This is a genomic window from Bacillus sp. 01N42_2 (assembly GCF_056399565.1).
The window spans coordinates 115,344-161,645 of sequence record NZ_JBFTRO010000009.1 but is presented as its reverse complement, the minus strand read 5'-3'; the positions used below and the strand labels follow the sequence as shown (position 1 = coordinate 161,645).

Below are 46,302 nucleotides of genomic sequence, written 5' to 3'. Positions count from 1 at the left end.
CTGTTGCTCCAGTTGCCCCGGTTGATCCTGTTGCTCCGGTTGGACCTGTTTCTCCAGTTGGTCCCGTTTCTCCAGTTGGTCCCGTTTCTCCAGTTGGTCCCGTTTCTCCAGTTGGTCCCGTTTCTCCAGTTGGTCCCGTTTCTCCAGTTACTCCTGTTGCTCCTGTTGGACCAGTTACTCCTGTTGCTCCGGTTGCTCCTGTTGCTCCGGTTGCTCCTGTTGGACCAGTTACTCCTGTTGCTCCGGTTGCTCCGGTTGCTCCTGTTGGACCAGTTACTCCCGTTGCTCCTGTTGGACCAGTTACTCCGGTTGGGCCTGTTGACCCGGTTGGACCCGTTGGGCCAGTTTCTCCTGTCACTCCGGTTGAACCAGTTTCTCCAGTTGAGCCGGTTACTCCTGTTGCTCCTGTTGGACCAGTTACTCCGGTTGCTCCGGTTGATCCCGTTTCTCCTGTCGCTCCGGTTACACCAGTTACTCCTGTTGATCCTGTTGCTCCGGTTGGACCTGTTTCTCCAGTTGGTCCCGTTTCTCCAGTTGGTCCCGTTTCTCCTGTTTCTCCAGTTGGACCAGTTACTCCGGTTGCTCCGGTTGCTCCTGTTGGACCAGTTACTCCGGTTGCTCCGGTTGATCCTGTTGGACCAGTTACTCCTGTTGTTCCGGTTGGACCGGTTGGACCCGTTGGGCCAGTTTCTCCAGTCACTCCGGTTGAGCCAGTTTCTCCAGTTGCCCCGGTTGCTCCGGTTACTCCTGTTGGTCCCGTTTCTCCAGTCGCTCCGGTTACTCCTGTTACTCCTGTTGGTCCCGTTTCTCCAGTCGCTCCGGTTACACCAGTTACTCCTGTTGATCCCGTTTCTCCTGTCGCTCCGGTTACACCCGTTGGGCCAGTTTCTCCTGTTGGGCCGGTTACTCCGGTCGCCCCGGTTGATCCTGTTGGACCAGTTACTCCGGTTGCTCCGGTTGATCCCGTTTCTCCTGTCGCTCCGGTTACACCAGTTACTCCTGTTGATCCTGTTACTCCAGTTGAGCCGGTTACGCCAGTTGCTCCGGTCGCTCCTGTTGCCCCGGTTGAGCCTGTTGCTCCTGTTACTCCAGTTGCCCCGGTTGGACCTGTTTCTCCAGTTGGTCCCGTTTCTCCAGTTACTCCTGTTGCTCCAGTTGGACCAGTTACTCCGGTTGCTCCGGTTACGCCCGTTGGGCCGGCTTCTCCAGTCACTCCGGTTGAGCCTGTTGCTCCAGTTGAGCCGGTTACGCCAGTTGCCCCGGTTGCTCCGGTCGCTCCTGTTGCCCCGGTTGCCCCGGTTGCTCCGGTCGCTCCGGTCGCTCCTGTTGCCCCGGTTGAGCCGGTTGCTCCGGTGGCTCCCGTTGGGCCAGTTTCTCCTGTCACTCCGGTTGAACCAGTTTCTCCAGTTGAGCCGGTTGCTCCGGTTACTCCTGTTGCTCCTGTTGGACCAGTTACTCCTGTTGCTCCGGTTGGGCCAGTTTCTCCTGTCACTCCGGTTGAGCCTGTTGCTCCGGTGGCTCCTGTTGCTCCTGTTGCTCCCGTTGGGCCAGTTTCTCCTGTCACTCCGGTTGAGCCTGTTGCTCCGGTGGCTCCTGTTGCTCCGGTTGCTCCTGTTGCTCCTGTTGCCCCGGTTGAGCCGGTTGCTCCGGTGGCTCCCGTTGGGCCAGTTTCTCCTGTCACTCCGGTTGAACCAGTTTCTCCAGTTGAGCCGGTTACTCCGGTCGCCCCGGTTGATCCTGTTGGGCCGGTTACTCCGGTCGCCCCGGTTGATCCTGTTGCTCCTGTTGGACCAGTTACTCCTGTTGCTCCGGTTGCACCCGTTGGGCCGGTTGCTCCGGTTACTCCTGTCACTCCGGTTGAACCAGTTTCTCCAGTTGAGCCGGTTGCTCCAGTCACTCCGGTTGAGCCTGTTGCTCCAGTTGAGCCTGTTGAGCCTGTTGCTCCTGTTGCCCCGGTTGAGCCGGTTGCTCCTGTTGCTCCGGTTGCCCCGGTTACTCCTGTTGCTCCCGTTTCTCCAGTCACTCCGGTTGAGCCTGTTGCTCCTGTTACTCCTGTTGCTCCAGTTACACCTGTTACTCCGGTTGAGCCTGTTTCTCCTGTTACCCCAGTGGCTCCGGTTACTCCTGTCGCGCCCGTTACTCCGGTTGAGCCGGTTGCTCCTGTTGGGCCTGTTGACCCGGTTGGACCCGTTGGGCCAGTTTCTCCTGTCACTCCGGTTGAACCAGTTTCTCCAGTTGAGCCGGTTACACCAGTTACTCCTGTTGATCCTGTTGGACCAGTTACTCCCGTTGCTCCTGTTGGACCAGTTACTCCTGTTGCTCCTGTTGGACCAGTTACTCCTGTTGGTCCCGTTTCTCCAGTTACTCCTGTTGCTCCTGTTGGACCAGTTACTCCTGTTGCTCCGGTTACGCCCGTTGGGCCGGCTTCTCCAGTCACTCCGGTTGAGCCGGTTGCTCCTGTTGCTCCGGTTACACCAGTTACTCCTGTTGCTCCTGTTGGTCCCGTTTCACCAGTTACTCCTGTTGCTCCTGTTGGTCCCGTTTCTCCAGTTGGTCCCGTTTCTCCAGTTGGTCCCGTTTCTCCAGTTACTCCTGTTACACCAGTTACTCCTGTTGATCCGGTTGGACCGGTTTCTCCAGTTGGTCCCGTTTCTCCAGTTACTCCTGTTACTCCAGTTGAGCCTGTTGGACCAGTTGAGCCTGTTGCCCCGGTTACTCCTGTTGAGCCTGTTGCCCCGGTTGATCCTGTTGCTCCGGTTGCTCCTGTTGGTCCCGTTTCTCCTGTCGCTCCGGTTGGACCGGTTTCTCCAGTTACTCCGGTCGCTCCTGTTGATCCGGTTACGCCAGTTGCTCCAGTTGGACCCGTTTCACCAGTTACTCCTGTTGCTCCTGTTGCTCCTGTTGGACCTGTTGCTCCTGTTGGACCTGTTGACCCGGTTACTCCTGTTACTCCAGTTACTCCTGTTGGGCCGATTACTCCGGTTGCTCCTGTTGCCCCGGTTGATCCGGTTACACCTGTTGCTCCTGTTGGTCCCGTTTCTCCTGTCGCTCCTGTTACTCCGGTCGCTCCGGTTGCTCCAGTTGGACCCGTTTCACCAGTTACTCCTGTTACTCCGGTTGGACCAGTTACTCCTGTTGATCCGGTTGGACCCGTTGGGCCAGTTTCTCCAGTCACTCCGGTTGAACCAGTTTCTCCGGTTGCTCCGGTTGGGCCTGTTGCCCCGGTTGGACCCGTTGGGCCGGTTTCTCCAGTTGCTCCGGTTGGGCCTGTTGCCCCGGTTGGACCCGTTGGGCCGGTTTCTCCAGTCGCTCCGGTTACACCAGTTACTCCTGTTGCTCCGGTTGCACCAGTTACTCCTGTTGGACCAGTTACTCCTGTTGATCCTGTTGGACCAGTTTCTCCAGTTACACCAGTTGCTCCGGTTGAGCCCGTTACTCCTGTTGCTCCGGTTGCACCCGTTGGGCCAGTTTCTCCAGTTACACCAGTTGCTCCGGTTGAGCCCGTTACTCCTGTTGCTCCGGTTGGTCCCGTTTCTCCAGTTGAGCCGGTTGATCCTGTTGCCCCGGTTGGACCCGTTGGGCCGGTTTCTCCAGTCGCTCCGGTTACACCAGTTGCTCCGGTTGAGCCCGTTACTCCAGTCACTCCAGTTGAGCCAGTTTCTCCTGTTGGGCCGTTTTCTCCAGTTACTCCTGTTGCTCCAGTTGCCCCGGTTGCCCCGGTTGAGCCAGTCGATCCGGTTGGGCCCGTTACACCCGTTGGGCCAGTCACCCCGGTTGCTCCTGTTACTCCGGTTGCTCCGGTTGCTCCGGTTGCTCCCGTTACTCCGGTTGGACCGGTTTCTCCAGTTGGTCCCGTTACACCAGTTACTCCTGTTGATCCTGTTACTCCAGTTGAGCCGGTTGGGCCCGTTTCTCCAGTCGCTCCGGTTGATCCGGTTGCACCCGTTGGACCTGTTGACCCTGTTGTTCCTGTTACTCCAGTTGGACCGGTTGACCCTGTGATCCCAGTCGCTCCGGTTGCTCCTCTTGCACCCGTTGGACCTGTTGCTCCTGTTGCTCCTGTTATACCAGTTGGACCGGTTGACCCTGTGATTCCAGTCGATCCGGTTGCTCCTCTTGCACCCGTTGGACCTGTTGCTCCTGTTGATCCTGTTATACCAGTTGGACCGGTTGACCCTGTGATCCCAGTCGATCCGGTTGCTCCTCTTGCACCCGTTGGACCTGTTGCTCCTGTTGCTCCTGTTATACCAGTTGGACCGGTTGACCCTGTGATTCCAGTCGCTCCGGTTGAGCCGGTTGCACCCGTTGGACCTGTTGACCCTGTTGTTCCTGTTACTCCAGTTGGACCGGTTGACCCTGTGATCCCAGTCGATCCGGTTGCTCCTCTTGCACCCGTTGGACCTGTTGCTCCTGTTGCTCCTGTTATACCAGTTGGACCGGTTGACCCTGTGATCCCAGTCGCTCCGGTTGAGCCGGTTGCACCCGTTGGACCTGTTGATCCTGTTGCTCCTGTTATACCAGTTGGACCGGTTGACCCTGTGATCCCAGTCGCTCCGGTTGAGCCGGTTGCACCCGTTGGACCTGTTGATCCTATTGATCCGGTTACCCCTGTTGCTCCTGTAGGGCCTGTAACGCCAGGGTCACCCCCGGTTTGCGCCAATGAAACATCGTCTATTAAAACCGTGCCGGAAGAAACTTTACTTAATACAATGACAGCAGAGGCCGCGCCAGAAGGCACAGTACTTGTTTTATAGATTTCAGACCATGTATGAAAGAGTACGTTCGGCAAATTTCCGGGTGTGATATTTTCTTGAACGGAACTGATTTGTTCACCTGCTGCGCTGACATATATGATCTGGAGGGTTACCTGGGGACTTGGCTCATTTCCGAGCGTTGCCAGTGATACGAATAGAGTCAGTGACTGAGCTGAAATGGGGATGATTTGACTGAGGTAAGCATATGGCTGAGTTCCAATAAATTGTGCAGAATATCTCCCTGAATGTGCAAACAAACTGTTAATCTGGGTATTTGCCGAACTCCAACCCTCTAATGTGCCGGTTTCAAAGCTCCCATTTATAATCGGATTATTCATTCAAGCTTTTTCCCTCTCCTTCCTGTTGCGGATAACCTTACATTTTAAGACAGCATATTAATACGGGCTGTCTTTTGACAACCTAAATAAAAAAGGTGATTTCTATTCATCACCTTAGTCCGATCCTTGAATGGGGAATCCCGTTGCAATGAGGGAACGGTTTGCCGCTGTGACTTGCGTGACATGATTCGAAGACAGTACAGATAAAAAGAGCTGATACGCAGCTGTTTCTCCCGCTGTCATTTCCTCGATGTACGTAAAAGGAATCCCCAAGATTTGCCCGCCTGAAGAAAAGAGGTTCAGCTCTTGTCTTAGTGTTTGAATAGATACCCCATTTCTTTGGAGATCGACAGCTAAGTCTAATGAAAAATTAGAAGCGAGCAGATCTAATTCCACATTTACTTGTATGACGGCATCCGTTTTTACCAATTGATCTGTCGGCGCATCTACCACCGTGCTTAATACATTTATCGGTGTTCCTTCTAACGGAATCGTCATTTGTTCTGTTGTATTTTGAAAAGCTACAGCCGGAACCGCACCGGGCGGACCCTCAGGCCCCGGGGGACCAGGCGGACCGGGCGGACCTGCTTCCCCTTGCGGACCGCGGGAGCCGGCGGGGCCTCTTTTGCCTTCGGGACCCCGCATCTGGGGCACGCACAGGGCAGATCGATTTTCATCTAAAGACGGAAACTGTTTTTCCGTCACTATTTCCGTTTTTTCATGATCGTATAGTAATTGTTCATACCAGCGTTTCATATGTCTGCTCATATATTTGTAAGGTTTCTGTTTCAATATCATGTATTGATTACGGCCGCTGCTCATATTATCACCCCGGCTATATTGTATTCACGCTGAAGCCATCATGTGCAGGGCCTTCCCGCCTCTTATCAAAACAAAAAAAAGGCAGACCTGAGTCTGCCTTTTTTCTTCTACCATAAACCCAATACTTTCCACCATAATCCGCCGATCACAAGCCATGTCACAATATGGACGATTGACAGGATAAAGCCGATGGACCACCATTTGCTTTGCGAAATATAGCCCGCTCCGAAAAAGACCGGAGCCGCTCCTGAGCCGTAATGCGTCGTCGAACCGAAAAGGTTGCTGAAAAACGCCAGGCTGAGCGCCGCCAATAGCGGCGGAGCGCCTGCCGCCACAATGACGGCGAGAAATGCCGCATACATGGCGCTGATATGCGCGGTTGCGCTCGCAAAGAAGTAATGGGTGTAATAATACACAACGATCAGAATCATAAATGCCACAATCCATGAAAAACCGGAAACAGAGGATTTCATCATATTACTGAACCAAGACACCATGCCGAGTTCATTCAGGAAATTCGCCAGCATCACAAGCGCCGCGAACCAAGTCAGTGTATCCCACGCACCTTGTTCCTTTTTGATGTCCTCCCATGTTAATACCTGTGACAAAAGCAAAACGGATAATCCGATCAGGGCCGTCGTCGTTGCGTCGATATTTAAGCTTCCTCCGAAAATCCACAGCGCAAGCACCAATAAAAAGACGATGACCATGGAGAGCTCGGATTTTTTAAACGGACCCATTTCTTTCAATTTTTCCGTTGCAATTTTAGCCGCATCCGGTGTTTCTTTAATTTCCGGCGGATACAGCTTATAAATAACGAGCGGTGTAATGATTAAGCTCGCCAATCCCGGGACAATGGCCGCGATTGCCCAGCTTGTCCATGTGATGTCCACCCCTGCGACATCGTGGGCCAGCTTGGCGATCAGCGGGTTCGCCGCCATTGCCGTCAAAAACATCGCAGACGTAATCAAGTTTCCTTGGAAACCGGTCTTTAATAAGAAAGCGCCGATTTTCCGCTCTGTTCCGTCTGCCGGCGTTGATCCGAAAGTTTCGGATAATGATCTGATAATAGGAAAAATAATGCCGCCCGCCCGTGCCGTGTTACTCGGAATGGCAGGTGATAAAATTAAATCACTGAAAAGCAGTGAATAAGAAAGGCCGAGTGTTTTCTTCCCGAACCGTTGTACGAATACGTAAGAAATCCTTGCGCCGAGCCCGGTTTTGATAAATCCCCGGGAAATAAAAAAGGCGATGACAATCAGCCAGATTGTCTTGTTTCCAAATCCGCTTAACGTATTTTCAATAGAAAGCGTTCCCGTTAACGCGGTGACTGCCAATGCAAAAATTGCAATTGCGCCCATTGGCAAGGGCTTGGAGATAAAGCCGATAATTGTTGCGACAAAAATAGCGAACAAATGCCATGCTTTAGGTTCAAGTCCGGACGGCGCGGGAATAAACCAAATGATTAATCCCACAGCAACAGTAATAAGCAAAGGAATGATTTTTACCGCCTGCTGTTTTTTTGCGTCTTTTTCTGAAGCCATTACAGGTCTCCTCCTATTTTGTTGTCTTCCATCCCCCATCCCATTTTACTACTTAACTAAGTTAATAAACGTTTTTGTTAATTAAAAAACACAAAGGAAAATATTCCTTTGTGTTTCTTATTTTAACGTACCCGAACCGGCTTTAGATATAACATCCGGTTTTACATTTGCGGATGAGCCGATAGAGCCGTGCAATGCCGGTGTCCAGCCGACAGACTGACTTAATCCGTTGGCGGCTGACGCGTTAATGGCAGCGCCGTTTAAAAGAGTGCCCTCTTCATGAAGCGCTTTTCCGCCGCTGAAGACGCTGATGACCTTATCGGCAGCCAGGCCCGGCACCTCAAAAACATTATTCTGCGCATATATTTTTGACGCATGTCCTGCGCCCCATGCATAACTGAACGGGTACGCGGCGCTTTTCGAGCCTGCGTAAAAATTATTATAAATATGAACCTGCCCGTACCGGACCCGCGGGGCGCGCTGGACGATGTTCTGGTAATAGTTATGGTGAAGGGTCACCTTCAGTTTTCCTTCATCCGACGTCTTGCTGTCGCTGTTTCCGATGACGGAGCCTTTATCATGGTCATGATATTTATTATAAGATAATGTAATATAATTCGCCCCGTTGGCTATATCCGTCTGGCCGTCATGGTGCTGATATTTTCTCCCGTAATAGTAGGGAAAACCGCTGTCGGGATTCGATCCGTCATTAAAGGTGCAATGGTCGATCCAGATGTGCGTCGCGCCGTTAATGGTAATATTGTCATATTCCGAGTTCCAGTTGCCGCTGCTGCCGTCAGTCGGGTCCCATTGCGGAAAATAGTCGTAAGCGTCTTGAAATTCGATGTTGCGGATGATGACGTTGTCGACGCCGTTCTTCATATTAAAATTTCCGCCTGTCACTTTGGCGTTTGAGCCTGACCCGATGATCGTCGTATTTGAAGGGATATCAATCACGACCCGCGCCTTCTGGTTTTTTTGGGATCTCTGTCTGGCGTCTTCCTGGGTGCCTGACGGTGCTTTTTTCCCCCATTTATCCGGGTCGTACGCCTTCAAATAGGCGTTGAGATCATACGCCGGATCTTTATAGTCATAAAAGCCGAGCGTTTTATTGCGGTCGTCGGTATTCAAATTGATTGTGCCTTGTATGTAAATAATCTTCGGCGTGCCGTTGGCGCTTCCCCCTAATGCAGAAACGAGCTGCTGTCTGTTTGATACGGTGTATACATTCGATGAAGAGGCTTTCGCGCCGCCGGTTGTCCCGCCGGAAGCGGCTCCCCAGCCGTCATTTGCTCCTAACGTCTGCCGGCCAAGGTCAGCGGCATGGACACCCGCAGGAATCATCCATAAACAAACCGCCAGCATCAGTAACATTTTTTTCATAAATGGTGCTCCTCCTGATTTTATATTCCAATTTATTACAAAAGAATTGTATCAAATCAATTAAGAAACAGCACCGAAAATGTACTGATTGTGTCTTTCGGTTTTATTGCGGAATCCGCAAAAAAATCCCAAGGGACCGAAAGCCCTTGGGACCTGATCGGCTTACGTCCATGATTTTACTTTTTCGTTATCCGTGACAAACAGAAGAACTTTTCCTTCATCTAAGCGCTTTTCAAATTGTGATGCTTCCTCTTCTGAAAAGCCGATTTCGTGAATTTTGTTGCGGAGCTCGTCGCCCTTTTTATTAAACATATTGCCGACCGCGTGTTTAATGCCCGTTTCTTTTGCTCCGATGGTATTGACATCCGTATTGTCGGCCAGTCGTTCCGTTCTGTCGTCATCATGAGAAAGCACGTATACATCTTCTTTTGCGACACCCATTTGCTGAAGCTCTTTTACGTCCTGCATCAGTTTTTGATCGTTTGTATACTCTCTTACTACCGGTTTCATTGATAAGTCCTCCCTTTTGTTTTTGTATATTGTGTGTTTACCCGCTTCACCAAGTGCCAAACAAAAGAAAGAGCGTTCAGTGAAAAATCGGGCAGATTGTCGGTGGATATTTTCTTCCGGGACATGTTACAGTAGGAGAAGCTACTTTTATCAGAAAAATAAAAATTTTCAAGAGCCGATCAAGCAGGGAGGTGGTTCCTATTCATTATTTTTCACCGGAACAGCGATTTAACGCTTGGGTTGTCAGTGATTTAGTGAAACAGGTATTCCGCCGGCATACCCGCTGCCCGGATGGAATAAAAGAGCTTACGGCCTTTGCTGAAGATACCTTTCATATTAATATCGATTACGTTTTCTCTATTATTATCAATATCGGTGATATCGAATCCGTTCTGCCGAAAGAAATTGAGAATACGCTGGGTACTTATCTGACCGCGCTTCAGCCCGTCATTACCCCCGACATGCTTCATTCTTCTAAAACAAATGCCTATGAATATTTGGAACATGAGAAAAACACTGAGATGTTCCGGTTGTTCTATTAAAAGAAGGGCCCGGGCCCTTCTTTTTTTGTTGCCGACGGACGGTTTGATTTTGTATTCGGGAAATGGTTCGTGTTACATTTGGAACAAACACTCATGTTGAAGGAGGATGCATCATGCCGAAAAATCAGCAGCAGATTCAATTAGCGAGACGCCCTAAAGGCGTTCCCGTCCATGACGATTTCCGCTTTGAAACGATTGCCGTTCCCGAGCCGCAAGACGGTGAAGTGCTTGTAAAAACGAGTTATGTGTCCGTTGATCCGTACATGCGCGGACGAATGCAGGATACAAAATCATATGTCGAGCCGTTCGCTTTAGATGAAGCCATAACAGGCGGAGTGATTGCCGAGGTTCTCACAGACGGCAATAAGCTGAAAAAAGGCGATATTGTGATCGGGAATCTCGCATGGCAGGAATACTCAGCAGTGAATGAGTCCGCCCTCCGCAAACTGGACACGGATATCGCACCCGCCTCGGCGTACCTCGGCATTTTAGGGATGACCGGACTGACCGCTTACTTCGGGCTGCTTGATATCGGCCGTCCGAAAAAAGGCGAAACCGTCGTCGTTTCAGGGGCTGCGGGCGCCGTCGGCTCAACGGTCGGGCAGATTGCCAAAATCAAAGGCGCGCGGGTTGTCGGCATCGCCGGTTCTGACGAAAAAATCGCGTATCTGAAAGAGGAGCTTCAATTTGATGAAGCCATTAATTACAAAACGGCGGATGATATTCAAAAAGCGCTTGAACAGGCATGCCCTGACGGCGTCGATGTCTATTTTGACAATGTCGGCGGACCGATTTCGGATGCGGTGATAAACCTGCTGAATGAATTCGCCCGCATTCCGGTATGCGGAGCGATCTCTTCATACAATACCGAAAGTGAAGAGGAAGACATGGGCCCCCGCGTACAGCCGAAACTGATTAAAACAAAAGCGCTGATGCAGGGATTCATCGTCGGTGATTATGCTGACCGCTTTTCCGAAGGCGCGAAACAATTGGCTGAATGGCTCAAGGACGGGAAGCTTCATTATGAAGAAACGATTACGGAAGGATTCAGCCATATTCCTGACGCATTCCTCGGTTTGTTTAAAGGAGAAAACAAAGGCAAACAGATCATCAAAGTCAGTGATCTAAGTTAACATGATGATGAAAAAAAGGAGGGCTTTGTTCCCTCCTTTTCTGCTTTTTCGGATCAGCTGCGAAGAATCAAAGTCAGGAAGCCGTCTTCATCCGGCTCCGTATCTTCCAAAGTGAATCCCGCTGCTTGAAAGCAGGCTAAACTGATTTGATTGTCTTTTTCGATGCTTGCCGCCCATTCCCGCACACTGGTAAACCCAGGGTCAGTCAGGAGTTTTTGCAATATCCGTTTTCCGTACCCTTGAAGCTGGTACAAAGGATTGACGATCAATCCGATATACACCCGTTCCTCCACAAACTCTATAGAGACTATGCCTGCGGGCAGCTGCCCGTCATATGCCATAAAGACAGTATCGTCTTCATCTTTATTCAATCGTGCATACCACGCATCTAATGGCAGCATCGCATCCATTCTCCGTCTGATATTATCGTCCTTAAACCAGTGCTCAAGTATTTTCAGCTCACGTTCCTTCAATATTTGAAATCTGTCTATTGAAACCATCTTCCCATCCCCCGCGCGAACCTTTTCTATTATTTTACAAAAAAAAACGAAGGGCTTCCCGCCCTCCGTTTCTTATTTCTCAGATAATTTTCCGCCTGAATAAACGGCCTCTTTCAGCTCAATTCCGAGTGATTTGGCCATTTTTTTCAGTTTGGATTCTTCCATCGGCGTGACAAGGCTGAGTACCGTTCCTTCTTTACCGGCCCGCCCCGTCCGGCCTGATCTATGAATGTACCCGTCTGCATTCGGGATGTCCGCGTGAATGACGTACGGAAGATCGTCGATATCAAGTCCGCGCGCTGCTATGTCAGTCGCCAGAAGCAGCGGAAATTCTCCCCGTTCAAACGCTGATAGTATCTTTGCCCGCTCCATTTTTTTCGCTTCTCCGTGCAGGATGCCGAGATCCACGTGATGATAGGCGAGTTTTTCCGCATAGACGCTTAAATTTCCGATATCTCTGACGAACACGAGCGCCTGCATGCCGTTCAGCCGTGACAGCTTTTGCAATAGCTTCACTTTATCCCGCTGATCGCAGACGAGATATTGATGCGTGACGCGCGCTTTTTCCGCCGTATTCCGCTCCACCTTCAAAACGGCCGGTTCGTGTGCAATTCCATTCAGCACCTCTTCTGTCTCCGGCTGCAGCGTAGCAGAAAAGCTTAAAAGCTGGCGGTCTTTCAGCGTCGTTTTAATGATTTTTTTCATTGTTTCGCGGTGTTCCTTTGTCACGAGCTGATCTGCTTCATCAAGAACGATCGTCTTGACTTCATGCATTTTCAGCTTTTTCGCCTGAATCAATTCGAGCACCCTGCCCGGTGTGCCTGCAATGATATGCGGTTTATTTTTGAGCTTTTCCACCTGCTTTTTCACGTTTGCTCCGCCGATTAAAGACAAGGCGCGAAGGTCGGAGCCTTTTGTCCAATCCTGAATCACCTGAAAAATCTGCATCACAAGCTCGCGGGACGGCGCTAAAATAATCACTTGCGGATGTTTTTGCTCCGGATTGATCCGCTCCAGAACCGGAAGCGTATACGCCAATGTTTTTCCGGTTCCCGTCGGGGATTCGGCGATGACGTCTTTCCCTTCCATGATCACCTGAGCGGCTTTTTCCTGAATGTCGGTCGGCTTCTGAAAGCCTGACGCTCTCCAGTTTTCGGCGATAAATGGTTGTGTATGCTGTAAAAATGGCCATGTTTGGGTCATGTCGTTCTCCTCAATTCTTAAAATCTACTCCATAGTATCTCAAATGCACGCGGCAAACGCAATTTTCTTTTTCCTTCCAAGCCTTTTAACAAACGGTCTCCTCCTTTATAATCATTAATGAGAAAGACACATAATGAAAAAGCGTGTCTGATAACGATAGAGGTGTAATGATGAGTATTTTATCCGTAAAAGATTTAAGCCACGGCTTCGGTGACCGTGCGCTTTTTAACAATGTATCGTTCCGTCTTTTAAAAGGGGAACACGTCGGCTTAATCGGAGCTAACGGCGAAGGTAAATCAACATTTATGAATATTATTACCGGAAAGCTTGAGCCTGATGAGGGAAAGGTTGAATGGGCGAAAAACGTGCGCGTCGGCTATCTCGATCAGCATACTGTGCTTGAAAAAGGCAAAACGATCCGCGACGTGCTGAAAGATGCGTTCCATTACTTATTTGCGATGGAAGAAGAAATGAATGAGATTTACAACAAAATGGGCGAAGCGGACCCTGATGAGCTTGAGCAGCTGCTTGAAAATGTCGGTGTCATTCAGGACGCCCTGACAAATAATGATTTCTACGTGATTGACAGCAAAGTTGAAGAAATCGCCCGCGGCCTCGGCCTGCAGGATGTCGGCCTTGACCGCGACGTCACTGACTTAAGCGGCGGACAGCGGACGAAAGTGCTGCTCGCCAAGCTGCTTTTGGAAAAACCGGAAATCCTCCTGTTGGACGAACCGACGAACTACCTTGATGAGCAGCATATTGAATGGCTGAAACGCTATTTGCAGGAATATGAAAATGCGTTCATCTTAATTTCTCACGACATTCCGTTTTTAAACAGCGTGATCAATTTGATTTATCATGTGGAAAATCAAGAGCTGACGCGTTATGTCGGCGACTACCATCAGTTTATGGAAGTATACGAAGTGAAAAAACAGCAGCTCGAAGCGGCCTACAAAAAGCAGCAGCAGGAAGTGGCTGAGCTGAAAGATTTCGTCGCCCGCAACAAAGCGCGGGTCAGCACGAGAAATATGGCGATGTCCCGCCAAAAGAAACTCGATAAGATGGATATGATTGAACTGGCGGCTGAAAAACCGAAACCGGAATTCCATTTCAAGCCGGCGAGAACGTCAGGCAAGTTGATTTTTGAAACGAAGGACTTAGTCATCGGCTACGATACCCCGCTGTCACGTCCGCTCAATCTCAGAATGGAACGCGGACAGAAAGTCGCCCTGTACGGCGCGAACGGCATCGGGAAAACGACGCTGTTAAAAAGCCTGCTCGGTGAAATTCAGCCGCTGGAAGGCACGGTGGAGCGCGGCGAGCATCAATACACGGGCTATTTCGAGCAGGAAGTAAAAGAAACCAATAACAATACGTGCATCGAAGAAGTGTGGAGCGAATTTCCTTCCTTTACCCAGTACGAAATCCGCGCCGCCCTCGCCAAATGCGGCCTGACCACTAAACACATTGAAAGCCGCGTCTCCGTATTAAGCGGAGGAGAAAAAGCAAAGGTCAGACTGTGCAAGCTGATCAATTCAGAAACAAACCTGCTCGTGCTTGACGAGCCGACAAACCACCTGGATGTCGATGCGAAAGAAGAGCTGAAACGCGCACTGAAAGAATACAAAGGCTCCATTCTGCTCATTTCCCACGAACCGGAGTTCTACATGGATATCGCGACAGAAACATGGAACTGTGAATCTTGGACGACGAAAGTGCTGTAAACACAAAAAGGAACTCCCGCCTGTGCGGAAGTTCCTTTTTTTCTTAATGTCCGGCTTTTATTCCGGCGAGATGTTTGCGTCCCATGAGAAGGACAAGCATGCCGACAAAAACGACGATCCCGCCAACTGTATATGGCGTGCTTGCGGTAAAGTGTTCTGACAGCATTCCCGCAATCCACGGAGCGAGCGCACCGCCGATAAAGCGGACTGAGCTGTAGGCTGAAGACGCGATTGAACGTTCAACCGGCGCAGAACCCATCACAGCCGTTGTCATGATCGTATTCACCATACCGAGCACGGCACCGGCGACAACGATACATGTAATGATCAACGTCTGATGGTCAGTCCAGATCCCCATGACGATGAGAATGACCGCAAAGGCGATAAAGAGAACGACGAGCGAACGCACTGTTCCCAGCGCTTTGTGCACGAGCGGAGCCGTAAAGACTGACGTAATTGCCAGCAATAACCCCCAGCCGAAGAAGACGTATCCAAGACCGTGTTCATCTAAATCCAGAACGAACGGAGAATAAGCAAGCAAAATAAAAAATCCAAAGTTGTATAAGAATGCCGATACGGCCATCGTTAAAAGGCCTTTATATTTGAGCGCCTTCATCGCATCAAACACACCGACGCGTTTTGCCGGTTTCGGCAGCTTCGGCAGCATGAGTGAAATCGCGCAAAGCGCTATAAACATCAGGACAGACACTCCGAAGAACGGAGCGCGCCATGAAATGCTGCCAAGCTCTCCGCCTGCAAGCGGCCCGACGGAAATCCCCAAGCCGAGCGCGGCCTCATACAAAATAATGGCTTTGGCGCTGCCGCCGACAGATACCCCGACAATGACAGCAAGCGCGGTTGAAATAAAGAGAGCATTCCCAAGCCCCCAGCCGCCGCGATAGCCGACAAGCTGAGCGATTGAACTTGAGTTTCCGCCAAGGGCGGCAAACACGATGATAAAAATAAGTCCGAGAAGCAGTGTCCATTTCGCGCCGATCCGGCTGGAAATCGCGCCGGAGAAAAACATCATAAAACCGGTAACGAGTAAATAACTTGTAAATAACAGAGATACTTCACTAGGTGAAGCATGTAATTGTGCGGCAATCGCCGGAAGTATCGGGTCGACGAGTCCGATTCCCATAAAGGAAATCACACAGGCAAACGCAACCGCCCAAACGGCTTTCGGCTGGCTGAATAAACCTGTTTTCTGTTGTGATGATGTATCCATTTGATCAGACCTCCTATTTAATCCATTAAAAGAAACGCTATCTTCATAGCGTTTACAGCAAAATCATTCGATTGATTGAATGGCGCAGTCAGCTTTTTCTTTCATTCCGTTAAGGCGCTCTTTAAAATGCAGAAATGTGCTGATCTTCTCATCAATCATCTCAAGCTGGTGGTTCAATGCGTGCTGAAGCTCTTCCAGCTTTGCTTTCCGTTCCTTCGGATCCAGTGACAACAAGTACCCCTCTTTGTTTAATTCCAGCTGACGGCTCATCTCCATAAACTGCTGAAGCTCCTGAAGGGAAAAACCGAGCACTTCTTTTGTGCTGATGACTTTTTCAAGCTCCTCCATATCATCTTCAGAGTAAAGCCGGACGCCGCCTTCTGTCCGTTTAGGAGCAGGAATCAAACCAATCTCCTCGTAAAAACGAATGGTTCGTTTTGTCAATCCGCTTCGTTTGGCAACTTGATCAATCTTCATCCATTCCAAGGTGAATCCCCCTCTTGTCGTTTCTGTTTCTATTATACACCTTTTGAACCTTAACGTAAACGTGAAGTTTTGAAAAGAAATTTTCACTGGATAAACATCCATACCACATAATGGGCATCTGTTCATGACAAAAAAAGCCGGTATGACCCGCCATTTTCTTTGGGCCGTACCGGCTTTTTTTAATTCTCAAGTTCTTCGATCATCAGTGACAATTCGGTCCAGCGCTCCATCGCCGCTTCAAGCTCTTCAGCCGTTTTTGCCTGTTCGGCCATCAGTTCTTGAATCTTTCCGAAATCACTTCCCGCTTCAGCAATTTCCGCTTCCAGACGCTGATGCTTTTCTTCAAGGCCGGCGATTTTATCTTCGATGCCGTCCCATTCGATCTGATCTTTGTATGAAAGCTTTTTGCGCTTTTTCTTTGGCTCTTCTTCCGCCTTTTTCTCTTCGGCCGGCTGTTTTACCGCAGTCTTCTTCGCTTTTGCGTATTCCATGTATTCACTGTACGAACCTTGGAAACGCGAAATGACGCCTTGTCCTTCAAATACGATCAGGCGGTCCACAACACGGTCAAGGAAATAGCGGTCATGGGATACGGTAATGACGACGCCCGGAAACTGTTCGATGTAATCTTCGAGCACGCTTAATGTTTCTGTGTCCAGATCATTGGTCGGCTCATCTAAAAACAGCACATTCGGCTCCTGCATCAGTACATTCAGCAAGTACAGACGGCGCTTTTCCCCGCCTGACAGCTTTCTGATATATGTCTGCTGCATCGGGCGCGGGAACAGAAAGCGCTCAAGCATTTGTTCCGCGGTGATGACATCACCTTCCGCCGTCTTGACGATTTCAGCCGTCTCTTTTATATAGTCAATGACTTTCATATCGCCGTTCATTTCGCTGTGGTCCTGGGTGTAGTACCCGATCCTGACCGTCTGCCCGATGGTGATGCGGCCGCTGTCTGGCTGAATTCTGCCGGCGAGGCTGTTTAAAAGTGTCGTTTTCCCGATTCCGTTCGGCCCGATGATGCCGATTCGTTCACCCGGAATGACAAGCTCGTTAAATTGGCTGATCAGCGCTTGGCCGCCGTAGGTGAGGGTGACGTTTTCCGCTTCTATCACCTGTTTTCCGAGACGGTGGGAACCGATCGCGAAATCGAGCGATCCGGAGACTGCCGGCCCTTTTTGCTCCTTGAGCGCCTCCGCTCTTTCCACTCTCGCTTTTTGTTTCGTTGAGCGTGCTTTCGCCCCTCTTCTGAGCCACGCCAATTCGCGGCGCAGGAGGTTTTGACGTTTCGTTTCTTTCTGCTCTGCCAGCGCTTCCCGTTCGGCCCGTTTTTCCAGGAATACTTCATAGTTTCCCTTATACGTATAAAGGCTGCCTCTCTCAAGCTCGTAAATTCTGTTCGTCACCCTGTTCAGAAAATACCTGTCGTGCGTGACAAGCATGACGGCGCCCGGATATTGCGATAAGTAGCCTTCCAGCCATTCAATCGTTTCATTGTCCAAATGGTTTGTCGGTTCATCCAAAATAAGCAGGTCAGCCGGCTGGATGACGTTTTTCGCAATCGCGACGCGCTTTTTCTGGCCGCCGGACAGCTCGCTGACATCCTTCATCAAGTCGGTGACACCGAGTTTGGTTAAAACCGTTTTGGCTAATGTATTCGCCTCCCACGCATCATTCGCGTCCATTCTCGCCTGCGCATCAAGCAGGTGCTTTTGGCGCTGTTCATTTTCCGGCTCTTCATTCAGCTCCTGAAGCGCTTTTTCGTACTCCCGCATCGTTCTCATAACGGCTGAGTCACCGGAATAAATATGCTCAAGGACGGTTTGTCCGGCAGGAAGATCGGGATCCTGATGCAAAAACTCAATATGCACGTTTCCTGAAGCCGTCATCTCGCCTTCCTCCGTTGATTCAAGGCCGGCAATGGTTTTCAGAAGCGTGGACTTCCCCGTTCCGTTCGGGCCGATTAAACCGATTCTTTCATTCTCTTCAATATGAAAGGAGATATGGTCGAATAATGTCTTTTCTCCGTATGTTTTATAAAGATTTTCCGCTTTTATGATGCTCATGGTTCCTATCAATCCTCACGTAAGTTCATGTGTTCATTTTAAATCAGGCGTTGGAATAAAACTAGTAAAAGGGCAGACAAATTTCTTGGAAGCGATCATTTTGTCCGAAGAATGTTTCCGCCTCTCCTTTTATACACTGGAGGTGAAGAGGTGATGACATGATTAGCATCAGTTTATGCGTTATCGTGAAAAATGAAGAGGAAGTGCTTGCGGGCTGTCTTGATTCCGTCAAAGACATTGCGGATGAAATTGTGATTGCTGATACGGGGTCGACCGACCGGACGAAAGAAATCGCGGCCCGTTATACGGATAAGATTTATGATTTTGAATGGGTCGATCATTTTGCGGCCGCCCGTAATTTTGCGTTTTCGAAAGCGGAAATGGAATATATTCTGTGGCTGGACGCCGACGATTTGCTGACGGAAAAGGATCGTGAAAAGCTGATTGAACTGAAGGCGTCGCTTTCAAAAGAGGTGGACGCGGTATCCATGTATTATCACGTCGGCTTTGATGATCGGGGAGAGGTCAGCTTCAGATACCGCCGCAACCGTCTCGTCAAGCGGGAAAAAGGGTTCCGCTGGATCGGAGCCGTGCATGAGTATCTGGAAGTATACGGAAACATTATAGAAACCGATATCGCCGTCACACACCGCAAATCCGAGAAAAAGCACTCGCCTCCCTCAGACCGCAACCTGAGGATTTACGAGAAAATGGCGGAAAACAGTGAAACGATGACACCGCGCGATTTATTTTATTTCGCGAATGAATTAAAGGATCACGGCCAGTATCAGCGCGCCATTACGTATTATCATCATTTTCTTTCCACTAAACAGTGCTGGATCGAAGACGAGATCAGAACGTGCCAATACCTATTCGATTGCTACAGGGCGGTCGGCCATGAAGAGGCCGCCATGACGTCGCTCTTAAAATCATTTTTGATTGATTGTCCGCGGCCGGAGTTCTGCTGCAGGCTCGGCGACTATTTTACGGAGAAACGGCAATACCTGCAGGGCGTGTTTTGGTATGAGCTCGCTCTATCCGCCACATACAGCGATTCAGGCTTTACCCAGCTCGAATATTCCACCTGGTATCCTCATCTGCAGCTCTGCGTCTGCCACTGGCAGCTCGGCGACAGAGAAAAAGCGAAGATTCATAACGACAAAGCCGCCTCCTATCACCCGTCACATCCGAGCGTACTGTATAATCAAAACGTGCTCGGCACATAACATCAAAAAAAGAGCTGCCCCCTGTAAGAGGGCAGCTCCTTATTCATTACGCCGTCGGAATACCTCCGCTGACACTGTAAATCTGGGATGTCACATAGCTCGATTCTTCTGATGCCAAAAAGACATAAATCCCTGCAAGCTCCGCGGGCTGGCCGGCACGCTGTAATGGCACGGCCGGTGTTTCCTTGCCGAATTTCGGAATGTTTTCACCGGGCTGTCCTCCGGAAATCTGAAGCGGCGTCCAGATCGGCCCCGGCGCTACAGAGTTGACTCTGATTCCTTTATTCGCCAGCTGCTTTCCTAAGCCGACGGTAAAGCCGATAATGGCATGTTTTGTCGCCGCATAATCCAACAGCATCGGACTTGGATTGTACCCTTCGACAGAAGTTGTGGTGATAATAGACGCGCCTTCCGGCAGATACGGAAGCGCCGCTTTGACGAGCCAATACAGTGAGAAAACATTAACTTCGAATGTTTGATAGATTTGTTCTGTGGCAAGATCGCTGATATCATCCACTGCCTGCTGTTTGCCGGCGACAAGGGCGAGCGTGTCAAGACCGCCAAGCTCTTGATACGCTTTTTCCGCCAATTCTCCGCAAAACGCTTCATCGCTTAAATCTCCGGGGAGCAGAACGGCTTTTCTTCCTTCTTTTTCAATTAACGCTTTCACTTCTTCGGCATCCGGCTGTTCCTCAGGCAGATAGTTAATGGCCACATCCGCCCCTTCCCGGGCATAAGCAATCGCGGCAGCCCGGCCGATCCCCGAATCGCCGCCGGTGACGAGGGCTTTTCTTCCCTTCAGCTTGCCTGCTCCTTTATAGCTTGTTTCGCCGCAGTCCGGCACAGGCTTCATCTCTTTCTGCAAACCGGGCGGCTTCTGATATTGTTTTGGAAATTCATCATGATCATATTTCGTCAGCGGGTTGTGCAGATTTGCATCAGACATACAAAACTCTCCTTTATCATTGGTGATGTATTCGTATGTGTACCCCTGAGCATGACGGATCAAACGTGTAAGTGCAGTTTCCGATTGATAAACGAAAACAAAAAAGGAGCCCGTAAGCTCCCCTTTTTTATGAATCCCCGAGCACGTTTTCAGCCATTTTCGCTAAATGCTGGGCGCTTCCTGAAATCTCCTGCATCGTGGCAGAAATTTGTTCAACCGCCGCCGCTTGGCCGTCTGTGTTCTGGTTGATGGATTCAATAGAGTCCTCCAGCCCTTTCAACAGGCTGTGGATTTTTTTCGTAATCTGGTCAATTTGTCCGACGTTGTCTTTTGAATGAGTGGCAAGCTTGCGGATCTCATCCGCCACCACGGAAAAGCCCTTTCCGGATTCTCCAGCTCTCGCAGCTTCAATGGCCGCGTTCAAACCGAGCAGATTGCTTTGATCTGAGATGCCCTTGACAGTGACGGAAATGTCGGCGATTTCTCCCGCGCTTTCACTGACTTGTTTCGCCTGAGCGGAAATCCCGGTCATCTGTGCTGAAAAGCCGCTGATGGATTCTGAAATATCCGCGATGGCTGAAGCGGTCTGTTCCACGACGGCGGACAGGCTTTCAGCGACATCATGAAGCTTGGCTGATTTTTCAAGGCTCGTGCCGAGGCCGACGCCGCCGATGACTTTTCCATTTTCATCGTGAAGCGGGATCGCTCTGGCGATCAGCGGAAATCCGAACAGCTCTTTCGGCACCATGCTTGTCTTCTTCTGATTCAAACGGATTGCGTCTGTAATGATGTCTCCTTTTTGGAGCGGGTCTCCCGGCTTTACGTTAAGAGAAAACGTTTTAGCCGGAATATTCACGATTAATTTTTCTGTATCATAAATTCCGATGGTGATGTCATCTTGGATCAGGCTGTTTAAAAAAGGCGCAACTTTGACAAAAGCGTCAAGCAGGCTGTGCGTTTGCTGTTCCGTCTGTATACTCATTTCTTTCACTCCTTCTTAATATGGGAATTGCCGTTTTTCATGCTGAACCGAAATCCATTTCAGCGTAGTGAATTCTTCCAGGCTCCATTCGCCGTTCAGCCTGCCGAGACCTGATTGCTTCTCGCCGCCGAACGCGACATTCGGTTCATCATTAATGGTCGTATCGTTGACGTGAATCATGCCGGTTTCGATCCGCTTAGCAAACTCAACGCCGCGCTCAACGTTTGCCGTATGCACGGCTCCGCTTAAACCGAACGGTGTCGCGTTTGCGATGCTTACCGCTTCATCCTCCGTTTCAAACGGCATAATGCAGACGGCCGGACCGAACAGTTCCTCTTTTGCGATACTCATCTCAGGTCTTACATCTTTTAAGATGACGGGTTCAGCTACCGTTTTGCTGAATCGGCCGGAAAGCACCGGAACCGCTCCCTCTTCTATCGCTTTTTCAACGGACCGTTTCAGACCTTCCGCCTGTTTCTCATTGATTAAAGGCCCGATCACCGTATCAGGGTCCATCGGATCGCCGACTTTCAGCGATGACACTTTCGCTTCGTAAAGCTCTGTGAATTTGTTATATACAGATGTGTGAACGAGCACGCGGTTCGCCGACATGCAGATCTGGCCCTGATGCGTAAACCGGCTGAATACGGCCGCATTGACGGCGTATTCGAGATCAGCGTCCTCAAGCACGATCAGCGCGCTGTTTCCGCCAAGCTCCAAGAGCGGTTTTTTAAAGTGCTTGATCGCAAGCTGTCCGATATAGCTGCCCACTCCGGTTGAACCCGTAAATGAGATAATCCGCGGCACGGGATGCTCAACAAAACTGTCGCCGATCTCCCCGATATCCGTCACGATGACATTCAGCAGCCCGTCCGGTACGCCGGCCGCTTCAAAAATCTTCGCAATCAGTGTTCCGCCGCAGATCGGTGTTTCTTCATGAGGCTTCAGCACAACGCCGTTGCCCGCTCCGAGTGCCGGCGCAACTGATTTCACCGAAAGGAAAAACGGGAAATTAAACGGGCTGATGACCCCGACGACACCGGCTGGTATTCTGTACAGCCTGTTTTCTTTTCCGTCAATCGTGGACGGGAGAATTTTCCCTTCCATCCGCACCGGAAATGTTGCGGCTTCTTTTATCATATTTTTGACAAGTCCGATTTCAAACTCAGCCTTCAGCCTTGTTCCGCCAAGCTCCTCCATGATTAAGTAAATGATCGCTTCTTCGTGCTCTTCGATGAAAGATACGGCTTTTTCCAAAATGGCCCGCTTTTTAAAAGGATTGACTTTGTCCCATTCTTGTTTCGCAAGAGCCGCGGCGCGATACGCCGCATCCACGTCATCAGGCGTCGCTTTTCGGAATGAGGTGATGACTTTCTGAGTATAAGGATTTCTGTTTTCCAATACGTTCCGGCTGCTCCCATCCCTCCATCGGCCGCCGATAAACTGCTTATTTAGTTCTTCATATTGAAACATGTAAAAACATCTCCCTTTCACCGAAACTTGAAAATAGTTGATGAGTCATTTTTTGTATCGGTCTTAACGTGAGAAAATTGAACTATTTCACAATAAAATTACTGTTCCTTCCGCACATCGACGCTTTTGAGCTTTTTCCTTTTAAAGTGGAAAATTCTTTAATTGACTGTGCGAAATTTCGACAATATAATACAAACGTCAGTGTATATAATGATATGAATATTATGAATTTTCAGGAGGACCCATATGTCTTTATTATTTCGGAAAAAGCCGATCGCCGACTTAAAGGTCCAAAGCAAACAGGCCGGTCTGGCCCGCTCGTTAAGCGCTTTTGACTTGGTTTTACTCGGAATCGGCTGTGTTGTCGGCACGGGGATTTTTGTGATTACCGGGACCGTGGCCGCAACAGGGGCAGGACCGGCTTTGATTCTGTCGTTTGTGCTCGCGGGCCTTGCCTGCGCGCTCGCAGCGTTTTGTTATGCGGAATTTTCTTCATCCATTCCGATTTCAGGCAGCGTATATACGTACTCCTATGTCACTCTCGGAGAATGTCTCGCGTTTTTAATCGGATGGGACTTAATGCTTGAATATGTCATTGCGCTCTCCGCCGTCGCAACCGGCTGGTCATCGTATTTCCAGTCGCTTCTTGCGGGCTTCGGGATGCATCTTCCGGAGGCGCTGACCGCCGCACCCGGGAGCAAAGCGGGCGCTGTGCTCAATCTGCCGGCCGTTATTATTATTTTGGTGATTACCGCGATTGTTTCAAGAGGCGTGAAAGAAAGCACCCGCTTTAATAATGTCATTGTTTTGATGAAAATTGCGATCATTTTGCTGTTTATCGTCGTCGGATTCGGCTACGTGAAACCGGAAAACTGGTCGCCGTTTATGCCGTTCGGAATGAAAGGCGTCATCACGAGCGCCGCGACCGTTTTCTTCGCGTATCTCGGATTTGATGCCGTGTCAAACGCATCGGAAGAAGTGAAGAACCCGCAGAAATCAATGCCGATCGGGATTATCGGCGCGCTCGCCATCTGCACCATCCTTTACATTACCGTGTCGCTCGTTCTGACGGGAATGCTTTCGTACACTAAATTAAATGTCGGAGATCCGGTATCATTCGCGCTCCAATTTGTCGGCCAGAACAAAATCGCGGGCATTATTTCCGTCGGCGCGATTATCGGGATTACAACAGTCATGCTTGCTCTGCTGTACGCTCAGGTGCGTCTCACATTTGCGATGAGCAGAGACGGTCTTTTGCCCCGCGTATTTTCCAAGGTGCATCCGCGTTTTAAAACACCGTTTCAAAACACCTGGGTGACGGGGATCGTTGCCGCCGGGATCGCCGGCCTTATTGATCTGGGAACCTTGGCGCATCTCGTCAACATGGGAACCTTGGCGGCCTTTACGGTCATCGCGATCGCCGTCATCGTTTTAAGAAAGAAACATCCGGAGATCAAATCTTCCTTCCGTGTTCCTTTCGTTCCTTTTGTGCCGATCATCAGCGCATGCTTATGCCTCTATCTCGCAAGCAGCCTGCCCGGCGTGACATGGCTTTCCTTTGTCATCTGGATCGCCGCCGGGATCGTCGTTTATATGGTTTATTCGAGAAAACACAGTTTGTTAAACAAATAAAAAGGGAGGCTCTTTTTTCGATTTGAGAAAGAAGAGCCTTTTTTGCTCTTGATCATTCATTCACCTTATGAATAATATGGTGTATGCTTTGCTTACATAAAAGGAGGAGAATCACTTTGGCAATTGCCGCACCGATGAAAGAAAAACCTGTCCATCGTCCCGATACAACCATGTATTCCATTTTATTGATTATCGGGATTTGTCATTTGCTGAACGATACACTGCAAGCGGTGATTCCGGCGATGTTTCCTATTTTGGAACGTTCTATGAGTCTTACCTTTACACAGCTCGGAATGATCGCCTTTACGCTGAATATGGTGTCTTCCGTAATGCAGCCCGTCATCGGCTGGTATACGGATAAACGCCCGATGCCGTATGCCCTGCCGCTCGGACTCACCGCAAGCATGCTCGGCATTTTAGGTCTCGCGTTCGCCCCGTCTTTTCTGACGATTTTATGCTGTGTATTTTTTATCGGCCTTGGCTCCGCCGTCTTTCATCCTGAAGGATCGCGTGTCGCTTACATGGCCGCCGGCGAAAAGCGCGGCTTGGCGCAATCGATTTACCAAGTCGGCGGAAATACCGGCCAGGCGATGGCGCCCCTGATTACCGCGCTGATTCTCGTTCCGCTCGGTCAATTCGGCTCTGTCTGGTTTACACTTGTCGCCGCAATCGCTGTGCTGTTTCTCATTTATATCGCCAAATGGTATAAAGGCCGCCTTATTCATTTGCGCGCCGCAAGTAAAAAATCACCGGCTGCCGCTGTGGAGACTGTGATTACAAAGCCGATTATTCTTGCCCTTATCATGATTATCTTCTTGATTTTCGCGCGTTCCTGGTATGTGAGCGCGATCGGCAACTTTTATACGTTCTATGCGATGAATGCCTATCATGTCAGCATTCAGCAGGCACAGAGCTACATCTTCGTCTTTTTATTCTTCGGGGCTGTCGGAACGTTTCTCGGCGGGCCGCTGGCAGACCGTTTCGGAAAGCGGAACGTCATTATCGTATCAATGATGGCATCGGCTCCCTTGACGATTTTCCTTCCGTTTGCGGGGCCTGTTATCGCCTATGGCGTACTGGCGCTGATCGGCATTGTCCTGATGTCCAGCTTCTCTGTGACCGTTGTCTACGCGCAGGAGCTCGTTCCGGGTAAAATCGGCACGATGTCAGGGCTTACGGTCGGGCTCGCCTTCGGAATGGGCGCGATCGGAGCCGTTGCGCTCGGCGCCCTCATTGATTCCGCTGGATTGACGCCGACCATGACAGCCGTCGCCTTTCTGCCCGTTTTAGGACTGCTCGCGTTTGTCCTGCCAAGCGACAAAACATTAAAAGAATTGCATTCATAAAAAAATCCCTGCCTTTTCGGCAGGGATTTTATGTTTCAACCGTATAAAAATGAGTGTCAGGAACCGCATATCTCGGAATAAACCCGTCTCTGAAATCGGGAAACGCCTTTTGAATGTCATCAATCCATTTTTTTACGTTTTTGATGTACGGCACGTAAATCATATTGACTGTCGCCTCGTCATCAATGTGATAGTACCAGCACAGATTGAATTCGTTCTCCGTGACGAGCGTAAAGCCTGAAAAATGATAAAAAATCAGCGGAGTGTCATTGACATATACAGCCCCGTCACGCAGGCTGACTTCGTATTGCTCAATATTCCACAGCGCGGCATTCGCGCCGATCGACTCCGTGACATGAACGTGCTCAAACTGCGCGGGCCACTTTTCAACATACCTTTGGTCACCGTATGTCTTTTTTTCTTCATTCATCTCCACCGTACAATAGGAGATGCAATCCTGTCTCCACTGCCAGACCGCCCGATACGCCTCCTCGGTATTCCGCGCGCCGACAAACCCGGTGTTGTACTGCCCGGTCAGCTTGTAATAAGACGCAAACCGTTCTGAATTGCGGTGATCCGTCAGGAAAAGAGAAGCATCCGGCTTTTCCGCAAACAGCTCGCCCGCATCTGAGAAGAAAAAGAGATCGGTGTCCAAATGGGCAAAATATTCGGCTTCATCATACTCCGTCATCACATGGAACAGAAATGCCGGCTTCAGCGTCCAGCAATATTCATGAAACGTCCGCCCGCCCTTTGCTTCAAGCAGCTCCGGGTCCTCCATTTCATGGAGCTGAACCGCCGTGACATGCTCCCACGGCACCTGCTGAAGCAGTTCATACGCCTTCTTGTCAACACACAGCACATACAGATGAAAATCACGGCAATGCTCATGGAGAGAATGAATCATCGGCATCAGTTTAAAGATATGCGTTCTTGAAACAATGGTTGAAAAATGATATTTACTCACCATATCACATCCAATTTATTTTAGATCCACATGCAGTAAATCAGCAAACAGCGCTTTGAACGCTCTTGCAAAGTGCGTAACGCCCAGCTTTTTTTCTGCTTTTGACAAAAGCTTTTGGGCCTCCGGCAGATGAAAGCTATTCGCCGTGATACGCGGGCTTTTCGTCCTCCAGTCCGGATCGAGGTTGCGGTCTTTAACTGCGTGCATCAGCTCAAGAAAGATGTACAGCAGGCTTTCATATTTCTCATAATCAAGCAGCACTTCGATGTCTGCCATAATGCTGTTGGTTAACTCCGCGTCAAACGGGCCGTTAAACGCGAGGTGCACGTCAAGCGAATGGATGTCATTGTACTTGTCGCACATGTACGCGATATTCGCCCTGATGTCATCAACGGAAGCACAGTTGCTCGGATGCTCCTGATGGACGCTCATGATATCGCGCCGCAGCTGAAACGACAAGCCCGACTGGTGAAGCCTGATGCCGAGATCATAATCTTCAAACCCGTATCTGACAATGCCTTCATCAAACAGACCGAGATCTGCCACGTGCTGCCGTTTGACTGATGAATTGTTCGTAATGAAAAAACGCCACGGCAGACGGTAGCCTTTCAAGTCGTCTCCGTATTTTCCCAAAATGCTTTTCAGCACACGTATAAAATCGGTATCTAAGTCAAAGCATTGGTCGAGAAAGCTTCCGTCTCTGATGGCACTTTCCTCAAGAAGCGGCTCTTTATCGCCCGGCAGCTCTTCATACAGTTCGGCGAGCTTTTCCTTGTGCTCTTTTTCAAAACGGTCATAATAAAAGCTGTACAGCCGCTTCCAGAACATACCGCATACGACAAGATCGTCCCGGTTCTCATGAGCCTTGATATGCTTCGCCACCAAATCCTTTTCGGCAAGCATGTCACTGTCATGGAAAATCAAAATATCGCCTCTGGCATTGCGGACCGCCTGATTCCGGCCGTAAGCGATCCCTCTGTTTTCTTTAATTCTCACAAAAATCAGCGGAAAATTCGCGCTGAATGATTCGAGCATGGATAAGGTTCCGTCTTCTGAACCATTGTCAGCCACAATCACTTCGAACGGCTCTGTGCATTCCTGTTCATTCAGGGACAACAGGCTGTTATAAAGCCGCTCCCTGGAATTATATGCGGGAACTATGACGCTTGCCTTCACTTTTGTTCACTTCCTGTATATAATCATTTATTTGTTATCATTCTCAGATGCAAAGCCGCTGAACTCCGGACAGACGGCGCTGACCGTCCCGATCACCTGCTTCAGAATGTCTTTGTAAAGCTGATGGACAAACGGCAGGTCGGTCCGGGTCTTCTCGTGAATCTGCCGAATGTCGCCGGCTGTGATGATCCGGTATCCGCTGAAATGATAGAAAATCAGCGGACTCCCGTCTTCGAGCACAAGACGCCCGTCCTTCCATGAAAATGTGTGCCGGCCGTAATTCCAATGGCCGATATTCACACCGGGCGTGGTGATGTCACACACATTCGGGAATAGATCAGACATGTGATCCAAGTAGCCCTGATCTCCGAATTTTCCTTCACCCGGCGCATTTTTGCATTCTTCAAGGCAGCGTTCTTTCCACCATCTGAGACAATCTGTGCCGGCCCGGTCGTTTTTGAAGCTGAGAAAACCGGAATTATACCGGCCTAAAAGGCGCTGCAGCATGTCAATTTCCTTTTTTTTAAATGAGGGGATGACGATATCGCCCCGTGACAGAAGCACCGAACAATCCGGCTGATTTTCAAAAATCGGGCGCGGATCAGCGAAAAAAAACAAATCGGCATCAATGTACGTGACACGCTCTAAGTCCGGATGTCCGTCCAGCACGAATTCGAGAAATACCGGCTTCACCGTCCAGCAGTATTCGCTCTGGTCTCTCGTCCGCTTCAATTCAAGGAGCTCCTCATTTTCCAGTGCAGACACCGGAATCAGGGTGACATTATCCGGATGCATTGCCTGAAGCACGTCATAGGTGTCTTGATCCATACACAAAGTAAAAATGGGGGCGTCCGCCTGAACTTCTTTCAATGAGCCGAATAAAGCGATGGCCTGATACAGCCTTCCTTTTGATAAAACTGTGCAATATGCGCTTGTCACGTCTTTATCACCTCTGTTTCTGTTACTTTTGAAAAAAGGCTTTATACCATTCGATCGTTTTTTCCAACCCTTCATCAATGGTATGCGCGGGTGTCCAGTTCAGAAGCTTTCTCGCCTTTTCCGCCGACAAATATTGATGCTTGATTTCGTGGCTCCCCTGGTTGAGCACCTTCGGCTTCAAGTCACTGTTCATGGCCTTAAGAATTTTTTCTACAAGTTCCAGCACCGTCAGCTGAATCTCATTGCTGAAGTTGAACGCTTCTCCCGCAAGATTGAGCTCCTCCATCTTTTCCGCCAGCAAAAGGTACGCCTCGACCGCATCCTCAATGTAAAAATAATCACGGATAAATGTGCCGTCGCTGCGGATTTCCGGCGCTTCACCGTTCAGCACGAGCTGAATCGTCTGCGGGATAATCCGGTTGAAATTCAAATCCCCGCCGCCGTACAAGTTGCCGCAGCGCGTAATACAAACCGGAAGGCCGTACGTATTAAAATATGTGTGGCTTATCAGATCGGCACAGCTTTTTGACACATCATACGGATGTTTGCCCTGAAGAGGCATGTTTTCATCGTACGGCAGTGCCGGCTGGTCGCCGTACGCTTTATCACTGGAGGCGACGATCACCCGCTTGATGAGCGGATGCCGTCGGCACGCTTCAAGGATGTTCCATGTGCCGAGAATATTGGCTTCAAATGTGGAAATCGGATTGCGGTTTGCGACGCCGACGATCGCCTGTGCTGCTAAATGAAAGACCGTGTCGATTTCATATTCGCCCAGCGCCCGCTCAATCACATCCAGATCTTCAAGAGCGCCCTGCACGATATTCATCTGCTTCACTTGTTCTCCCTGATACAAATTAGATTTGGGCACAGTGTCACGGACAAGGCCTGTCACATTGGCCCCCTGATCGATCAGTTCCTTTACCAAGCAGCTTCCTAAAAGACCTGTACATCCCGTCACAAACACATTTTTATTTTTCCAGAAACTCAAACTTGATCACCATACCTTCCATACATGTTGTCCTTGATCCCACATCTTGTTGATTTCCAGCAGGTTTTTATACGTATCGATCGCCGTCCAGAAACCGTAATGCCGATATACCGCCAATTCGCCGTCCTTCGCCAGCTCCTTCAGCGGTTCTTCTTCAAACATGACATCGCTGTCTTTCGGCAGATAATCAAATACCTTCGGGCTGAGCACGAAGAATCCGCCGTTGATGATGCCGTCACTCGAGGTTTTTTCAGAAAAGCTTTTCGCCATGCCGTCTTCGACCGTCAGCGTCCCGAATTGTGAGGTCTTTTCAATACCGGTGACGGTTGCCGCAGCCCCTTTTGATTGATGATAGCTGATCAGGTGAAACAGGTTGATGTTGGCCAGTCCGTCTCCGTATGTCATGAGAAAGGTTTCATCACCGATGATGTCCTTTGCCTGTAAAAGCCGCCCCGCTGTCTGCGTGTGTTCCCCCGTGTCTAAAAAAGTGATTTTCCACGGCTCGGATTTTCCCAATATCCGCACTTCTCCGGTAGAGCTGTCGAGCGTCATACTGTGATTCTTCCAGTCATAATCTAAGAAATATTCCTTAATCAGCTCTCCTTTGAAACCAAGAAGCAGGATAAATTCGTTCACGCCATAGTATTGATAGAGTTTCATAATATGCCATAGAATCGGTTTTCCGCCTATCATGGCGAGCGGTTTGGGACGTTCATTGGTGATTTCGCTCATTCTCGTTCCTTTTCCGCCGCAGAGAATGACTGCTTTCATCTCTACCCCTCTTCTCTGTGAATATTGGATTCGAAACCGCCCGTACAAGAGAAACCAACCGGATAATTTGTCCGATTCTCTATCACCGGTTTCAAAATCTACTCTAAGATATGAGAGATTGGCGCCCTTTGTGACCGAAAGCTCTCTCTTTTTTCAGATTGGTGAAGATACACACAAAAAAAGAGCCTCACGGAAAACCATCCGTAAGGCTCTTTCTATTATTTATTATCCTCATTAAGCTTTTCTTTGCCGTAATGATATTTAGACGGATCAACCGGCGTAAAGTCGCTCAATTTGTGGAATCTGAGCAGGTCTTTGTACATCACGCTGTCAGACAGCTTCAGCTGCTCTGTGACTCTGGCTTTCAGATTTTTCGTTTCCTGATTGCCTTTCAGTTCTTTTCCTGTCTTCGTATCGTATACGACATTGGAGATAGAAGTATATTTCGGCGTGACGTAGTCTCCGTTACGGAACGTCACCGTATCATCATGGTCTTTCGAGAAGAGATCGGTACCGAAATTAATATATTTCTTAGAATCGATGCCTTCCAAGTGAAGGATCGTCGGCACAACGTCCATTTCACCGCCGAATGTATGGTTCACTCCGCCTTTTTTGCCAGGGATGTGAAGCATAAGCGGCACACGCTGGTTCTGCGCGTTTTGATAAGGCGTAATTTCTTTGCCGAGAATTTCTTTCATCGCGCGGTTATGGTTTTCAGAGATTCCGTAGTGGTCTCCGTAAATCATAATCACCGAGTTGTCATATAAACCGGATGACTTCAGATCTTTAAAGAACTGTTCAAGCGCTTCGTCGAGATAACGCGCCGTCTGGAAATAGTCATCTACAGTCGCATCGCCCGTTTTCGCTTTTTCGATCGTTGCGTCTTTTTCATCAAGCGTAAACGGATAATGGTTCGTCAGCGTGAGCAAATGCGCATAGAACGGCTGTTTCAGCGATTTAAGCTTCGGAATGGATTCTTTGAAGAACGGTTTATCCTTCAGTCCCATATTGACAAGGTTGTCATCAGACATATCGTATGTGCTGGCGTCAAAGAATTTGTCATAGCCGATATGTTTGTAAATCTGATCACGGTTCCAGAATGATTTGTAGTCACCGTGTAAAACGGCGCTTGTATAGCCTTCACTTTGGTCAAGGATGGCAGGAAGCGATTGATACGTGTTTTCCCCTTTTGTCACGAAGGCTGACCCTTCAGGCAGTCCGAACAGGCTGTTATCCATCATCAGCTCGGCGTCAGATGTTTTACCTTGGCCTGTTTGGTGGAAAAAGTTATCAAAGTACGTCATGTCCTCACCGCCGCGGGCGAGTTTATTCAGGAACGGCGTGACTTCTTTTCCGTCAAGTTTGTAGTTGATTAAAAACGATTGGAAACTTTCCAAGTGAATCTTAATGATATTTTTGCCTTTGGCCTTGCCGAAATACTCGGCGTTCGGCTTCGCATAATGCGACGATGTGTAGTTCTCAACGCTCGTCAGGTCATCGCTGCTTGCATATGCCCGCTGCGTTTCCGTCTGCGCCGTCTGCACGCCGTCATAAATCGTGTAATTATAAAGACCTAAGTATTTTACAATGTAATTGCGGTCAAACGTTCTTGTCAGCAGCTCCGGGCGGTCCTCTTCGGCAATCGCCAAGTTAACAAAGAACAAAACAATACCCGTCACGATAATTAATGACGTATATCGTTTTTTCAGCTTGAATTCCTTCAGCTCACGTCTCCACACCAGAAGTGCGATTAAAATAATAATGTCAACAAAGTACAAAATATCATGGCCGGACATAATGCTGAAGATGCCGTCTCCCATATTTCCGACATTACCGGATTGCTTTAAATTAGGGAATGTCAAGAAATCATCGAAGAATCGATAGAATAGGATATTCGCATACAAAATAAACGTCATGATGAAATCAATAATCACCATGATAATCGCTGATTTGCGGCCTTTCGCAAACAATGCCAGTCCTAAAAAGAAAATGGCGCTTGAGAACGGATTGATCACTAGCAGAAACTGCTGCGTCGGCCCCTTCACCCCAAGGTTGAATTCAGCATGATAGGCTAAATACGTTTTGGCCCAAAACAAAATAATAGCCAGTACAAAAAAACTAAGTCTGTAAGAAAATAATTTCTTCATGGCAACCTCTACTTTCCTAAACACTTTAAATCTGTATTCTTACTTTTTGCTTCAATTCCTGCTTTCCGAGCAAAACGAAAGCATCACACAGCCCCATAAACACACCATTTTAATAAACGATATATTTATCATTCGTGTCATGCCCATTGAACATCTTATCCCGCCAGCCATTAGACGCAGGATATCCGTTCTTCGTTTCACATTTTTTTCTGGCATTAAAAGGTACCGTTTCAAACCCGGTCTGAAACTAGGAAATACCAAATATAAGAATAACACAAACTATTAAAAACGAAAAATGAATATCAAAGACAGCCGCCCAACAGGCGGGCTGAAGTTATTGTATGCAAAGGGATTGAAAAACTTGAATATTTTTTTCCGCCGATGCAAAAAAGGACTGGAGTCATCCAGTCCTTTTCATCAAATCGGTCAAATGCCGGCCCAGACATCTTTTGCGTAAATGCCCTTTGTTTGGAGATCCAAAAGCCATTCTTGCGCTTGCCGTGCATCTGTTTCGTGAACCGACTGATACGCTTTTTGCAATGCTGCCTCTACATCAGGCGCCATTTTGCTTCCGTCGCCGCATACGTATAGATGCCCTCCCCGGTCAAGGATCGAAATTAAAGCTTCGGCATCCTCCGTCATGACGTGCTGCACATACGTTTTCGGCACGCCTTCTTTGCGTGAAAACGCCGTATGAAGCGTCACGACTCCGTCTTTTTCATAACCTTCAAGCTCATCACGGTAAATAAAATCATAATCGTTTCTGCATCCGAAATACAGATGAGCTTCCCCCAGCTCTTTCCCTTCTTCTTTTAACGCCGCGCGTGCCTGCAGAAATCCGCGGAAGGGGGCGACTCCTGTGCCGGGACCGACCATAATAATCGGTTTTCCCGGGTCTTCGGGCAGCCGGAACCTTGTTTCCGGAGTGCGGACAAACATTACGATACCATCCTCAGGGCTGCGTTCCGCCAAATAATTCGAAGCGACTCCGCGATACTCCCCCAAACCGCTCCGGGCGGGGCCGCGAACGACGCCGACGGTAATTGAAGCCTGCCCGGGATGTTTCCGCGGTGAGCTGGAAATCGAATAATAACGCGGCTTCAGCGGACGCAAAAGCTCCAGAAATCGCTCAAACGGCAGTTCACACGCTTCATATTTTTCAAGGAGATCGAGCATTGAGACGCGCAATGTTAAGATTTGCTCCTGATAGACGCCCTCTCCGAGTAAATCTTCCAATTCCCGTTTGTGCGGCGGGCAGACCGTATAAGCGGCCATTTCCCGGATTTGCGCCCTTGATGCCGCTTCCTGCAATTCGACACAGCTGCTCAGAAGATCGTGCAGCCTGACCGGCCGATCGAGCGGGAGATGAGCCGCGCTCTGTCCGCTGGCCGTCAGCAGCACTTGGTCGTTCCCGTTCAGATTATACCGGCGGAGAACACGGCCGACCTGCTCTTTGCTGTTTACAGGCAGAACACCGAGATGATCCCCCTCATTGTAAGCAGCCTCTTTCGGCAGAATAATTTCAATATGCCTTGTGCTCCGGCCGCTTTCCGGGGCCTGAAGCTCCCTGTTTTCCGCAACGGAGGCGTAAACCGCTTCATACGTCTGTGCCAAAGGGGAGCCGCCAAGCCCGCTCACAAATTGAAGGCCCAGCGTACTTCGCTCTTTTTCGGCATTTTCATTCAGCTTGAGATCGAACGCTTTCATGGCGTCCGCCCACATCCTTTTTTTCCATTCATCAAGCTGTCCTTCAAAATCGCCGCTGACATCTCCTTCGCCGCGGGCAGAAAAGCGTTCCGCCCCTTTTTCGGCAAGCTTTTCATCAATCAGTCTCGGAACGGCCTGATATGTCGCCGCCCAGTTATGGTCACCGCAGCCGAAGACAGCATATCGGACGCCTTTCAGTTCCCCGGGTTTGACTTCTTCAAGCCATTGCACGAATTGCCCCGCGTTGCTCGGAGGCTTTCCGTTATAAGAGGATGTAATGATCAAGAGCGCTCCTTCTTTCGGCAGTTTTCCGATCCGGTCATTTAAGGGCTCTGTTTCAGTACGGACGCCGTGCATCCCGGCAGTATCGGCAAGCTCCCGCGCCACGCCTTCTGCAGTTCCCGTATCTGAGCCGTACAGAATCAGAAGCGGACGGTTATCAAGTCCGATAATGGAAGCGCCTTTTGTCTCCTGTTTTTCTTTTTTGACGCCTTCTGCCGCTTTTTCAGCCGCCGGGAGAGCAGCCGAAACACCTTCTTTGTTTCGCGGCCGCATCCGAATATGAAAATCGCCGGGCTTGAGCGTTAATGTTTGTTTAATATCCAGCTCATAATCGGTGTGGTCTGTGAAGGTAAAATGCTGAAGAATCATACCCAGAACAAGAGTTGCTTCGTGCAGGGCGAACTGCATACCGATACATGCCCTCTGACCGTTTCCAAACGGCTTGTACGCATGGTGGGGCACTTGATCCGGATGTTCAAACCGCTCCGGATAAAATTCCTCCGCATTGTCGCCCCACGCCTCTTTATCACGGTGAAGCTGAGGAATTAAGACGGAAATTCTGTCTTTTGCCGTGATCGGATATTTCCCGCCGATCACCGTATCCTCTTTCGCATAAAGACTGAACGCAGGCGCGGTCGGCCATAGGCGCAATGACTCCTGCAAAATCATCCGGATATAAGTAAGATCCAGCACTTGTTTATATGAAGGAACGGGATCGGTCAATACCCGATCGGCTTCCTCATAGGCTTTTTCCAAAACACGGGGATGCTTCAGCAGAAAGTAGATGGCAAAGGAAAGCAGGCCGCTTGTCGTTTCATGGCCGGCAATTAAAAACGTGATGATTTGAAAGCGGATATTTTCATCGTCAAGTTTTTCGCCTGTTTCCGGGTCTTCCACATTCAGCATCCTGGCCAGCAGATCCTTTTCATCCCGGCCGCCGTCTGACTTACGCTCTGCGATAATATTGTCTACTAACGAAAACATCGCCTGAATGTCATGATGAAATTGGCGCTTCGTCCTGATCATGAGCTTATCCTGAACATCAAGGCGCTGCATTTGGTGCATCGCTTCATCAAGGGCGCGCACCATGCTGTTGATAAACGGGTGAGGCGTTTCCCTGTAATAACTGTTAAACCGATAGTTAAAACCGCACAGCCCGATCGTATCGAGCGTCAGCCGGGTCATATCGGCAGGCACATCAACGGCCTCATCCGGGTTCAGCCTTGCCCATTTTTGAATCAGCTGCACCGCAATATCCGTCATCATCGCATGATAATCTTTCATCGCGCGCTGGCTGAAGGTCGGCATCAGAATATTATGTGCCTTTCGCCAGTTGGGCTCATGCGTCCAGCTTGTAAACAGCCCGTCACCGGCAAACGCGCGGACTTTCTCCAAAGCCCCTTCAATGCTTTTATCGAACCGTTCTTCATCACAAACCTCTTTCACCAGTTCATGGCCTGACACGACGATAATCGTGCCCGCCGGCGTATGCAGCTGAAAAATAGGCCCCTGCTCATTTGCCAGTTTGAGAAGCGACATGGTGGGCTTGTCTTTATCAAGCAAAGGAAGATTTCCGAGCGGGCCGAACGTCTTCGGCTGCGGAATCGGACTTGTTTCCTTCATGAATAACACCCTTTCTTAAACGGAATGCGTTTCTTCCAACTACAGTGCCCTTTTCACCCGCTGATTATCCGCCAGGGCGGGCAATCCTCATTGACGATCATTAACGGTTTTTTCTATACTGGAGAGGCTTGTCAAATACAGAAATAAGGTGAGTTCATATATGGATTTTGAAATCAAGTTTTTATCGTTTTATGTCATTCAAGTGGAAGGAAAAGACGAACAGGCAAACAAACAGTTCAAACATTTCCAGACGCTTGATACGGAAGAATTTGAAGAAAGCGAGCTGAAGGATTTCCTTGACGGGGAATTGAAGAAAATCGTCAAACGGAAAGCCGAACGGCATCCGCAATCCGAGCAGGTCCCCACAAAAATCGGCCATTTTATTACGGAGCCGGGTCATGAGCTTGATTCAAATCCGAATTACAACCTTTTCAACCGTGCCAGACTTGCGGATACGAAAGACGCATTTATCGAAGCAAGCGAGCAGTTCGTCCGCACTTATCTGGACACGAGCGCCGTTCGCGGCGGTGTTTTTATCGTGGCATCTGCTGTGCCGCGTAAATATTTTGAGGACAAGTTCGTCTTTATGATGAAATGCGATTTCGAGCCGAAGGTCGCCCGGATTTCAGACGCCTCATCTCTCATTAAAAAGGTCGAAATGGCCATCACGACAAAAAACATGAAAAGCATTCAATATCCGTATATGCCTGAAGAAGGCATGACGGAAGAGCACGAGCTGAAAATCCACCAAGCCTCGCATGCCCGTTATTTTGAGGACTTTCTCAAATTTGTCGAATACGGCGAATCGATGCCGGAAATCATGAAAAACCAAGTCATGAATATGGTGCAGGAGCACGTGTATGAAACCTTTGAAGAAAACAGCGAAGAGCTTCAGCAGTTTGAGCATGACATTGAAATTTGGGAAGCGAGTGAAAAGCGGGAAATTCAGGAGCGCCTCGACACCCATCAAGTCATCGAAGCATCTGCCCAGATCATTGAACATACGCCGGAAGCCGAGCTGAAAATGAAAGTCGGAGAAACAGAGATTAAAGGATTGCTGGCCGATTTCGGCGAAACCATCCATCTCGCAAAAGTAAACGGGCGCTATGTCGCGCTCATTGAGGCGGAGACGATCTCGTTTGAAAAAGGCAGTTCGCCGGTGGAGTTTCACAGGCCTGAGGGGCTGCATGAGGTGATTGAGCGGATACGGAATAAATCTGAACAAGACTGACAAAAGTCCAGACGCCATGTTCTGGACTTTCTTTATTTAATAAGGATCTTTGAGCAATCGATAGCATTCACCGATGATGTCTTGGATGCCGGGCGTTCCCTTTATCTCGCGGCGGACGATTTCAGATGAGAGATTCTGCACCCGTAAAGCCCGCTCCGCCCGTCGTTCGAAGTATGCTTGACATGCAGTTTCATGGTTTTTGTGCTTTTGCAGTTCTTCACTAAGCACGATCGCGTCTTCAATCGCCATCGCCGCGCCCTGCGCCAATGTCGGCGCTCCTGCATGGACGGCATCCCCGCCGAGAACGACGCGGCCTCTGTGCCACGGCTCTTTGACCGCCATCTGCTCAACCTTATGAAACAAAACGGGATATTCCTTTGACATATTCTCTATCACAAACTTCACTCCAGGAAATCCGCGCAGCAAGCCTTTCACCCGTTCAAAACGCGTGTCCTCATCATCCCTGAAGTCAGCGTCATACGGCCGGATGATAAATACGTATCCTGTTTTTTCGGACAGCGGCACGACCCCGACCTGTGTCTGCCCTTTTTTATACATCAGTGTCGAATCATGAAATATCGGCTCGGGAAAAGAGATGTAAAATCTGTGCGCCCCCATGCCGAGATACTCCGTTTCCACTTCTCTTTGCAGCATTTGATCGCGGACAGCAGAGCGGATGCCGTCAAAACCGGCGAGAATGTCAGCCGTCATCGCGGTTCCGTCTGCGAAATGCACCGTTATTTCATCTGCTGTTTCTTCGTAAGATACGACTCTTTTCCCCAGCAGAATCGTAACCCCCGCCGCTTCAGCATGCTTTCTGAGGACATCATTTAAGGTTTGCCGCAATATATTATTCCGCCCCGGCAATGAATCATCTAAAAACGCCTCACTCACTTTAAACCGCAGCGTTCCGTTTTCATCATGCTGCTTCAGCCATTCCGTTTGAAAGCCGTGTTGGCAGCATTCTTCATACACCCCGATTTCCCTCAGCACCCGCAGCGCATTTTGAGGCTGGAGAATGCCCGCTCCGCTTTTTCGCATGTCGGACGCCGCCTCGCAAAGGGTCACTTCAAAACCCGCTCTCCCGAGAGAAATCGCTGCGGACAAGCCGCCGATCCCTCCGCCCGCTATGATGATCTTCTTCACTTCATGGTTCATCACGATACCGCCTTCTCTATTTATTTACCACACATTAACTATTAGCCACCTTACTATATAGGCTGAAAAACTGTCAATCTTTATAAGTTGCCTTTTGAACCCGGCAAGCTTATACTTTGAATCACAAAAATGTACGGAGGCTTACAAAAATGGAATTGAGAGATTTGCCGGATTACTCGCAGATTGCCGGACACGCTGAGATTTACGCCGATATGGATGCTGACTCATTGAAAACATTTTTGACTTTATTTGATATGGCGAAAAAAATGAATCAAGTCATGGAGCATTATTTCTCAAGTCACGGATTGTCAGAAGGCAAATTCAAAATTTTAATGTTTCTGTTTGACGCACCCGGCCGCAGCCTGAGTCCGACGGAGCTGGCGAAAAAATCCAACGTCACCAAAGCGACCATCACCGGATTGATCGACGGACTCGCACGGGACGGCTTTGTAAACCGCAGCCGGCATACCGGCGACAGACGAAAAATCAGTATCGAGCTCACAAAGGAAGGAAAAGAAAAGCTGATGCTGTTCCTCCCCGGCCACTTTTCCAAAATTTCAGGTGTCATGGAAAACTTCACCGCTGAAGAAAAAGCGGCCTTCACAAAAATGCTTGAAGTTTTATTTGATAAGATTCTGCTGTTTTCCGGCGGCAGAACATAAAAGGCGCCCCTTTAGAAGGGCGCCTTTTTCGCGCGGTTAATCATCACTGTTTAAAATCCCGAAAAACCGAAGCAGGTTGATAAACAGGTTGATAAAGTCGATATAAAGCGTCAATGCCATCAAAGGAATCAGATCCGCCGTGATGTCACGGTGTTTGATCTGGTTCAGGTCGTATAAGATGTACATTGAAAACACAATCGTTCCGATGACGGAATACGCCATCATAGCGGCGGAATTCAGCGGGCTGAAAATATTAAAGATCCCCACCGCAAGAAGCGCGATAACAGCGACAAGCAAGAAGGACCATAAAAACGACAAGTCCTTTTTCGTCTTAGCGCCGATTGTGCCGAGCACCGCGAAAATCACAAACGAAGAGCCGAATGCCTCCAATACGACATAGGCGCCCGCTGCGGACGCATAATGGCTGATAATCGGAAACAGCGTCATTCCGGAAATAAAAGCGAATGAAAACACAAACGCATATCCGACGGCTTTTTTTCGGCGCAGCCAAAACGCCGCAAAGATCATGACGACCTCTAAGATCGAAAGCGGCAGCATCAATGCCGGCGGAATGAACTGGCCGGTATACAGGCCGATTGTCGCAACTAACAGCGTAAACACAAATACCGTTATAATGCGCTGCATAATAGATTGTTTGCTCTCATAAGCAGCAGTTTGCATGTCAAAAGTCCTCCCAAAAAATGATCGTGATAGGTCTATTATAAATAAAATGGGAGAAATTTGCATCATTTTAAGAAGATTTTAAGGATATCAGGCCTGGCGTTTTGCTGCACACTCCTGCATATTCATGAAATCATGCAGTTTTTTCGTCAATCCGCCGTGCCCGAATCGGATATTCCCCTTCTGTCCCGGCGTTTTCGCATAATCGAGAAACGCCAGCACATAAAGACGCCTGACGGGAACGGGAATGATGCCCGCATCATAAAACCAGCCGTCAATTGTATTCAGTACGCCTTTATTTATGCCGTATTGCTTCGTGCACCAATGCAGAAAGCGCACTTCGGGCAGGTGCAGATACCGGCTCTCCCGGAAAGGAACAGTTGAATGCTTCATATGTACCGCCTCCTGTCATTGGCCGTTTTTTAAGATTGCTGTTTTGCTTCTTTGCTCTTCAGGGAAAATCGATATTTCTCCACCTTATCAATTTGTGTCACTTGGGAATTATGAACCGTAATCTGAACAGTCCCGAAATCGATCGTTTCCAGCGCACTGATAATCTTTTCAACCACATGCGGATCTACGTTTCCTTTGGACGTCATCATGCTCCCCCTTTATGTCTGGCCGTTCATCTTAAGACAATGATTTTAATTCATACTATTCTGATAAGAAATATACAATTATACTATTATGTTTCCCTCCAAAAATCAATAACATTTACACGATTTTTGGATATGATTTCGTTGCGAATACTTTCACTTCCTTCGCTTTGACATAAACTGTGTCACCGACACCGGCCCCCAAGTCGTCATATTGCTCCTTTGAAAGCTCAATCTCCAAATGCTGGCCTGTGTCGGTACGGACGGCTTCCAATCTGACGGACGGCCCGATGGCGCGGATATGCGCCGCCTTTACTTCAAACGCATTCAGACCGGACGGATTTTTTTCTACGGTAAAATGATGGGGCCTCACATAAGCGATCCCCCTGTCCTGATCAGCATGCCCGACAGGTAATACCGCATTTCCGGTGATCAGCTTTCCTCCTTCCACTTTTCCTTCAAATACATTGACACTGCCAAGAAAGTCGTACACAAACGGGTTTGCGGGGTAATCATAGACCTCCTGCGGCGTTCCGATCTGTTCAATCACGCCTTCATTCATGATGATGATCCGGTCAGCCACATCAAGTGCTTCTTCCTGGTCGTGAGTGACGAAAATACTTGTCATGCTGAATTCATCATGAAGCCGCCTGAGCCATTGTCTCAATTCTTTTCTTACTTTTGCGTCGAGCGCGCCGAACGGTTCATCCAAAAGCAAAATTTTCGGTTCTACGGCCAAGGCGCGTGCGAGGGCAGCTCTCTGCCTTTGTCCGCCTGACAGCTGCGAAGGGTAGCGCTTTTCATAAGGTTCCAGTTTTACAAGAGCGAGAAGCTCTCTGACCTTTTCGGCAATTTCTTTTTTTGCAGGGCGCTGCTTTCGCGGGCGGACTTTTAATCCGTAGGCGACATTTTCAAAGATTGTCATCTTGCTGAATAACGCATAGTGCTGAAACACAAAACCGACATGTCTGCTTTTCACATGCGTATTTGTCACATCTTGTCTTCCGAACAGGACACGCCCCCCATCCGCCTGCTCAAGGCCGGCAATAACTCTCAGCAATGACGTTTTGCCTGAGCCTGACGGGCCGAGAAGCGCGACCAGCTCGCCATTATTGACGTGAAGATTGATATCCCGTAATGCTTGAAAATGTCCGTATTGCTTAGAAATACTGTCGATCGTAATCTCCATAATGACTCCTTCCTCACCCGGCTTTGGCAGAGCGATAACCGGCTTTCCATTCAATGATGTTTTTCAAAAACAGTGTCACAATCGCAAAAACCGACATGACAGAAGCCACCGCAAAAGCGGCCGTAAACTGATATTCGTTGTACAAAATTTCGATATGAAGCGGGAGCGTGTTGGTAACACCCCTAATATGGCCGGAAACGACTGATACGGCGCCGAATTCGCCGATTGTCCGAGCTGTGCTTAAAATCACCCCGTAGATCAGCCCCCATTTGATATTAGGAAGCGTGACATGCCAAAACGTTCTCCAGCCTCCAGCACCAAGGGTGACGGACGCTTCTTCTTCAGCATTTCCCAAGCTTTGCATAAGCGGTATTAATTCCCGGGCGATGAAAGGGAGCGTCACAAACAAGGATGCAAGCACGATGCCCGGGATGGCGAATACGATTTTTATCTGGTGATCAAGTAAAAATGGACCAAGCCAGCCGTGAAGCCCGAACAAAAGAACAAAGATTAAGCCCGCGATCACCGGAGACACGGCAAACGGCAGATCAATCAGTGTCATAAACAGACTTTTCCCCCTGAATTCATATTTGGTCACAGCCCACGCCGCGGCGACGCCGAACAGCGTATTCAGCGGAACCGTGATGAAAACGACAAGGAGCGTCAATTTCATCGCGGCAAGGGAATCCGGATGCGTGACAAAGAGGATATAGGCCTCCGCCCCCTTTTTAAAAGCTTCAATAAATATAAATGCAAGCGGCATGATTAAAAATATGGACAAAAAGAGCAGAACTGCTGAGATCAGCACCCATTTCACAACGGGTGATTCCCGTATCTCCCGCTTAGGCACGGCTGTTTTGGCTGTTTCCAGCTGCATGGAAAATCCCCTACCTTCCTGCGTATTTTCTCGCGGTGAGCCATTGCAATCCATTGATGATGAATAAAATGAAAAATGTGATGACAAGCATGACTGCCGCAACAGCTGTTGCCCCGGCATAATCGTATTGCTCTAATTTCGTCATAATGATCAGCGGGGAAATCTCGGTTTTAAACGGCATATTGCCCGCGATAAAAACAACAGAACCATACTCCCCGAGAGCGCGGGCAAAGGATAATGCAAAACCCGATAGAATAGAAGGAAACAGCTCCGGCAGAATGACCCTTCGAAAGGTTTTCCATTTTGAGGCTCCGAGTGAGGCAGATGCTTCTTCCGTTTCTTTTTGGAGACTTTCTAAGACGGGCTGAACCATCCTGACGACAAAAGGCAGCCCGATAAATGTTAATGCGATGACAATGCCGATCGGCGTAAACGAGATACGGAAAGGAACCAGCTGTCCGATCCAGCCGTCCGGTGAATACATTGCCGTTAATGTAATGCCTGCGACGGCGGTCGGCAGTGCAAAAGGCAGATCAACCAGGCCGTCAGCCAGCCTCTTCCCCGGAAAGTCATATCTCGTCAGCACCCAGGCGATGACAACGCCGAAAACCGCATTGATCAAAGCGGCGCAGCCCGCCGTCATGAAGCTCAGACGATAGGAAGCTGCGGCTCTCGGCTCAGAAATGATACGCCAGACGTCCCCGGGGCCTATTGACATGGTTTGAAAAAACACCATTGAGAGCGGCACGATAACCAAAACGGCCATATATAAAAATGTAAATCCCATCGTTAATCCGAAACCCGGAATCACGGACGGTTTTGTTTTTTTGAAAAGCAGTGTTCTCATCATCGTTTCCTCTTTCTATTTCCCATAGATGCTGTCAAAGGTTCCGCCGTCATTGAAATGGGTTTCCTGCGCTTTTTTCCAGCCGCCGAATTCCTTTTCGACCGTCACTGTTTTGATATGCGGGAATTGTTTTTCATACTTTTTCAGAACCTCTTTATCGCGTGGCCGGTAAAAATTCTTCGCGGCGATCTCCTGTCCTTTTTTGCTGTAGAGATAGGATAAATATGCTTCAGCCGCTTTTTTTGTTCCTTTTTTATCCGCCGTTTTGTCGACGACAGAGACAGGGGGCTCAGCAAGAATGCTGATTGACGGATTGACAATCTCAAACTTTTCCTTGCCGAATTCCTTCAGTGTGAGATAGGCCTCATTTTCCCAAGCGATCAATACATCCCCCATCCCTCTTTCTGTAAAACTGGTCGTTGCCCCCCGCGCCCCTGAATCAAGTACTTCCACATTGCCGTAGAGGTCTTTCATAAACTGTTTGATTTTCGTTTCGTCATGATGATACGTTTCATCCGCATATGCCCAGGCCGCTAAATAGTTCCATCTGGCTCCGCCGGATGTTTTCGGATTGGGCGTAATGACAGAAACACCCTTTTTCGCTAAGTCAGCCCAATCAGTGATATGTTTCGGATTTCCTTTTCTGACTAAGAACACAATGGTTGACGTGTAAGGAGTTGATTGATCCGGCAGACGGGACTGCCAGTTTTGATCAATGAGATGGGCTTTTTCGGCTATCGAATCAATGTCATAGCCCAAAGCAAGTGTTACGACATCAGCGTCAAGTCCGTCTATAACGGATCTGGCCTGTTTCCCCGAACCACCGTGCGATTGCTGTACGGTTACATCTTGACCCGTTTTCTTTTTCCAATAAGAAGAAAAGGCCTGATTATACTCTTTATACAGCTCCCGTGTCGGATCATACGATACATTCAGCAGCTGGACGGTTTTTCTGTCTGATGAAGCGCTCCCGGGCTCAGACTGACAGGCTGACAGCGCCCCCGCCAGTAAAAGTAATACTAAAAATGCCGTTATTTTTTTCATTTGCCTGATTTCTCCTCTCTTTCTCTGCATAAAAAAAGGCATATTATCTCCTTTTTAAAAAAGGAAAATAATATGCCTTCAGTTGACTGATGGGCCATTATACCAGTATCAGATATGGGCAATACAGCCAGCTTTCGTTTGTGTACGATCAGCTATTGGTGCCGGTTCGATGTGTATAAGAATAATTCAAACTATCCCTAGCTGTCAACTGAGTTTTTGAATATTTAAATTGTTTCCCGCTGACAAAAAAAGCGCCCCGCCTCTGGCCGGAGCACTTTTTTTCTATGCTTTTGTTTCCTCGATCGTACATGTGACACCCATGCTGGCGAGCGCCTGTTCCAGAGAGCCGTAGGTTTGATACGCTGAAAAATCAAGTCCCAATTGGATAGAAGTCTGTGCCACATCAGGCCGAATGCCGGAAAACACGGTTCTGATGCCGAGGAGAAATAACGTTTTCGACAGCATGTACAATTGCTGCGCCACCATCGTATCGACAATGGGCACACCGGACAGATCAATCACAAGGTTTGTGATCCGTTTGGCGACACAGTTTTCCGGCACCGTCTCCAATATCACGCGCGCCCGTCTCGTATCAATCGCGCCGATGAGCGGCAGAGTGCCGATCGTATCCGCGATCAAAATAACCGGACAGCTCAATTCGGAAATAAGCTCCTGCTGAGATGACAGCCTCGCGATCATTAATGTCTGATACTGTTCAGTAAAATCCGTCATCAGCTGATCAAATGAGCTGTTAACAAGGTGATTCCAGCGGCGGACATCCTCTTTTGTTACGATATCCTGATGCTCATCTATAAAACGGGTGACCGCCTCCCAAAAGACGGTTCTTGAATTGCCGATCGCTTCAACGACCTCATGAACCTGCGCGTCCTGCTCCACTCTGCTTTTCGCTACCTGTGCGGCCCATTTTTCTTTGTTATGCTGAAAAACAGCCGGGTCTTCCAAAAAAGCGCTTGCGACGGCCGTGTTCGTAAAAGTATGCTGCTCGATCAGCAGCTGTTTCATTTCCTCACTTAATTGATCCGCAGAATAAAAATGCCCTCTCAGCTTCCGTCTCAGCTTGAGCCATTTTTCCGTCAGCTCGGCCGAATGTGTAATAATATAATCATGAAGTAATTGGTCTTTGTTCACTGCCGTCTCCTCTTTCAAGAATATGTACTTTTGTCTAAATTATAAATCGGAATCGCCGATCGTACTAGAGAAATAAAAAAAAGCCGGCACATTAAAGCTTTCGGTTGCTTTTTTCGCCTGCAGGACACACTATAAAAGAAATGAAACAGGAGGTCAGTAAGATGATCAAAAAAATCGCGACAGTCGCCGTATACACTGATGATCAGCAAAAAGCGAAAACATTCTGGACGGAAAAAGCGGGATTTGAAACCGTCGCCGAACATCCGATGGGCCCGAATGCCTTCTGGCTTGAAGTAGCGCCAAAAGGAGCCGAGACTCATTTGGTTATCTATCCGAAAGCGATGATGAAAGGGGCCGAGCATATGGAGGCTTCAATCGTATTTGAATGCGAAGATGTCTTTGCCGCGTACGAACAGATGAA

The 46,302-nt window shown here is 49.0% G+C and carries 38 protein-coding genes (1 of these 38 cut by a window edge); 9 read left to right on the top strand and 29 right to left on the bottom strand.

Annotation, left to right across the window (positions count from 1 at the left end; all coding sequences use genetic code 11):
- The 5 genes from AC1DN5_RS17470 to AC1DN5_RS17450 form a co-directional block, all read right to left on the bottom strand.
- A partial coding sequence (locus AC1DN5_RS17470; protein WP_476982770.1) for an NTTRR-F1 domain occupies positions 1-5,092 on the bottom strand: 5,092 nt, incomplete at its 3' end.
- Positions 5,093-5,206: 114 nt separating this feature from the next.
- Positions 5,207-5,914: a hypothetical protein gene (locus AC1DN5_RS17465; RefSeq protein ID WP_029575252.1), complete on the bottom strand. Its 708-nt coding sequence runs from the start codon at positions 5,912-5,914 to the stop codon at positions 5,207-5,209.
- A 107-nt stretch (positions 5,915-6,021) separates the two neighbouring features.
- Complete coding sequence (locus AC1DN5_RS17460) at positions 6,022-7,458, bottom strand: anion permease (protein WP_007408966.1); 1,437 nt, start codon at positions 7,456-7,458, stop codon at positions 6,022-6,024.
- 117 nt (positions 7,459-7,575) lie between these two features.
- Positions 7,576-8,841: a pectate lyase gene (locus tag AC1DN5_RS17455; protein ID WP_366970073.1), complete on the bottom strand. Its 1,266-nt coding sequence runs from the start codon at positions 8,839-8,841 to the stop codon at positions 7,576-7,578.
- A gap of 162 nt (positions 8,842-9,003) precedes the next feature.
- Positions 9,004-9,351 (bottom strand): YflT domain-containing protein, encoded by a 348-nt coding sequence (locus AC1DN5_RS17450; RefSeq protein ID WP_366970074.1) that lies wholly within the window; start codon positions 9,349-9,351, stop codon positions 9,004-9,006.
- Positions 9,352-9,542: 191 nt separating this feature from the next.
- Here AC1DN5_RS17450 and AC1DN5_RS17445 point away from each other — a divergent pair, with 191 nt between their 5' ends.
- Both AC1DN5_RS17445 and AC1DN5_RS17440 read left to right on the top strand, forming a co-directional pair.
- Positions 9,543-9,893 carry a DUF3212 family protein gene (locus AC1DN5_RS17445; protein ID WP_016936977.1) on the top strand — a complete coding sequence of 117 codons (351 nt, stop codon included), beginning with the start codon at positions 9,543-9,545 and terminating at the stop codon, positions 9,891-9,893.
- 113 nt (positions 9,894-10,006) lie between these two features.
- Positions 10,007-11,026, top strand: a complete 1,020-nt coding sequence (locus tag AC1DN5_RS17440) for an NADP-dependent oxidoreductase (protein WP_366970075.1) — start codon at positions 10,007-10,009, stop codon at positions 11,024-11,026.
- Between the two features lie 53 nt (positions 11,027-11,079).
- On the opposite strand, the gene AC1DN5_RS17435 is transcribed toward AC1DN5_RS17440, so the two are convergent.
- Positions 11,080-11,526 (bottom strand): GNAT family N-acetyltransferase, encoded by a 447-nt coding sequence (locus AC1DN5_RS17435; RefSeq protein ID WP_366970076.1) that lies wholly within the window; start codon positions 11,524-11,526, stop codon positions 11,080-11,082.
- Between the two features lie 72 nt (positions 11,527-11,598).
- On the bottom strand, positions 11,599-12,729 hold the full coding sequence (locus AC1DN5_RS17430; RefSeq protein ID WP_016936974.1) for a DEAD/DEAH box helicase: 1,131 nt from the start codon (positions 12,727-12,729) through the stop codon (positions 11,599-11,601).
- A gap of 170 nt (positions 12,730-12,899) precedes the next feature.
- Here AC1DN5_RS17430 and AC1DN5_RS17425 point away from each other — a divergent pair, with 170 nt between their 5' ends.
- A complete protein-coding gene (locus AC1DN5_RS17425; protein WP_045927113.1) occupies positions 12,900-14,456 on the top strand; it encodes an ABC-F family ATP-binding cassette domain-containing protein in 1,557 nt (518 codons plus the stop codon).
- Between the two features lie 43 nt (positions 14,457-14,499).
- Here the strand turns inward: AC1DN5_RS17425 and AC1DN5_RS17420 are convergent, their stop codons facing one another.
- The 3 genes from AC1DN5_RS17420 to abc-f all read right to left on the bottom strand — a co-directional run bounded on the left by AC1DN5_RS17420 (position 14,500) and on the right by abc-f (position 18,239).
- The gene (locus AC1DN5_RS17420) at positions 14,500-15,684 is read right to left on the bottom strand and encodes an MFS transporter (protein WP_366970077.1); all 1,185 of its coding nucleotides are present in this window, start codon (positions 15,682-15,684) and stop codon (positions 14,500-14,502) included.
- 63 nt (positions 15,685-15,747) lie between these two features.
- Entirely contained in the window at positions 15,748-16,170 is a 423-nt protein-coding gene (locus AC1DN5_RS17415; RefSeq protein WP_366970078.1) for a MerR family transcriptional regulator, read from the bottom strand.
- Between the two features lie 179 nt (positions 16,171-16,349).
- On the bottom strand, positions 16,350-18,239 hold the full coding sequence (gene abc-f, locus AC1DN5_RS17410) for a ribosomal protection-like ABC-F family protein (protein WP_099744473.1): 1,890 nt from the start codon (positions 18,237-18,239) through the stop codon (positions 16,350-16,352).
- A 158-nt stretch (positions 18,240-18,397) separates the two neighbouring features.
- On the opposite strand from abc-f, the gene AC1DN5_RS17405 reads away from it, so the two are divergent.
- A complete protein-coding gene (locus AC1DN5_RS17405) occupies positions 18,398-19,465 on the top strand; it encodes a tetratricopeptide repeat-containing glycosyltransferase family 2 protein (protein WP_366970079.1) in 1,068 nt (355 codons plus the stop codon).
- 46 nt (positions 19,466-19,511) lie between these two features.
- Here the strand turns inward: AC1DN5_RS17405 and AC1DN5_RS17400 are convergent, their stop codons facing one another.
- The 3 genes from AC1DN5_RS17400 to yfmT all read right to left on the bottom strand — a co-directional run bounded on the left by AC1DN5_RS17400 (position 19,512) and on the right by yfmT (position 22,866).
- Positions 19,512-20,411: an SDR family oxidoreductase gene (locus tag AC1DN5_RS17400; RefSeq protein ID WP_366970080.1), complete on the bottom strand. Its 900-nt coding sequence runs from the start codon at positions 20,409-20,411 to the stop codon at positions 19,512-19,514.
- 127 nt (positions 20,412-20,538) lie between these two features.
- On the bottom strand, positions 20,539-20,943 hold the full coding sequence (locus AC1DN5_RS17395) for a methyl-accepting chemotaxis protein (protein ID WP_411810546.1): 405 nt from the start codon (positions 20,941-20,943) through the stop codon (positions 20,539-20,541).
- 465 nt (positions 20,944-21,408) lie between these two features.
- The gene (yfmT, locus tag AC1DN5_RS17390) at positions 21,409-22,866 is read right to left on the bottom strand and encodes a benzaldehyde dehydrogenase (RefSeq protein WP_441397074.1); all 1,458 of its coding nucleotides are present in this window, start codon (positions 22,864-22,866) and stop codon (positions 21,409-21,411) included.
- A 246-nt stretch (positions 22,867-23,112) separates the two neighbouring features.
- On the opposite strand from yfmT, the gene AC1DN5_RS17385 reads away from it, so the two are divergent.
- Together AC1DN5_RS17385 and AC1DN5_RS17380 are read left to right on the top strand one after the other, a co-directional pair.
- The gene (locus AC1DN5_RS17385; protein WP_016936966.1) at positions 23,113-24,498 is read left to right on the top strand and encodes an amino acid permease; all 1,386 of its coding nucleotides are present in this window, start codon (positions 23,113-23,115) and stop codon (positions 24,496-24,498) included.
- 116 nt (positions 24,499-24,614) lie between these two features.
- On the top strand, positions 24,615-25,844 hold the full coding sequence (locus AC1DN5_RS17380) for an MFS transporter (protein ID WP_366970081.1): 1,230 nt from the start codon (positions 24,615-24,617) through the stop codon (positions 25,842-25,844).
- 28 nt (positions 25,845-25,872) lie between these two features.
- Here AC1DN5_RS17380 and AC1DN5_RS17375 read toward each other — a convergent pair whose 3' ends face one another.
- From AC1DN5_RS17375 to AC1DN5_RS17345, 7 genes are all read right to left on the bottom strand, one after another.
- The gene (locus AC1DN5_RS17375; protein WP_326124587.1) at positions 25,873-26,811 is read right to left on the bottom strand and encodes a putative nucleotide-diphospho-sugar transferase; all 939 of its coding nucleotides are present in this window, start codon (positions 26,809-26,811) and stop codon (positions 25,873-25,875) included.
- 15 nt (positions 26,812-26,826) lie between these two features.
- The gene (locus AC1DN5_RS17370; protein ID WP_366970082.1) at positions 26,827-27,987 is read right to left on the bottom strand and encodes a glycosyltransferase family 2 protein; all 1,161 of its coding nucleotides are present in this window, start codon (positions 27,985-27,987) and stop codon (positions 26,827-26,829) included.
- Between the two features lie 27 nt (positions 27,988-28,014).
- Positions 28,015-28,926 (bottom strand): putative nucleotide-diphospho-sugar transferase, encoded by a 912-nt coding sequence (locus tag AC1DN5_RS17365; protein ID WP_366970083.1) that lies wholly within the window; start codon positions 28,924-28,926, stop codon positions 28,015-28,017.
- 22 nt (positions 28,927-28,948) lie between these two features.
- Positions 28,949-29,917, bottom strand: coding sequence for a GDP-mannose 4,6-dehydratase (locus tag AC1DN5_RS17360; RefSeq protein ID WP_366970084.1), 969 nt, complete (start codon positions 29,915-29,917; stop codon positions 28,949-28,951).
- Positions 29,918-29,923: 6 nt separating this feature from the next.
- A complete protein-coding gene (gene rfbF / locus AC1DN5_RS17355; protein WP_016936960.1) occupies positions 29,924-30,688 on the bottom strand; it encodes a glucose-1-phosphate cytidylyltransferase in 765 nt (254 codons plus the stop codon).
- A gap of 218 nt (positions 30,689-30,906) precedes the next feature.
- A complete protein-coding gene (gene ltaS / locus AC1DN5_RS17350; protein WP_016936959.1) occupies positions 30,907-32,835 on the bottom strand; it encodes a lipoteichoic acid synthase in 1,929 nt (642 codons plus the stop codon).
- 426 nt (positions 32,836-33,261) lie between these two features.
- The gene (locus AC1DN5_RS17345; protein ID WP_366970085.1) at positions 33,262-36,447 is read right to left on the bottom strand and encodes a bifunctional cytochrome P450/NADPH--P450 reductase; all 3,186 of its coding nucleotides are present in this window, start codon (positions 36,445-36,447) and stop codon (positions 33,262-33,264) included.
- A gap of 160 nt (positions 36,448-36,607) precedes the next feature.
- Between AC1DN5_RS17345 and AC1DN5_RS17340 the strand changes: the two genes are divergently transcribed.
- Entirely contained in the window at positions 36,608-37,678 is a 1,071-nt protein-coding gene (locus AC1DN5_RS17340) for a DUF3900 domain-containing protein (protein WP_099744466.1), read from the top strand.
- Positions 37,679-37,714: 36 nt separating this feature from the next.
- Here AC1DN5_RS17340 and AC1DN5_RS17335 read toward each other — a convergent pair whose 3' ends face one another.
- Complete coding sequence (locus AC1DN5_RS17335) at positions 37,715-38,836, bottom strand: FAD-dependent oxidoreductase (protein ID WP_366970121.1); 1,122 nt, start codon at positions 38,834-38,836, stop codon at positions 37,715-37,717.
- 149 nt (positions 38,837-38,985) lie between these two features.
- Between AC1DN5_RS17335 and AC1DN5_RS17330 the strand changes: the two genes are divergently transcribed.
- Positions 38,986-39,498 (top strand): MarR family transcriptional regulator, encoded by a 513-nt coding sequence (locus tag AC1DN5_RS17330; RefSeq protein WP_016936955.1) that lies wholly within the window; start codon positions 38,986-38,988, stop codon positions 39,496-39,498.
- Between the two features lie 36 nt (positions 39,499-39,534).
- Here AC1DN5_RS17330 and AC1DN5_RS17325 read toward each other — a convergent pair whose 3' ends face one another.
- From AC1DN5_RS17325 to AC1DN5_RS17290, 8 genes are all read right to left on the bottom strand, one after another.
- A complete protein-coding gene (locus AC1DN5_RS17325) occupies positions 39,535-40,179 on the bottom strand; it encodes a Bax inhibitor-1/YccA family protein (RefSeq protein WP_016936954.1) in 645 nt (214 codons plus the stop codon).
- A 90-nt stretch (positions 40,180-40,269) separates the two neighbouring features.
- The gene (gene ribR, locus AC1DN5_RS17320; RefSeq protein WP_016936953.1) at positions 40,270-40,572 is read right to left on the bottom strand and encodes an FMN riboswitch-binding regulator RibR; all 303 of its coding nucleotides are present in this window, start codon (positions 40,570-40,572) and stop codon (positions 40,270-40,272) included.
- A 29-nt stretch (positions 40,573-40,601) separates the two neighbouring features.
- Positions 40,602-40,778, bottom strand: coding sequence for a YezD family protein (locus AC1DN5_RS17315; RefSeq protein WP_016936952.1), 177 nt, complete (start codon positions 40,776-40,778; stop codon positions 40,602-40,604).
- Between the two features lie 115 nt (positions 40,779-40,893).
- Positions 40,894-41,964 (bottom strand): sulfate/molybdate ABC transporter ATP-binding protein, encoded by a 1,071-nt coding sequence (locus tag AC1DN5_RS17310; RefSeq protein WP_198698494.1) that lies wholly within the window; start codon positions 41,962-41,964, stop codon positions 40,894-40,896.
- A 13-nt stretch (positions 41,965-41,977) separates the two neighbouring features.
- On the bottom strand, positions 41,978-42,841 hold the full coding sequence (gene cysW, locus AC1DN5_RS17305) for a sulfate ABC transporter permease subunit CysW (protein WP_327816182.1): 864 nt from the start codon (positions 42,839-42,841) through the stop codon (positions 41,978-41,980).
- A 10-nt stretch (positions 42,842-42,851) separates the two neighbouring features.
- Entirely contained in the window at positions 42,852-43,688 is an 837-nt protein-coding gene (cysT, locus tag AC1DN5_RS17300; RefSeq protein WP_366970122.1) for a sulfate ABC transporter permease subunit CysT, read from the bottom strand.
- Between the two features lie 15 nt (positions 43,689-43,703).
- Entirely contained in the window at positions 43,704-44,732 is a 1,029-nt protein-coding gene (locus tag AC1DN5_RS17295) for a sulfate ABC transporter substrate-binding protein (RefSeq protein WP_366970086.1), read from the bottom strand.
- A 282-nt stretch (positions 44,733-45,014) separates the two neighbouring features.
- Complete coding sequence (locus AC1DN5_RS17290; protein ID WP_269773878.1) at positions 45,015-45,881, bottom strand: STAS domain-containing protein; 867 nt, start codon at positions 45,879-45,881, stop codon at positions 45,015-45,017.
- 161 nt (positions 45,882-46,042) lie between these two features.
- Between AC1DN5_RS17290 and AC1DN5_RS17285 the strand changes: the two genes are divergently transcribed.
- Positions 46,043-46,302, top strand: the 5' portion of a protein-coding gene (locus AC1DN5_RS17285; protein ID WP_049628048.1) for a VOC family protein. The gene runs 103 nt beyond the window's last position; the window shows 260 of its 363 coding nt (coding positions 1-260); its start codon is at positions 46,043-46,045; its stop codon lies off the right edge, out of view.

Coding starts and splice junctions, on each gene's coding strand:
- AC1DN5_RS17465 (WP_029575252.1), bottom strand. CDS start 5,914: ATGAGCAGCGGCCGTAATCAATACATGATATTGAAACAGAAACCTTAC.
- AC1DN5_RS17460 (WP_007408966.1), bottom strand. CDS start 7,458: ATGGCTTCAGAAAAAGACGCAAAAAAACAGCAGGCGGTAAAAATCATT.
- AC1DN5_RS17455 (WP_366970073.1), bottom strand. CDS start 8,841: ATGAAAAAAATGTTACTGATGCTGGCGGTTTGTTTATGGATGATTCCT.
- AC1DN5_RS17450 (WP_366970074.1), bottom strand. CDS start 9,351: ATGAAACCGGTAGTAAGAGAGTATACAAACGATCAAAAACTGATGCAG.
- AC1DN5_RS17440 (WP_366970075.1), top strand. CDS start 10,007: ATGCCGAAAAATCAGCAGCAGATTCAATTAGCGAGACGCCCTAAAGGC.
- AC1DN5_RS17435 (WP_366970076.1), bottom strand. CDS start 11,526: ATGGTTTCAATAGACAGATTTCAAATATTGAAGGAACGTGAGCTGAAA.
- AC1DN5_RS17430 (WP_016936974.1), bottom strand. CDS start 12,729: ATGACCCAAACATGGCCATTTTTACAGCATACACAACCATTTATCGCC.
- AC1DN5_RS17425 (WP_045927113.1), top strand. CDS start 12,900: ATGAGTATTTTATCCGTAAAAGATTTAAGCCACGGCTTCGGTGACCGT.
- AC1DN5_RS17420 (WP_366970077.1), bottom strand. CDS start 15,684: ATGGATACATCATCACAACAGAAAACAGGTTTATTCAGCCAGCCGAAA.
- abc-f (WP_099744473.1), bottom strand. CDS start 18,239: ATGAGCATCATAAAAGCGGAAAATCTTTATAAAACATACGGAGAAAAG.
- AC1DN5_RS17405 (WP_366970079.1), top strand. CDS start 18,398: ATGATTAGCATCAGTTTATGCGTTATCGTGAAAAATGAAGAGGAAGTG.
- AC1DN5_RS17400 (WP_366970080.1), bottom strand. CDS start 20,411: ATGTCTGATGCAAATCTGCACAACCCGCTGACGAAATATGATCATGAT.
- AC1DN5_RS17395 (WP_411810546.1), bottom strand. CDS start 20,943: ATGACCGGGATTTCCGCTCAGGCGAAACAAGTCAGTGAAAGCGCGGGA.
- yfmT (WP_441397074.1), bottom strand. CDS start 22,866: ATGTTTCAATATGAAGAACTAAATAAGCAGTTTATCGGCGGCCGATGG.
- AC1DN5_RS17385 (WP_016936966.1), top strand. CDS start 23,113: ATGTCTTTATTATTTCGGAAAAAGCCGATCGCCGACTTAAAGGTCCAA.
- rfbF (WP_016936960.1), bottom strand. CDS start 30,688: ATGAAAGCAGTCATTCTCTGCGGCGGAAAAGGAACGAGAATGAGCGAA.
- ltaS (WP_016936959.1), bottom strand. CDS start 32,835: ATGAAGAAATTATTTTCTTACAGACTTAGTTTTTTTGTACTGGCTATT.
- AC1DN5_RS17345 (WP_366970085.1), bottom strand. CDS start 36,447: ATGAAGGAAACAAGTCCGATTCCGCAGCCGAAGACGTTCGGCCCGCTC.
- AC1DN5_RS17340 (WP_099744466.1), top strand. CDS start 36,608: ATGGATTTTGAAATCAAGTTTTTATCGTTTTATGTCATTCAAGTGGAA.
- AC1DN5_RS17335 (WP_366970121.1), bottom strand. CDS start 38,836: ATGAACCATGAAGTGAAGAAGATCATCATAGCGGGCGGAGGGATCGGC.
- AC1DN5_RS17330 (WP_016936955.1), top strand. CDS start 38,986: ATGGAATTGAGAGATTTGCCGGATTACTCGCAGATTGCCGGACACGCT.
- AC1DN5_RS17325 (WP_016936954.1), bottom strand. CDS start 40,179: ATGCAAACTGCTGCTTATGAGAGCAAACAATCTATTATGCAGCGCATT.
- ribR (WP_016936953.1), bottom strand. CDS start 40,572: ATGAAGCATTCAACTGTTCCTTTCCGGGAGAGCCGGTATCTGCACCTG.
- AC1DN5_RS17315 (WP_016936952.1), bottom strand. CDS start 40,778: ATGACGTCCAAAGGAAACGTAGATCCGCATGTGGTTGAAAAGATTATC.
- AC1DN5_RS17310 (WP_198698494.1), bottom strand. CDS start 41,964: ATGGAGATTACGATCGACAGTATTTCTAAGCAATACGGACATTTTCAA.
- cysW (WP_327816182.1), bottom strand. CDS start 42,841: ATGCAGCTGGAAACAGCCAAAACAGCCGTGCCTAAGCGGGAGATACGG.
- cysT (WP_366970122.1), bottom strand. CDS start 43,688: ATGAGAACACTGCTTTTCAAAAAAACAAAACCGTCCGTGATTCCGGGT.
- AC1DN5_RS17295 (WP_366970086.1), bottom strand. CDS start 44,732: ATGAAAAAAATAACGGCATTTTTAGTATTACTTTTACTGGCGGGGGCG.